Origin of the sequence: Olsenella porci (assembly GCF_009695875.1) — a bacterium.
GTDB classification, from domain to species: domain Bacteria; phylum Actinomycetota; class Coriobacteriia; order Coriobacteriales; family Atopobiaceae; genus Olsenella_H; species Olsenella_H porci.
Map to the genome: position 1 here is coordinate 575,269 of NZ_VUNC01000001.1, position 46,072 is coordinate 621,340.

Annotated in this window: 32 protein-coding genes (1 of these 32 cut by a window edge); 18 read left to right on the plus strand and 14 right to left on the minus strand. The window is 65.4% G+C overall.

The genetic code is table 11. The annotated features are described in order from the left end of the window. The 4 genes from FYJ68_RS02570 to FYJ68_RS02585 all read left to right on the plus strand — a co-directional run. On the plus strand, positions 1 to 647 hold the 3' portion of the coding sequence (locus FYJ68_RS02570; RefSeq protein WP_154433721.1) for a formate C-acetyltransferase/glycerol dehydratase family glycyl radical enzyme. The gene continues 1,654 nt to the left of window position 1, outside the view; 647 of the gene's 2,301 nt are visible here — the last part of the coding sequence; its start codon lies beyond the left edge, outside the window; it ends in the stop codon at positions 645 to 647. Then, positions 613 to 1,509 carry a 4Fe-4S cluster-binding domain-containing protein gene (locus tag FYJ68_RS02575; RefSeq protein WP_154433722.1) on the plus strand — a complete coding sequence of 299 codons (897 nt, stop codon included), beginning with the start codon at positions 613 to 615 and terminating at the stop codon, positions 1,507 to 1,509. Before FYJ68_RS02570 ends, FYJ68_RS02575 begins: the two co-directional genes overlap by 35 nt. Before the next feature lie 28 nt (positions 1,510 to 1,537). Continuing rightward, positions 1,538 to 2,224 carry a transaldolase family protein gene (locus tag FYJ68_RS02580; protein WP_229771952.1) on the plus strand — a complete coding sequence of 229 codons (687 nt, stop codon included), beginning with the start codon at positions 1,538 to 1,540 and terminating at the stop codon, positions 2,222 to 2,224. 145 nt (positions 2,225 to 2,369) lie between these two features. After that, the gene (locus tag FYJ68_RS02585; protein WP_154433723.1) at positions 2,370 to 3,629 is read left to right on the plus strand and encodes a glycoside hydrolase family 3 N-terminal domain-containing protein; all 1,260 of its coding nucleotides are present in this window, start codon (positions 2,370 to 2,372) and stop codon (positions 3,627 to 3,629) included. A gap of 21 nt (positions 3,630 to 3,650) precedes the next feature. Here FYJ68_RS02585 and FYJ68_RS02590 read toward each other — a convergent pair whose 3' ends face one another. The 5 genes from FYJ68_RS02590 to FYJ68_RS02610 form a co-directional block, all read right to left on the minus strand. After that, on the minus strand, positions 3,651 to 6,149 hold the full coding sequence (locus FYJ68_RS02590; RefSeq protein WP_229771953.1) for a homocysteine S-methyltransferase family protein: 2,499 nt from the start codon (positions 6,147 to 6,149) through the stop codon (positions 3,651 to 3,653). Further along, complete coding sequence (locus FYJ68_RS02595) at positions 6,142 to 6,855, minus strand: vitamin B12 dependent-methionine synthase activation domain-containing protein (protein WP_154433724.1); 714 nt, start codon at positions 6,853 to 6,855, stop codon at positions 6,142 to 6,144. Before FYJ68_RS02595 ends, FYJ68_RS02590 begins: the two co-directional genes overlap by 8 nt. Positions 6,856 to 6,859: 4 nt before the next feature. Next, on the minus strand, positions 6,860 to 7,723 hold the full coding sequence (locus tag FYJ68_RS02600; protein ID WP_326832172.1) for a methylenetetrahydrofolate reductase: 864 nt from the start codon (positions 7,721 to 7,723) through the stop codon (positions 6,860 to 6,862). Positions 7,724 to 7,857: 134 nt separating this feature from the next. Further along, complete coding sequence (gene pth2 / locus FYJ68_RS02605; RefSeq protein ID WP_154433726.1) at positions 7,858 to 8,298, minus strand: aminoacyl-tRNA hydrolase; 441 nt, start codon at positions 8,296 to 8,298, stop codon at positions 7,858 to 7,860. Between the two features lie 144 nt (positions 8,299 to 8,442). Beyond that, on the minus strand, positions 8,443 to 8,871 hold the full coding sequence (locus tag FYJ68_RS02610) for an FKBP-type peptidyl-prolyl cis-trans isomerase (protein ID WP_154433727.1): 429 nt from the start codon (positions 8,869 to 8,871) through the stop codon (positions 8,443 to 8,445). Positions 8,872 to 10,347: 1,476 nt separating this feature from the next. Between FYJ68_RS02610 and FYJ68_RS02615 the strand changes: the two genes are divergently transcribed. The 3 genes from FYJ68_RS02615 (at position 10,348) to murI (ending at position 15,221) form a co-directional block, all read left to right on the plus strand. Further along, positions 10,348 to 12,666 (plus strand): ABC transporter ATP-binding protein/permease, encoded by a 2,319-nt coding sequence (locus FYJ68_RS02615; protein WP_154433728.1) that lies wholly within the window; start codon positions 10,348 to 10,350, stop codon positions 12,664 to 12,666. Further along, positions 12,653 to 14,305 (plus strand): ABC transporter ATP-binding protein, encoded by a 1,653-nt coding sequence (locus tag FYJ68_RS02620; RefSeq protein ID WP_154433791.1) that lies wholly within the window; start codon positions 12,653 to 12,655, stop codon positions 14,303 to 14,305. Before FYJ68_RS02615 ends, FYJ68_RS02620 begins: the two co-directional genes overlap by 14 nt. 145 nt (positions 14,306 to 14,450) lie before the next feature. Next, positions 14,451 to 15,221, plus strand: a complete 771-nt coding sequence (murI, locus tag FYJ68_RS02625) for a glutamate racemase (RefSeq protein WP_326832173.1) — start codon at positions 14,451 to 14,453, stop codon at positions 15,219 to 15,221. 464 nt (positions 15,222 to 15,685) lie between these two features. Here the strand turns inward: murI and FYJ68_RS02630 are convergent, their stop codons facing one another. The 3 genes from FYJ68_RS02630 to FYJ68_RS02640 all read right to left on the minus strand — a co-directional run bounded on the left by FYJ68_RS02630 (position 15,686) and on the right by FYJ68_RS02640 (position 19,485). Beyond that, a complete protein-coding gene (locus FYJ68_RS02630) occupies positions 15,686 to 16,726 on the minus strand; it encodes a hypothetical protein (RefSeq protein ID WP_154433730.1) in 1,041 nt (346 codons plus the stop codon). A 995-nt stretch (positions 16,727 to 17,721) separates the two neighbouring features. After that, on the minus strand, positions 17,722 to 18,726 hold the full coding sequence (locus FYJ68_RS02635; protein WP_154433731.1) for a GGGtGRT protein: 1,005 nt from the start codon (positions 18,724 to 18,726) through the stop codon (positions 17,722 to 17,724). 24 nt (positions 18,727 to 18,750) lie between these two features. Further along, the gene (locus tag FYJ68_RS02640; RefSeq protein WP_154433732.1) at positions 18,751 to 19,485 is read right to left on the minus strand and encodes an iron-sulfur cluster assembly scaffold protein; all 735 of its coding nucleotides are present in this window, start codon (positions 19,483 to 19,485) and stop codon (positions 18,751 to 18,753) included. A 326-nt stretch (positions 19,486 to 19,811) separates the two neighbouring features. On the opposite strand from FYJ68_RS02640, the gene FYJ68_RS02645 reads away from it, so the two are divergent. The 3 genes from FYJ68_RS02645 (at position 19,812) to FYJ68_RS02655 (ending at position 24,896) form a co-directional block, all read left to right on the plus strand. Further along, positions 19,812 to 20,744 (plus strand): DMT family transporter, encoded by a 933-nt coding sequence (locus FYJ68_RS02645; protein WP_195837687.1) that lies wholly within the window; start codon positions 19,812 to 19,814, stop codon positions 20,742 to 20,744. A gap of 69 nt (positions 20,745 to 20,813) precedes the next feature. Continuing rightward, entirely contained in the window at positions 20,814 to 24,053 is a 3,240-nt protein-coding gene (locus tag FYJ68_RS02650) for a DEAD/DEAH box helicase (protein ID WP_154433734.1), read from the plus strand. A 126-nt stretch (positions 24,054 to 24,179) separates the two neighbouring features. Then, positions 24,180 to 24,896 carry a DUF554 domain-containing protein gene (locus FYJ68_RS02655; protein ID WP_326832174.1) on the plus strand — a complete coding sequence of 239 codons (717 nt, stop codon included), beginning with the start codon at positions 24,180 to 24,182 and terminating at the stop codon, positions 24,894 to 24,896. A 124-nt stretch (positions 24,897 to 25,020) separates the two neighbouring features. Here FYJ68_RS02655 and FYJ68_RS02660 read toward each other — a convergent pair whose 3' ends face one another. The 5 genes from FYJ68_RS02660 to FYJ68_RS02680 form a co-directional block, all read right to left on the minus strand. Then, positions 25,021 to 25,917 (minus strand): ABC transporter substrate-binding protein, encoded by an 897-nt coding sequence (locus FYJ68_RS02660; RefSeq protein WP_154433736.1) that lies wholly within the window; start codon positions 25,915 to 25,917, stop codon positions 25,021 to 25,023. 294 nt (positions 25,918 to 26,211) lie between these two features. Next, positions 26,212 to 27,090, minus strand: a complete 879-nt coding sequence (locus FYJ68_RS02665) for an ABC transporter substrate-binding protein (protein WP_154433737.1) — start codon at positions 27,088 to 27,090, stop codon at positions 26,212 to 26,214. 710 nt (positions 27,091 to 27,800) lie between these two features. Then, positions 27,801 to 28,577 (minus strand): MerR family transcriptional regulator, encoded by a 777-nt coding sequence (locus FYJ68_RS02670; RefSeq protein WP_154433738.1) that lies wholly within the window; start codon positions 28,575 to 28,577, stop codon positions 27,801 to 27,803. Between the two features lie 240 nt (positions 28,578 to 28,817). Then, positions 28,818 to 30,128, minus strand: a complete 1,311-nt coding sequence (locus FYJ68_RS02675; protein ID WP_154433739.1) for an AI-2E family transporter — start codon at positions 30,126 to 30,128, stop codon at positions 28,818 to 28,820. A 204-nt stretch (positions 30,129 to 30,332) separates the two neighbouring features. Then, entirely contained in the window at positions 30,333 to 32,234 is a 1,902-nt protein-coding gene (locus tag FYJ68_RS02680) for a subtype A tannase (RefSeq protein WP_229771954.1), read from the minus strand. 270 nt (positions 32,235 to 32,504) lie between these two features. On the opposite strand from FYJ68_RS02680, the gene FYJ68_RS02685 reads away from it, so the two are divergent. From FYJ68_RS02685 to FYJ68_RS02720, 8 genes are all read left to right on the plus strand, one after another. Further along, positions 32,505 to 33,290: an alpha/beta hydrolase-fold protein gene (locus tag FYJ68_RS02685; protein WP_154433740.1), complete on the plus strand. Its 786-nt coding sequence runs from the start codon at positions 32,505 to 32,507 to the stop codon at positions 33,288 to 33,290. 149 nt (positions 33,291 to 33,439) lie between these two features. Beyond that, positions 33,440 to 34,414 carry a 3-hydroxyacyl-CoA dehydrogenase gene (locus FYJ68_RS02690; RefSeq protein WP_154433741.1) on the plus strand — a complete coding sequence of 325 codons (975 nt, stop codon included), beginning with the start codon at positions 33,440 to 33,442 and terminating at the stop codon, positions 34,412 to 34,414. 421 nt (positions 34,415 to 34,835) lie between these two features. After that, the gene (locus FYJ68_RS02695; protein ID WP_154433742.1) at positions 34,836 to 35,564 is read left to right on the plus strand and encodes a TetR/AcrR family transcriptional regulator; all 729 of its coding nucleotides are present in this window, start codon (positions 34,836 to 34,838) and stop codon (positions 35,562 to 35,564) included. After that, positions 35,557 to 40,260 carry a 2-hydroxyacyl-CoA dehydratase gene (locus tag FYJ68_RS02700; RefSeq protein ID WP_154433743.1) on the plus strand — a complete coding sequence of 1,568 codons (4,704 nt, stop codon included), beginning with the start codon at positions 35,557 to 35,559 and terminating at the stop codon, positions 40,258 to 40,260. Before FYJ68_RS02695 ends, FYJ68_RS02700 begins: the two co-directional genes overlap by 8 nt. Positions 40,261 to 40,536: 276 nt before the next feature. Continuing rightward, a complete protein-coding gene (locus tag FYJ68_RS02705; protein WP_154433744.1) occupies positions 40,537 to 41,277 on the plus strand; it encodes a tyrosine-protein phosphatase in 741 nt (246 codons plus the stop codon). Positions 41,278 to 41,400: 123 nt separating this feature from the next. After that, positions 41,401 to 42,657 carry a peptidase T gene (gene pepT, locus FYJ68_RS02710; RefSeq protein WP_326832175.1) on the plus strand — a complete coding sequence of 419 codons (1,257 nt, stop codon included), beginning with the start codon at positions 41,401 to 41,403 and terminating at the stop codon, positions 42,655 to 42,657. Positions 42,658 to 43,085: 428 nt separating this feature from the next. Next, the gene (locus FYJ68_RS02715; protein WP_154433745.1) at positions 43,086 to 43,622 is read left to right on the plus strand and encodes a hypothetical protein; all 537 of its coding nucleotides are present in this window, start codon (positions 43,086 to 43,088) and stop codon (positions 43,620 to 43,622) included. A 60-nt stretch (positions 43,623 to 43,682) separates the two neighbouring features. Continuing rightward, positions 43,683 to 44,537: an HAD family hydrolase gene (locus FYJ68_RS02720; RefSeq protein WP_154433746.1), complete on the plus strand. Its 855-nt coding sequence runs from the start codon at positions 43,683 to 43,685 to the stop codon at positions 44,535 to 44,537. A gap of 376 nt (positions 44,538 to 44,913) precedes the next feature. Here FYJ68_RS02720 and FYJ68_RS02725 read toward each other — a convergent pair whose 3' ends face one another. Further along, positions 44,914 to 45,957: an ISL3 family transposase gene (locus FYJ68_RS02725; RefSeq protein ID WP_195837689.1), complete on the minus strand. Its 1,044-nt coding sequence runs from the start codon at positions 45,955 to 45,957 to the stop codon at positions 44,914 to 44,916. Positions 45,958 to 46,072 lie beyond the last annotated feature (115 nt).

Genomic DNA, 46,072 nt, shown 5'->3' on the forward strand with positions numbered 1-46,072 from the left:
AGCTCCTGGCGATGCTCGCCCGCGACTGGCGTGGGGACGGTGACGAGGCGTGGCGCCAGCGCTTCGTCAATCGGTATCCCAAGTACGGCAATGACGTGGACGAGGTGGACGAGATCTCCGCGCGCTTCCTCCGCTTCTATGGGGAGCAGGTCGAGAGGTACGAGAATCCGCGCGGCGGGCACTTCCAGCCGGGGTCCTATACCGTGAGCGCCCACATCCCCCTGGGGCGTGCGGTTGGGGCAACTCCCGACGGGCGTCGTGCCGGCGAGCAGCTTGCAGACGGCGGGCTGTCCCCCATGGTGGGACGCGACAAGAGCGGTCCCACCGCGAGTCTCTCGAGCGTGAGCAAGCTGGATAACGTCCTCGACTCAAATGGATCACTCCTCAACGTGAAGTTCTCGCCCTCCACGCTGGTAGGGGAGGGGGGCATCCAAAAGCTCTCCGCCTACCTGCGCGCCTTCTCTCGGCTGGGCATCCAGCACGTGCAGTTCAACGTGGTCGATCGCGCCACGCTGCTGGACGCCCAGTCCCACCCAGAGCGCCACCAGGACCTCATCGTCCGCGTCGCAGGGTATTCCGCCATGTTCGTCGAGCTTGCGAGGGGCGTGCAGGATGACATCATCAACCGCACCGAACACGTGCTGTAGTCCGAATGGGGCGCTCTACACAAACATCCAGCGGTTCTCGATCCATGATGGCGGGGGAATCCGCACCGTCGTATTCCTCAAGGGGTGCCCCTTTCGCTGTCCCTGGTGCTGCAATCCCGAGAACCTTTCGTTTGCGCCGCAGACCGTCTGGCACGCCCCAAAGTGCATCCACTGCTCCATGGCTCAGGATGTGTGTGGCGCAGACGCGTGTCCGAGGAGGCCCGAGGACTGTCCCACGGGGGCGAAGGAGCTGCTGGGAACCGTGGCGGATCCAGGGGAGCTGCTTGGCGTCGTGATGCGCGACCGGGTGTTCTACGAGGAGAGCAACGGGGGAGTGACGGTTTCGGGAGGTGAGTGCCTTGCCAGGCAAAACCTCTCGTTCACCCTCGAGTTCCTTGCCGCCTGCAGGAAGGAGGGGCTAGACACTGCGGTGGAGACGACGCTCGCGGTGCCAATCGACCGACCGGAGCTGCTTGCTGCGGTTACCAGCACCTTCCTGGTCGACTTCAAGATTGCGGATCGCGGGCAGAGCCTGCGGGTCACGGGCATCGACCCCAGCCTGCGAGACAAGAACCTGGAGAGGCTCCTCTCGATGGGGGCTCGCGTAGTCGCGAGGATGCCCGTGATACCGGGCTTCACGGCCGATGCCGCCAATGTTCGCGCGAACATCGATTATATGCGCGACCTGGGGATATCCCGGGTCGACGTGCTTCCGTTCCACCAGATGGGGGAGGCAAAGTACGATTCGATCGGCATGAGATACGAGCTTCGCGGAAGGCCCCAGCTTGGGGAGGGAGACGTTCGGGATGTGGTCTCCGCATGCGAAGGTGCGGGATTGCGCGTCGTGGTTCACGGTGAGTGACGGCGAGGCAGAAGGCATTGCAGGGAACATGGAGAAGGGAAGCAACATGGAGTTCATCCTCGATACGGCAGACGCGGAGCAGGTTCGAAAGCTCTCCGAGATCATGACCATCTCGGGCGTAACGACCAACCCCACGATCATCACGTGCAGCGGCAAGACCCCCGAGCAGGTGTTTTCCGAGATGAACGCCGTCCTGGAGCCGAGCCAGAAGTTCTTCATGCAGACGGTGGCGGGCGACTACGAGGGCATCCTGGAGGACGCTCGCACCATCTGCGCACTGCGCCCGCAGAACATGTATGCGAAGATTCCCGTCACTCATGAGGGGCTTCGTGCGATCAAGCAGGCAAAGCGCGAGGGACTCAACGTACTCGCCACTGCGATCTACTCGCCCGACCAGGCGTTCTTCGCCGCAATGAACGGAGCTGACTATCTCGCTCCCTACGTGAACCGCATGTGCAACTACGGAGATGGGGTCCAGTGGGTGCGCGAACTCCAGCAGATGCTCGACGCCAATGGACTGGACAGCAAGATCTGTGCGGCGTCCTTCAAGAACGGAAACCAGGTGCACGAGCTCATGCTGGCGGGAGTGGGTGCCGTCACCGTTGCTCCCGACGTGGTCCGTGCGATGCTCGACCACCCGGGAACCAAGATTGCGGTGGACGAGTTCACCCAGGCGTGGAAGTCTGCGTTTGGCAGGGACGCCTTCGCTAAGTAGCGCGTCCCCACATGCGTCAGGGCATAACGAACGGCTCCGGCAGCCTGGTCGTCCCAGGCCATCGGGGCCGTCTCGTTTTGCACCGGGGGAGAGGAACGTTGTACCGTGGGGCCGATCGGGCTTTGACGGGATGCGGGGTGGCACCATGGCAGGTGGGGACAGGGGTACGCCCAGGCGTGACACGCGTGGGGGTGACGTCGCGCGGGGGAGCGGGGTCTCCCGGCGCGCCGCGGTCCTCCTCGGCTGCGGGGTGGCGACGCTTGCGGGCGGAGCGGCAATCGCCTCCCGCTGCGCCAGGGTGACCGGGTCGTCGACGCGGTCGTCGTCCGACTCCTCCGCCTCCGGCCCGACACTCGACCAGAGGGTCTCCCAGGCGGTTGCCTCCCTCACGTTGGAGCAGAAGGTCGCGCAGATGTTCATGCCGACCCCGGAGGCGCTCACCGGCGTGGGCCAGGTCACGGCGGCGGGCGAGACGACAAGGAAAGCCTTCGCGAGCGTCCCCGTCGGCGGTCTGTGCTACTTTGCCCAGAACCTCATCGACCCTTCGCAGACGAAGCAGATGCTCGCCTCGGCGGATGCAATCTCGCGCGACGAGGTGGGCCTGCCCCTACTCATGGCGGTGGACGAGGAGGGCGGCACGGTCAGCCGCATCGGCGGCAACGATGGGTTCGACGTGGACAACGTGGGGGACATGCGTGACGTCGGAGACACCGGCGACCCCCAGCGTGCCCACGACGTGTGCGAGGGGATCGCGGGCTACCTGAGTCCTCTGGGCTTCAACCTGGACCTCGCCCCAGACGCGGACATCGTGAGCGGCACCAGCCAGACCATGGCGAGGAGGTCGTTCGGCACGAGTGCCGACGTGGTGACCCCCATGGTCGGCCAGGCTGTGAGGGGGTTCCTCGACGGCGGCATCATGTGCTGCGCCAAGCACTTCCCGGGTATCGGCGGGGTGGAGGGCGACTCCGAGACCGAGGCCATTCAGACCAAAAGGACTCTCGACCAGATGAGAGGGAAGGAGCTTCTCCCTTTTGAGGAGGCCATCAGGCAGGGCATCCCCATGGTGATGGTCGGGCACCTCTCGTGTCCCGCGGTGACGGGCGACTCCACCCCGGCGTCGCTGTCCAAGGCAATCGTGACGGAGCTCCTGAGGGACGAGCTGGGGTTTGACGGCATCATCATCACCGACTCGCTGCAGATGGGTGCCGTGAGCGGGCTGCACTCGGCGAGCGAGCTGGGCGTCACCGCGATCCAGGCGGGCGTCGACATGCTGCTCATGACCCCCAGCCTGGGCGAGAGCTACCAGGGCGTGCTGGACGCCGTTTCCACGGGCACGCTCGACGAGGCGCGCATCGACGAGTCCGTGGCCCGCATCGTGCGTGCCAAGCTCGGGTACGCGTCGTAGCGCATCGTGCGCGCTCCCCGCCTACCCCAGTATCTCCGCCGCGATCTTCGCGGACTCCGCGGCATCCTTGGCGTAGTAGTCCGCCCCCACCATCTGGGCGTACTCGGGGTTGAGGACGGCGCCTCCCACCATGACCTTGCACCAGGGGGCGCGCTCGTGCAGCAGCTCGATGGTCTCCTGCATCGCCGGCACCGTGGCGGTCATCAGGGCCGAGAGCCCCGCCAGTCGCACGTGGTGCTCGACCACCGCGTCCACAAAGACCTTGGGGTCCACGTCGCGCCCCAGGTCCAGCACGTCGTAGCCGTAGTTCTCCAGCAGCATCTTCACGATGTTCTTGCCAATGTCGTGGATGTCCCCCTTGACCGTGCAGATGGCGACCTGCCCCTTCGAGGCAACCTGTGCGCCCGAGGCGTCGTTGACCTCCTTCAGCACGTCAAAGCCGGCCTTGGCCGCCTCTGCCGACGCCATGAGCTGGGGCAGGAAGAACGTGCCCTTCTCAAACCTCACGCCCACCTCGTCCAGGGCGGGGATCAGCACGTCGTTAATCGCGAACATCACGTCGTGGTCGGCCAGGATGTCGCGCATCAGCTGGGGCATGGGCCCCTTTCGCCCGGCAAGCACCATGGCGCGCGCCCGTTCGGCGGGGGAGAGGCTCGCGTCGTCCTGCCCGCCGCCCGTCTCGCTGGCCACCTGCTGGCTCGCACCCGTTGTGGCAGGCGCCCCTGCGGCGTCGCTGCGGGTTGCATAGCCCGCCACGTAGCGCTGGGCGCTCTCGTCCTCGCCCGAGAGCACGCGCCACGAGTTGACCACGTCCATCATGCGCTGCTGCTTGGGGTTGATGATGCCCATGTCCAGGCCGGCCGAGAAGGCGGCCGAGAGGAACGTGGCATTGACGAGGGGACGGAACGGCAGGCCAAAGCTGATGTTGGAGACGCCCAGCACCGTCCGCACGCCAGGCAGCTCTTGCTTGACCAGGCGGATGCCCTCGAGGATGGCCCTCGGGGCGCGCTGGTCGGTGGAGGCTGCCATCGCGAGGCAGTCGATCACCACGTCCTGGCGGGGGATGCCCGCGGCGTCCGTGGCCTCCACGATGCGCCGTGCGATGGCAAGGCGGCCCTCGGGGGTCTGGGGGATGCCCTGCTCGTCGATGGTCAGGCCCACCAGCGCGCAGCCGTAGTGCGCTGCGATGGGCACCACGGCGTCGAGGGTCTCGCGCTTGCCGTTGGTGGAGTTGATGAGCGGCTTGCCCGGGTAGCTGCGGACGGCTGCCTCGATGGTCTCGGGCACCGCGGAGTCCACCTGCAGGGGGAGTGACGTGACGCCTTGGAGGTCGGCCATCAGGCGCTGGAGCGTGGCGCTCTCGTCTATCTCGGGGAGGCCGGCGTTCACGTCCAGGATCTGCGCGCCCGTCCGCTCCTGCTCGATGGCGAGGGACATCACGTAGTCGTAGTCCCCGGAGCGCAGGGCCTCCTTCATCCTCTTCTTGCCAGTGGGGTTGATCCTCTCGCCTATGACTCCCACGTCGCCCGGCCTGAGCACGCAGAGCTGCTGGGAGCTGCATACCACGAAGTCGTCCCGCACACTCCTGGGGGCGGGCTCCATGCCCTGGAGGAGGTCCCTCTCGCCCCGGATGTACTCGGGGGTGGTGCCGCAGCAGCCGCCCACCACCGAGACGCCCGCGCGCACCATGCCGCCCACGGCCTCGCAGTACTCGTCGGGGTGGACGTCGTACAGCGTGACGCCGTCCTCCACGCGCGGGAGGCCGGCGTTTGCCTGGGCCATGACCGGCACGCGTGACCAGGGGAGCATGCGTTCGACGATGGGGGCAACGTCCTTGGGCCCAAGCGAGCAGTTGACCCCCAGCACGTTGGCGCCGAGCGACGAGAGCGTGACGGCGGCGACCTCGGGGGTGGTCCCCAGGAAGGTGCGACCGTCCTCGTCGAAGGTCATGGTGCAGAAGATGGGGAGGTCGCTGTTCTCCTTGGCGGCGAGGAGCGCCGCCTTGGCCTCGGCGAGGTCCGCCATGGTCTCGATGATAAAGAGGTCCGCGCCCGCGGCGTCGGCGGCCACCACCTGCTGGGCAAAGAGCTCGTAGGCGTCGTCGAACGAGAGGGTCCCCATGGGCTGCAGGAGCGAGCCGGTGGGGCCGATGTCGGCGGCGACGTAGCGGGCCCCCGCGTCGCGCGCGCAGCGCACGGCGGCCTCGAACACCTGCGGGACCATGTCCTCGCCGCCCAGCTTGGGGGCGCTCGCGCCAAAGGTGTTGGTGGTTATCGCCTCGGCACCCGCCTCCACGTACGCGCGGTGGATTGCGGTGACGCCCTGGGGGTCGATCAGGCATAGGAGCTCGGGCGTCTCGCCCGCCGCCATGCCGCGAGCCTGGAGCTGCGTGCCCATGGCGCCGTCAAAGCGGAGGAAGTCCCGGCCCTGCAGCACGCGGCGCAGGTGTTCGTCCCTCACGCGCAGCATCCTCTTGTCGTAGGTGCCAAAGCGGGGCTTGCGCCTGGCGGTGCTATCCATGGCAGGTCCTCCCGGTGGGTCGGATGGTGCAGAAGTCAAAGCAGGGGCAGCCCTTGCAGCTGCGCCTGGTGGATGCCTGGGGTCTGGTGCACATTCCCACCACGGCGGTCACGCTCTTGGTGGGGGTCATGAGCAGTGTGGGCGAGAGCGTGATGCCCAGCCTTCTTGTTGCGTCCAGCGCGGAGAGGATCGTGGGCTGGATGGAGAGCGGCAGGTCGCCATAGCCGGGGGAAAAGCGGAAGTTGGTGTACAGCCCCCGTCTGGTGGCCTCCGCCACGATGAGGGACTCCGCGGCGTCCGCGGCGCGCTCCACCAGGGTGGTCGACGCGCTGTCCAGGAGGATCTGTCCAACGTGGTCGGTGAGTCCCAGGCGGTGGAGCTCGCGCTCGTCTCCCATGCCCAGCGTGACGGCGAGGACGCCCACGGCCACCGCGTCGGCCATGTGCTCCTCCATGGAGTGGCCTGCGAGCTCGATGGACGTTCCCCTCAGCCGCAGGACGGGCGTGCCGTCGTCGCGCACCTCGCGCGTCTCCACGTCGAAGAAGTCGATGGACGCACGCGGGCGCGACACCTCGATTGCACGGGCGATGGCCTGGTCTATGCGCTGGTCCAGGGAGGGGTCGTACTCCTGGCCGGCGTAGCCCATGTAGCGGAGTACCTCGCTGCGGTCGACGGAGTCGATCGAGAGGTCCACGATCTGGGGCATGCGGCTATCCCCTCAGGTAGCCGCAGGAGGCCAGAGCGTCGTGGGTGGCGCGCCCCACCTCGGGCTTGTTCATGCTGTAGATGTGGATGCCGTCCACGCCGTTGGCGGCGAGGTCGCAAATCTGCTCGCAGGCGTACTCCAGGCCCGCCTGGCGCTGTGCCGCGGGGTCCTCGCCGGCGCGCGCGAGGCGCCTGATCACGGAGACGGGAATGGAGGCGCCGCAGTTGAAGGCCATGCGCTGGATCTGCTTCACGCTGGTGAAGGGCATGATGCCGCAGACGATGGGGACCTTCACTCGGGCGCGGGAGCACTCGTCGCGGAAGCGGTAGAAGTCCTCGTTGGTGAAGAACAGCTGCGTCACCAGAAAGTCCACGCCGCTGTTCTGCTTGCGCTTGAGGTTCTCGATGTCCTGGCGCAGGCTGTCGCTCTCGAGGTGTCCCTCGGGATAGCAGGCGCCGCCCAGGCAGAAGCCCTTGTCCCTGAGGTAGGCAATCAGGTCGGAGGCGTGCTCGAAGTCGATTGGCTCGCGGCCCGGGACGCGGTCGCCGCGCAGCGCCAGCACGTTGTGCACGCCGGCAGAGCGGAACTCCTCCACGTAGCGGTCCACGTCCGCCTTGGTCGCTCCCATGCAGGTCAGGTGGGCGAGCGCGGTGGTCTTGCCGGATTCCTCGATTCTGCGGGCGATCGAGACGGTGTTCTGGGAGTTGCCCGAGCCGCCGGCGGAGAAGGTGACGCTGATCCAGTCGGGGTGGTTCTCGCACAGCTGCGAGGCGACGTCAGCCGCCTGGTCCACGGACATCTCCCCCTTGGGTGGGAAGATCTCGAACGAGAACGACTGCTTGCTGCTTAGGATGTCGCGGATAAGCACGGTGGGCTCCCCTCGTGGTCGCATAATCTTCACCATCATAGGTTCGGCTGGCAGGGAGGAAGCCAAGGCGAGGTGAGCGCTTACATTGTGGAAACCGCAGCGCGTGACGGGTCCGCGTCGGGCGCGCCTAGGCCCTAGTAGAGCGGCAGCCTGCCCGTGATGGGGTCCACGTCCTCGGCGTGCAGGGGCTCGAACGCCAGACAGGTGTAGGTGGGCTCGCCGTGGAACTCGGTGAGGCCGGCGTCGCGGATGAGCGCGACCGCAAACCCGCGCTCGCGCCCCTGCCGGGCGATGTCCAGCAGCTCCTCCTCCGAGTCAACGTACACGCAGACCTTTGCCACGCCCGCCTCAAACCAGTCGCTCAGCGCCGTGGGCTCGCGACCGTCGTCCTCCAGGTAGACCCAGTCCTCGCCGGGGGACACGCGCACCTCTCCCAGGCGCCCCTCGCGCGCGAGTGCCATCAGCGTTGCCTCAACGCAGGCGTGGCCCGACTGCGCGGCAATCTTGCCCTTGCGCATCTTGAGGTCGCGCCTCATCACGATCATCTGCTTGGACTTGTAGGACGAGCCTGGCATGGATCAACCTTTCCCCAGCGCGGGCGCGAGGGTTTCGTCCCCGCGCCCGCTCGGCCTTGCGTTCTGGTGGGGGAGGGACGCACTGCCATGGCCGCACGGCCTGCGACTGGGTTGGCTGTCCCTCTCCCCTGCGTCATCTGGACGCTAGTCCTCGACCTCCAGCAGCTCGATGCGGAAGTTGAGGGTCTTGCCCGCCATCTCGTGGTTGAGGTCGAAGGTGATGGTCTTGTCGTCCTTGTCCACCACGGTTGCCGGGAAGGGCTGGCCGGTGGGGGAGGTCAGCATCACGCGGTCGCCCACGTTGAGCTCCTCGGCGCCCGGCAGCTGCTCAAAGTTCAGGGTCTGCACCAGGTCGTCGCGGCGCGGGCCGTAGGCCTCCTCGGGCGGAAGGCGCACGTCGGTGACCTGGCCAACCTCCATGTCGCGCACCGCCTGGTCAAAGCCGGCGATCATCTGGCCCGCCATACAGGTGAACTCCAGGGGCTCGTTGCGGTCGTAGGACGAGTCAAACACGCTCCCGTCGTCCAGGGTTCCGCGGTAGTGGACCTTGACCTTCTTGCCCTCGTTGCTCATGGGCTCTTCTCCTCTTGTCGGCATTGGTGGCGCACTCTGGGATGGCGCCACTCTGGCGTGTTCACTGTACCCAAGCGTCCCCACGGCAACGGGAGGTCGTCCCAGTTTGCAGAAAAACCTTGGCGGCGCTGGTCAGGGGTCTGGGGCGGGGCGCGGTCGCACGGGGGTGATGGCGTTGTCGTTCCATGGCCGGTGCGCTCGCGCCGACATTCCGTTTTGGACACCGTTGGCCGCTTCGAGCACCTCCGGCGACCCCTGCCCGGGCGGGCATTTCCTTGGCAAATGGGAGAGGGTGCTTGGGAAACGTGGCGCGCGAGCCTCCCGGCTGGCATGGAGGGGGGGTCGGGCTCTTCCGTGTGCGTTCGTGGGGACGTGCGGGCTCCACAAGCTCGATGCCCGCGTGGGTCAAGCAATGGGGTGCTTAGCCAGGCTAGCCCTCATGCGAGTTCGACCGAGGGCTGCTTAACAAACCTAGCCCTCATGTAGATTTGGGGGGAGAGGTGCTTAGCAAACCTAGCTCCCATGCGAGTTTTGTTGGGCTCAACCTGCATGAGGCCTAGCGCGGCTAAGCATTTGGCATCCAAATCAACATGAGGGCTAGAGGCGCTAAGCATTGCGTCTCGCGATTCAAATGAGGGCTGGCGACGCTAAGCATCATCCCCGGAACCGGTGCATTGCACGGCAAGTGCGCCGGGGTCCATGCGGTTGCTCGCAAGGGCTGCTTGGGAAAACCGGTGCCCGTACGGCTATTGGGAGGGGGGCTGCTTAAGAAACCTGGTACCTGCACGGATTTCTGCCTCCCCGACCCTTCTAAGCAGCCTGGCATCCCCTCCTACGAGGGACCCCGGATGACGGCTTCAACCTGATGTTGGCGCGCGTTGGCTTTGGCTGCCGGACCACACGGCTCGAGTTCTGGCAAGGTGCAGTTCCTCACCACTCGGACTCCAGAGGACGCCCTCCGGGGGAGTCTTCCCTGCGGCGAAGGTTCACCCTCCCTTCCCTTCTCTGACCATTGGGAACCTTGCTCTTCGCATTGACCTGGGGCTCTTCGCTCATCCCCCGGACGATCTGTCCCAGAGGGGCTTGGGCACCGGGGTCACCTTCCCTCGGACAGTCCTCCCCGCAACGGAGGCTCGCGCGCTTCCTTTCTTAGACCATTGATAACCCTTGCTCCCTGTGTTGAGGGGGGCTCTGGCTCGCCTACCGGGCGATCGCTCCAAGGGAGGCCCTCGGAAGAGGGCGACCCGCGAACGAGCGTGGAGGGAGACTGCCGTGCGCCTATGGGAGGACGCCCCGGCCGAGACGCCCCGCCCCTCTCCCCCTTGTCCATTACACCCCCATGCCTGCCAAGATGTCGCAGGTGTGGTGCGTGGGCCTCTGCGTGCGGTTTCCCTAGAATAGTCAAGTAAGCTAGAGGGAATGTATGCCAAACCTTACTTTTTGACGACCGCATTGCGTGAGAGAAGCGAGTTGCCGATGCTTGATAGAAGACTCATTGGGCTTGTCCCCGGCGCCATGAGGCGGGTGCTCGAGACGGTCCTGTTCCAGCTACTGGGGCTTGCGTGCGACATAGCGCTCGCCTGGTGCGCGAGCACGTTCGTGGCGGGGTTTGTGGCGTCCCGCCCGCCCGCGGTGGCACCCATCGCCTGCCTGCTTGCCCTGGCCATCGCCGGCAAGGCGGCTTCGTCCAGGCTCGCGGGGCAGAGCGCGTTCCTCGCCTCCCGAGACGTGCGGAGGCTTCTGCGCGAGCAGGTCTTTTCCAAGCTCCTCCGCCTGGGGCCCGACTACACGCGAGAGGTGCCGACCGCCGAGGTGGTCCAGCTTGCCGTTGAGGGCACGGAGCAGCTCGAGACCTACTTTGGCCGCTACCTGCCCCAGCTTGCCTACAGCGTGGTGGCGCCCCTGGTCCTGTTCCTCGTCCTTCTCCCCGTGAGCTGGGCCTCGGGGCTGGTCCTGCTCGTGTTTGTCCCGCTCATCCCCCTGGTCATCGTTGCGGTGCAGAAGGTCGCAAAGCGCACCATGGGTGCCTACTGGGACGAGTATGCCAACCTGGGTGACACGTTCCTCGAGAGCCTGCAGGGGCTCCCCACGCTCAAGGTCTTCTCGGCGGACGCCCGTCGCCACGAGCAGATGAACCAGGAGTCCGAGCGCTTTCGCGTGGCGACCATGAGGGTGCTGCGCATGCAGCTCAACTCGATCGTGGTCATGGACGTCGTGGCGCTGGGCGGTGCGGCCGCGGGCATGTGCGTGGCGCTCTCGCAGCTTGCTGCCGGCGCGCTCTCGCTGTTCGGCTGCCTGATGGTCGTGCTCCTCTCGGCAAGCTTCTTCATCCCCATGCGCACCTTGGGGTCCTACTTCCACGTTGCCATGAACGGCATGGCGGCGTCCCGCAAGATCTTCAGGCTCCTCGACTTCCCGGAGCCCCACGACTCGGGCACCGCGGTCGCCGTCCCCGGCGACCACCTCGCGATGAGCCACGTGAGCTTCTCCTACGGTGAGGGACTGGGAGATGCGCTGGGCGACGTGAGCCTGGACGTCCCCGCCGTTGGCCTTACGGGCATCGTGGGCAAGAGCGGCTCGGGCAAGAGCACGGTCGCGGCTCTTCTGAGCGGCCGCCAGCGCGACTACCGCGGGAGCCTCATGCTGGGCGGCAAGCAGCTGCGCGACTTCTCGCGCGAGGCGCTTGCCCGCTACGTCACGGTCGTCCCCACCAACGCCTACCTGTTTAGGGGCACCGTGCGAGACAACCTGCAGCTTGGCGACCCAACGGGGAGCGACGAGCGCATGTGGGAGGTCCTGGCGAGCGTGCGGCTGGCAGACTACCTCCGCTCGCAGGACGGCCTTGACACCAGGGTCGAGGAGGAGGGCCAGAACCTCTCCGGCGGCCAGCGCCAGCGGCTTGCGCTCGCACGCGCGCTGATGCACAACTCTCCCGTGTACGTGCTGGACGAGGCCACGAGCAACGTGGACGCCGAGAGCGAGGATGCCATCATGGACGCCGTCCGCGGCATCGCGCGGTACAAGGCGGTCGTGGTCATCTCGCACCGCCTGGCAAACGTGACCTCGGCGCATCGCATCTACGTGATGGAGTCGGGCCATGCTGTGGGGGCGGGCACCCACGACGAGCTGCTCGCGACGTGCCCCCAGTATCGCGAGCTGTGGGACGAGCAGAGCAGGCTCGAGCACTTTGACCCCGTCGAGTTTGCCGAGGAGGAGGCGCGGCGCAGGGAGCAGAAGGCCGCCGCCCAAGACGCCGACGCCGTGAGCGCGGGCGGGGACGACGCAGTTGCTGCCGCCGAGGAGGCGGTTGAGACGGACGCCCCGCAGGGCCCCGCCGACGATTCCGTGGACAGCGAAGCCGAGGTGCCCGAGTCGGTGCTCGAGGATGACGAGGCCGCGGAGCGGCTGGCGCTCGCGAGCCTGCTCGACCTCGGTGACGCGGACGAGGACGAGGCCGACGACGGCGAGGCGGACCAGACCATGGTCCTGGGTTCCGACGACGACCAGCCGGCGCCAGGGCCGGGGGTCACGGCCCAGATCGAGGCTATTCTCGCCATGCCACTGGAGGAGATGGTGCGCCAGGGCGGGGGCGAGAGGGATGCGGGCGACTCGCTGGAGGCGTCCCCGTCGGGCGGTGGCGCCGCGGAGCCGTCTTCGGCAGACGATGGCTCAGAGGCGGACAGGCCTCGCGTAGACCCCAGCAGGATTCCCCTCGTGGATGGGGGAGCGGACGAGGCCGCACACAATGGCACGGACGACGAGAAGAGGGACGGTGACGAGGATGAGAGGCGATAGCCGCAGGGTCGTGTGGAGGCTCCTGGGCCTCACCAGGCCGATGGCGGGAGTGATGCTGCTCGCCATCGCATGTGGCGTGCTGGGCTTCTGCTGCGCCACCTTCCTGCCCGTGGTTGCGACGAGGTTCGCGCTCGACGCGCTGGCGGGCTCGCTCCCGCCGATGGGGGCGGTGGCCGGGGCGCTCGTGGGTCTCGCCGTCGCCCGCGGGGCGCTGCACTACGCCGAGCAGACCTGCAACCACTACATCGCGTTCAAGCTGCTCGCGCACGTGCGCGACCTCGTCTTTGGGAAGCTTCGCGAGCTCGCCCCCGCAAAGCTCGCCGGGCACGACCGCGGCAGCCTGGTCTCGACCATCACCTCGGACGTGGAGCTCCTCGAGGTCTTCTTCGCCCATACGATCTCGCCCGTCTCCATTGCCGTGGTGATGGCCGTGGTCATGACCGCCTTCCTCGCGGGAATCTCGCCCAAGGTCGCGCTTGTCGCGCTCGTGGGCTACCTGTGCGTCGGCGTCGGCATGCCGCTGCTGGGCGCGCACCTCTCGGCCGACGCGGGGAGGGTCACGCGCGCGCAGGCGGGCCGTCTCTCCGGCATTGTGCTGGACAGCCTCCGCGGGCTCTCTCAGGTGCTGCAGTTTGGTGCCGGAGACGCCCGGATGGGCCTCATCGACGACGAGTCCCGTCGGCTCTCGGACGCGCAGGGTCGCCTGAGCTCCGCCTCGTCCACGGTGGCTGCGGCGTCGGGCGCGCTGATCATGCTCTTCTCCCTTGCGGTCATGTTCCTGGGCGGCAGTCTTGTCGTCTCGGGCGAGATGACGGTGGATGGCATGGCGATTGCGACGGTTGCGGTCATGGGGTCGTTTGGGCCGTTCGTCGCGCTCGCCAACCTGGGGACCACGCTGCAGGGGACGATCGCGTCGGGCGCGCGCATCCTGGCGATCCTGGACGAGGAACCCGCCGTGGCCGAGGTCACCGACGGCGAGGACATCGAGTTCTCCGGCACCTCCGCTCATGGCGTGGGCTTCTCGTATGGCGGCGAGGAGGTGCTGGACAACGTCTCGCTCGAGGTGCCGCAGGGCAAGGTCGTGGGCATCGAGGGCAGGAGCGGCTCGGGCAAGTCGACCCTGTGCCGCCTCTTCATGCGCTTCTGGGACGTCGACCGCGGCAGCATCGCCCTCTCGGGCACGCGCGTGGACGTCATCAACACGCGGAGTCTGCGCGCGAGCGAGGGGCTGGTGGAGCAGGACACGTTCCTGTTCCACGGCAGCATCCGCGACAACCTTCTGGTCGCCCGCCCCGATGCCACGCAGGAGAAGATCGAGGCGGCGTGCCGCGCGGCCTCGGTGCGCGACTTCATCGTGGGGCTGCCCAAGGGATACGACACGATGGTCGGCGAGCTCGGCGACACCCTCAGCGGGGGAGAGAGGCAACGCCTTGGCCTTGCCCGCGCCTTCCTGCACGACGCCCCCTTCCTCATCCTGGACGAGCCCACGAGCAACCTCGACTCGCTCAACGAGGGCGTGGTCCTGCGCAGCATCGCGCGCCTGCACGGGAGCCGGACGGTCCTGCTCGTCTCGCACAGGCCCAGCACCATGGCCGTCGCGGACCAGACGTACTCCATGGACTCCGGGAGGGTGAGCTAGCCACAGGCGAGAGGTGCCTCCCAGACCGCCCATGCGACCTCCGTTGCGTGGAGGGGAGATGCCCATCTCGCCCAAGGGGTATGCTTACGGGTGTTGTGTCGGGTGTCTGCGCGGGCGGAGGCTCGCGCCGCGAGAAGGGGCGGATGTGTCTAACGGCGACTTCGTTGGGGTCTTCGACTCCGGTCTGGGCGGCATCAGCGTGCTCAAGAGGCTGGTGGCCGAGCTTCCGCACGAGCGCTTCGTGTTCTTTGGCGACTCGGCAAACGCGCCGTACGGAGACAAGCCGGTGGAGCAGATTCGCTCCCTCTCCACGAACATCATGGACCGCTTCATCGCCGAGGGGGCCAAGGCGATCGTGATCGCCTGCAACACCGCGACCTCCGCCTCGGCCAGCTACCTGCGCGAGAAGTACCCGAGCATTCCCATCGTGGGGTGCGAGCCGGCGCTCAAGCCCGCCGCGCTCGCTCCACGGCATCGTCGCATCCTGGTGATGGCGACGGCTGCGACGCTGCGGCTGCAGAAGTTCCGCGACCTCCGCGAGGAGTGGGGGCGGGAGTCCGAGGTCATCTGCGTGCCCTGCGTGGGGCTCGTGCAGCTGATCGAGACGGGCGACCTTGACTCCCCGGAGCTCCACGCGCTGCTCCAAAGGCTTGTGGGACAGTATCGCGGGCAGGTCGACTCCGTGGTCCTCGGCTGCACGCACTACCCCTTCATCAAGAGGCAGATCGCCGACGTCCTGGGGGAGGTCCCGTTCTTCGACGGTGGCACCGGTGCCGCCCATCAGCTTGGCCACCTGCTGAGGGAGGGCGGGCTTCTCGCTCCGGACGATGCCGAGGGTGGCGTCGAGTTCCGCTCCAGCAAGAGCACCCCGCAGGAGATCGAGCTGTACCGGCACTTCTATACGTTGCCGGTGTAGTCTTCCGTGCGGGCTGCTCTATGTCGGCAAAATGCCCGCTGGCCCAACTTCAAATCTTTGTTCCGTGATAGCTGGTGCGTAATCCCGCTCGGGCTGTTCTATGTTAAAGAACGCGTTCTGTGTGTACACACGGAAGCTGGGTTCTGACCATCGCGACGGCTTTCGCATTGCAATAGCCCATTCCCTCGTCAAAAATGTCATCCCGCGTGTACACACGAAACGGACTTTCTGTCATCCATTGGACAATGATTGGTTTCTATGTCAATGAATGCGTCCCGTGTGTATACACGGGACGGGATTATTGAAAGATCAAGGGAAATGCCATGCGTTTTCCCAGGATGATGGTGCTTCATAACTTTTCACCGTCAAAGAACGTGTCCTGTGTGTACACACGAGACGGCTTCCAGAGAAGGGCAGTGAACGCGAGGGGGTCACATGGCTCGCTGATTGAAGGAGTTTTTTTATCATGCCTCTAGGCAGAATTCTTGCGGAATTGCATACCGTGGTTGCCTGAATTTACGCAGATCGGGATCCCAGGGAAAGAGTGCGTTAATTAGGTTGTAGCGAGCTTGGGGACATCCTGCGGGTGGCCGATGAAGCCGTAGGCCATGTAGTTCGGCAATTCTTCTTACCACCGACCTTAGCTGCGCCTGGTCTAGCACCTGTTCGATGGTAAGCGCCTGAATCGTGATCCCCTCCTCACTCAACGCAAGCTCTCGACGCAGGTCGCGGCTGACATTGGTGTGATATTCGATGCCGTTGTACTCGAGACCAAATCGAATCTGCGGCCAGTAGAAATCAATAACGTAATGATCAGTTCCAGAAATCTGCCTCGCTGTACGTCCCAGATTGATTCTGTGATTAAGCGTTGGTCTTGGGAGATGATAGCCCCCGTCGCGCCGTCCCATTGTCAGCAGGAGCGCTGTCGCAGACTCCATTGGTGATCGGGGGCCTTCGAAGGCGTAGCTCAATGCCTTGCCGCATCGTCTGATTCCCATGGTGCGCGAAGGAACATCGGAGAGAAATCGTTCGAGTGACATCAGATTCAGGATTCCTCTCGTTTCAATAAAGCCCTTGGAGCAATCTGCCGGAAAATAGTTTCCCGCAAGAGCACAGGTTAGAAGAGCGAGTTCAACTGGCGAGAGTGAAGTGGACATCTGCATGAGGCAGAACTCGGGACAGCAGACCAGTACGTTGTCACATATGCGTCGATAGGAGCCAAGGGGCATCTGTGCCTTCCACGTGTGAGTGCGGGCGTTGCGTACGATGTGCCTCTGGTGGTTCGATTGCACGAGGACGTCAATCTCCCCAGGAATGTCCACTACCTCCAGAAACTCTTGCAGGGTTGCTCTGGCAGCTTGGACATTCGAAGAACGCAGGCCTCCTTCAAAGCATGGCGGAGGCACCGTCTCAAAGGATGTTGCTCTTTGCCCTCGTTGCGAAAGCAATGCCCAGACCCATAGTGCGGTGATGTGCGAAATGTACACGTCGTTACTGTCGATCACGCAAGCCCCCTTCCTGGTGTCACGTCATGACACCATCATCACAAACGAGAGTTGCATGTACCTTTCATTGCCCTTCAATATGTGCATTAATGACAGATAACACCAGCTAGATGGCATAAAACAAGATACTGTGACTGCCGCAATCAATGAAAAGAACATAAAAATATGTGCGCATAAAAGAGGAGCCTGTCGAATTCATCATGGATGGAAGTGGCGCATCTCCCCGTTGGAAAGCTGTTGAGATCTCCCCCTTGCCAGAAAGTGCGTCCCGTGTGTACACGCAGTGTGGGATTTTTGACGGGACTAACCCTTCTTACCCCCCAGATGTCAGATAGTCCATCCCGGGTGTACACACGGTACGAGGTTTCTGGCGAGGCCATCCTCCTCTGCGGAGTTTCCCCTGTTGGCAGGGCATCGGCAATTCTACGCAGTCAGAAAGTCCATTCTGTGTGTACACGTGTGGTGTACTTTCTGGCAGGGGCATTTACCTTCCGTTGGCCCACCTGTAGAACGCGGGTTCAGGTGCCTGGTCTGCCAATAGTCCCGGGCATATAGTTTGGTCCACGGTTGCGGGGAAGCGGGTCCCCTCGACGCGAGCCTCTGGCAGAACGGGCGGTTTTGTCCACGGTTGCCGGGAGGCGGGTATGCCCTGCCGCCTGACAGCCAGGCATGGGCCTCCGAGCCAGTGGGCAACCGTCCATGCCCTTCTTTGACTTAATCAAGCAACGAGTGGAGATGCGTACGGTGAAAGGGGCGAACACAGCCGGACATCTGGGGAAAGGGGTTGCCGGGACAAAGAAACGCCGCTCCGGTTGGCACCCTCATCGTGGCAGAAAAGGTGGCAACCTGGCGAGAGGGTGAGGCCAGCGTGAAAGGCCGCGCAGCAGCCGACCCCTCGCCCGTCTCGTCCAGGTCGCCTCGCACAGAAAAAAGGGACCGCCACCTCGCAGGTGACGGTCCCAATGCAGAACGCAAACCAGACAAGCGGCGAAAGCCTACTTGTTCATGGCCTCCTCGACGGCGACGGCGCAGGCGACGGTCGCACCGACCATGGGGTTGTTGCCCATGCCGATGAGACCCATCATGTCGACGTGCGCGGGCACCGAGCTGGAGCCGGCAAACTGGGCGTCGGAGTGCATGCGGCCCATGGTGTCGGTCATGCCGTAAGAGGCGGGGCCGGCAGCCATGTTGTCCGGGTGCAGGGTACGGCCAGTGCCGCCACCAGAGGCTACGGAGAAGTACTTCTTGCCGGCTGCCAGGCGCTCCTTCTTGTAGGTGCCAGCGACGGGGTGCTGGAAGCGCGTGGGGTTAGTGGAGTTGCCGGTGATGGAGATGTCGACGTTCTCGTGCCACATGATGGCAACGCCCTCGCGGACGTCGTCGGCGCCGTAGCAGTTGACCTTGGCGCGCGGGCCGTCGGAGTAGGGGATGGTCTCCACGATCTTGAGCTCGCTCGTGTAGTAGTCAAACTGCGTCTTCACGTAGGTGAAGCCGTTGATGCGGGCGATGATCTGGGCGGCGTCCTTGCCAAGGCCGTTCAGGATGACGCGGAGCGGCTTCTTGCGGGCCTTGTTGGCATTGTTTGCGATGCCGATGGCACCCTCGGCGGCAGCGAAGGACTCGTGGCCGGCGAGGAAGGCGAAGCACTCGGTGTCCTCGCCCAGCAGCATGGCGCCCAGGTTGCCGTGGCCAAGGCCGACCTTGCGCTCGTCGGCGACGGAGCCGGGCACGCAGAAGGCCTGGAGGCCCTCGCCGATGGCGGAGGCAGCCTCAGGGGCGGTCTTGACGCCCTTCTTGATGGCGATGGCGCAGCCCGCGGTGTAGGCCCAGGCGGCGTTCTCGAAGGCGATGGACTGGACGCCAAACACGATGTCGCGCGCGTTCACGCCCTTGTCCAGGCAAATCTTCTCGGCATCCTCGAGCCCGTTGATGCCGTAGCTGTCGAGCACCTTGTTGACCTTGTCGATGCGGCGCTCGTAACCCTCAAACGTAACTGCCATGGTGTTATTCAGCCTCCTCTTCTTCTACTCGTGGACGGGGAACTTGGACTCGGGGTCGTGGGTCTCCTCGTCGGTGCGGGGGTCGATGAACTTCACGGCCTGGTCCCACTGGCCGAAGTGGCCCATGGCCTTGTCCACGGCCTCCTTGGGGTCGGTGCCGGCCTTGACGGCGTCGGTGAACTTGCCCAGGTTGAGGAACTCAAAGCCCACGATCTCGTCGTTCTTGTTGAGGGCCATGCGGGTGACGTAGCCCTGGGTGAGCTCGAGGTAGCGAGCGCCCTTGGCCTTGGTGCCGTACATGGTGCCCACCATGGAGCGAAGGCCCTTGCCCAGGTCGTCGAGACCGGTGCCCACGGGCAGGCCGCCCTCGGAGAACGCGGTCTGGGTGCGGCCGTAGACGATCTGCAGGAAGAGCTCGCGCATGGCAACGTTGATGGCGTCGCACACGAGGTCGGTGTTGAGGCACTCGAGGATGGTCTTGCCGGGAAGGATCTCGGCGGCCATGGCGGCGGAGTGGGTCATGCCCGAGCAGCCGATGGTCTCGATCAGGCACTCCTCGACGACGCCCTCCTTGACGTTGAGGCTCAGCTTGCAGGCACCCTGCTGGGGAGCGCACCAGCCCACACCATGGGTATAGCCGGAGATGTCAGAAATCTCCTTGGCCTGGACCCACTTGCCCTCCTCGGGGATGGGCGCAGGACCGTGGTATGCGCCCTTGGTCACGGGGCACATCTTCTCCACTTCTGCGGAATACTGCATGATTCTCCTCTCCACCACAACGGCGTCCGGGCCCTGTCCCAGACGCACATTCGGCGCCACGCCGTCCCCCTGGATGGCAGGGCACCGCCGGCAACATGCCAGACACATTCATTTTAGGCCAGCGGATGCAAGGCCGTATCCGTGAACGGCGACAACATTCAAAATAGGGGGTGGCCCTTTATTCACTGGTCAACTTCATGAGGGCTCCGTTATTCACATCCAAGATAACCCTGACGCCGGGGGAAGCGTGCCGCGACCAAGGGGAGAGGGGCGTCTCCCCCGTCCGCGTAGCCTGCCGCCATGGCGCGCCTGTTACAATGCGACACATGGAAGTCAGGCATCCACGCATACCAACCTGGGGCTACCAGGTCCTCCTCGCCACGGTGGCGGCCATCTGGGGCGGGTCGTTCATCGTCCTCAAGGGGGCCTTGGGGCAGATGACCCCCGGCTGGCTCCTCACCCTGCGCTTTGCGCTCTCGACCCTGGTGATGGTCGCTCTTTTCTGGCGACGCCTCGCGGCGAACCTCGATTGGTCCCACGTGCTCGCCGGGCTCCTCATCGGTATTCCCGAGGGTCTCGCCTTCCTTGTGCAGAACGTGGGACTGGACGGCACCACTCCGGGCCGCAATGCGTTCCTCACCACCACCTACTGCGTGATGGTCCCGTTCCTCAACTGGGCCGTCACCCGTCATCGCCCCCACGCAAACAACGTCGTGGGCGCACTCCTGTGCTTGGCGGGAGTCGGCTTCCTCTCGCTCGACGGGAGCATGGGGCTCTACCTCGGTCGCGGTGACCTCTTGACCCTGGTCTCCGCCGTCCTGTTCGCGCTCAACATTGTTGCCGTGGGCAGGGTAGGGAGCGCGCACGACGCGGTGACCATGACCATCGTGATGTTTGCCGTGAGCTCGCTCATCTGCCTCGGCTACTCCCTGGCCGTTGAGCCAACGCCCAACTTCGCCACGCTCACCCCCGACTTCTGGGCCCAGATGGCCTACGTGGTCCTCCTCTCGTCCGTCGCGGCGCTCCTCATCCAGAACGTGGCCCAGCAGCACGTGCAGCCGGCAAAGGCCGCGCTGCTCCTCTCGCTCGAGAGCGTCTTCGCGGTGCTCTTCAGCGTCACGCTGTATGGCGAGGCGCTGACCCCGCAGCTGGCCGTGGGCTTTGCGCTCATCTTCGTCGCCGTGCTGGTGAGCGAAATCTGGGTGGGTAGGCGCGCCGCGAGCGAAATAGAGTCGCACGAAGTGCCCGCGAGGGACTAACCTAGGAGTTTGCGCCCTTCCCGCCAACGGGACGGCGGGTGAGAGGGGCATGACTCGCGGGAGGCGCCATTGATCTCTGAGATCGCCCTCAACAAGGTCTGCAGGCCGGCAATTCTCGGCCGTGGTCGCATCATCGCCCAGCGTGGCGCGAGCATTCGCGACCGGGAGTGCTCGTACGACGGGGGCGTCACCAGGCTCAGGGGCAAGGTGGCGTCGTCGTCGGGGTACGCGGACCACTACGACGCGAGCATCGAGTTCGACGAGGCTGCGGACACCGTCCTGGACTTTGACTGCACCTGCCCGGCGGCGGCGCGCTATCCCGGCCCGTGCAAGCACAGCATCGCCCTTGCGCTCGACTTCAACCGCGACCCCTCCAAGTACCGAGGCTATGACCGGCTCCAGCATGCGAGCACGTCCACCGTGCTGGGGGAGTACCTTGACCGCGTCGCCCTTGCCGCCCGCCCCCGCGTGGGCACCGCCACCCCCGAGCCTCCGGGGGGCATCCGCCTGGAGCCCACACTCGTCCACGACCGTGACATGTTCCTGAGGCTGCGCGTGTGCGGCTCGCGCGGGGCGTACGTTGTGCGCAGCCTGAGCGACCTCGTGGCCGACGTCTCAAACAGGGCGTTCCGCGAGTATGGCCGCAAGCTGGCGTTCGTCCATGACCCGGACGCCTTCGACCCGCGCTCGCGCGAGCTTCTCGACTTTCTCGCGCGCTGCGTGCAGAACCGGCGCTCCTACGCGTCGGAGCGCATGTACGGCCGTGTGTACGCCTCGAGCGGCCAGTCCTCCGCCATGCCGGGTCGCGAGCTGCGCCTCTCGGGCCCCGAGGTGGACGACCTGCTGCAGGTCATGCTGGACGGCGAGCTCGTGTTTGAGTCCTCCTCCCAGTCGAGCGAGCGTCGCACCGTCACCGTGCGCGACGGCGACCCCAACGTCGCCCTGAACGTGGTGGAGGCGGGCGACGACGGCTTTGAGCTGGTGCGCCGTGGGAAAGCCGAGTTCTTCTCCGGTGGGTCGCACCTGTATGCCGTGCAGTCGGGCACGCTGTTTCGCTGCACGCCTGCCCTTGCCGCGCAGGCGACGTTCCTCACCGGCGTTTATGACAGCACCACGCCGCACCTGACCCTCTCGCAAAAGGATGCGCCACGCTTTGCCGCGACGCTGCTCCCGCAGCTCGAGCATGCCATGAGCGTGAGCGTTCCGGAGGAGGTCGCGCGCCTCCGTCCCGTTCCCTGCAAGCTGGAGTTCTACCTCGACTTCCGTGACGTGGGCGTGACCTGCGACGTCCAGGCGGTGTATGGCGAGAGGCGCTACCACGTCCTCGCCCGCGAACTGGGGCAGCAGCTGGACGTGGGGAGGGACATCGCGGCCGAGACGGACGCGCGCCGCCTCGCGCAGCGCTACCTCACGGTTGGGGAGGGTGCCATGGCCACCATCCCCGCAAAGGCCGACGTGGCGATCGCTCGGCTGATGTTCGAGGGCGTGCCGGAGTTCTCCCGCATCGGCTCCGTCTACACCACGCCCGAGTTCGACCACCTCCTCAACCGCTCCAAGCCCGAGGTCAGACTCAAGCTGTCGGTGCGCTCCAACCTCATAGACCTGTCCGTCTCGGCCACCGACCTGCCGCTCGACGAGCTGTACGCGCTCCTCTCGAGCTACCGCAAGCGCCGTCGCTTCCACCGGCTGCGCGACGGGTCGTTTCTGGACCTCTCCAAGCTTGACCTGGGGGAGACGGAGCGCCTGGCCGAGGAGCTGGGCCTCTCGTCACGTGATCTCGCACGAGGTCACGTGAGCGTTCCGTCGTACAAGGCCTTCCTGCTCGACTCGATCATGGGGGACGAGGAGAAGGACGCCTCGTTCCGCGACTACGTGGAGTCGTTCCGCTCCGTGGACCCCTCGCGCTACCAGCTTCCAGCCAGTCTGCGAGGGAGCCTGCGCCCGTACCAGGTCGTGGGCTTCCAGTGGCTGAGCGCCCTGTGCGACATGGGCTTTGGCGGCATCCTTGCCGACGAGATGGGCCTGGGCAAGTCGGTGCAGCTCATCTCGCTGCTGCTTGCACGCAGGGGGAGCGGCCCCACCCTCGTGGTTTGCCCCGCTTCGCTGGTGTACAACTGGCAGGCGGAGCTGGAGAAGTTTGCCCCCCAGCTGGACGTCGCGGTGGTGGCGGGGACCGTCCCGGAGCGATCCCGCGTGCGCGGGGAGTCGCACGAGGTCTACGTGACCTCCTACGACCTCCTGCGCCGCGACGTGGAGAGCTGGGCGCGCATGCCGCTCTGGTGTGAGGTGCTGGACGAGGCCCAGTACATCAAGAACCACGAGACCCTTGCCGCCCGAGCCGTGAAGGCGCTCGACGCCCAGCACCGCTTTGCCCTCACGGGCACGCCCATCGAGAACCGCCTGTCCGAGCTCTGGAGCATCTTCGACTTCCTGATGCCCGGGCTCCTGGGCTCCTACGACCGCTTCCGCGAGCGCTACGAGACACCCATCTCGGAGGGTGACGACGAGGTGGCCGAGCGCTTGCGCGAGGCCGTTGGCCCCTTCGTGCTGCGAAGGCTCAAGGCCGACGTCCTCCGCGACCTGCCCGACAAGCTCGAGCAGGTGGTGTACGCGCGCATGGAGGGCGAGCAGCGCAGCCTGTACCTGGCGCACGAGCAGGCCCTGCGCCTCTCGCTCAGCAAGGGCGACGACGACTCGTTTGGCACACAGAAGCTGCAGGTGCTCGCCGAGCTCACGCGCCTGCGCCAGATCTGCTGCGACCCCCGCCTGCTTTACGAGGACTACGATGGCCCCTCGTGCAAGCTCCAGACCATCATGGACCTGGTGGACTCGGTGGTGGACGCCCAGCAGAAGATGCTCGTGTTCTCGCAGTTCACCAGCTACCTGGACATCATCGCGGATGAGCTGGACAAGAGGGACGTGCCCTACTACACCATCACGGGTGCCACGCCCAAACGGCGTCGCCTTGAGCTGGTGGACGCCTTCAACGCCGACGACACCCCGGTGTTCCTGATCTCGCTCAAGGCGGGCGGCACGGGGCTCAACCTGGTGGGCGCGTCCGTGGTCGTGCACGCCGACCCGTGGTGGAACGCTGCCGCGCAGGACCAGGCCACCGATCGCGCGCACCGCATTGGCCAGACCAGGGACGTGACCGTGTACAAGGTGATCGCACGCGACACCATCGAGGACCGCATCCTTGCGCTGCAGGACGCCAAGAGCGACCTTGCCGACCAGGTCGTGGGCACGGGTGGCGGCATGAGCCTGGGGTCGCTCCGCAAGGAGGACCTCATCGAGCTGCTGGGCGACTAGCGCCAGGCGTTCCGGGCGACGGGGGAGAGGGGAGTTCCTCTCGCCCGTTGCCCATCCCGCTGGCATGTCGTCTCCCTGGGGGATATGCTGTTCCACCGTGTGTAAGGTCGTCTGTTGGGGGTTGTCGTGATACTGCTGGGTGCGTTGGTGAATGGACTGGAGGCTGCCGCCGGCGGCATCATCGGCCTGCTGTTCAAGGGTCGCGTCTCGGACGACCTGGGCGACTTCCTCCTGAAGGGCCAGGGCCTTGCCGTGGTGCTGGTGGGCGTCCAGGGCATGGTCAACGGTGGCAGCGTGATCGTGGTCACCCTTGCGATGGCGCTGGGGTGCCTGATTGGCTATCGGCTGGACATCGACGGCCACGTCCACCGACTTGGACAGCGGGTGCAGCGCAGGCTCAACGAGCGCTTTGCCGGGTCGGAGCGCCTGGGGAGCTTTAGCGAGGGCTTCGTCGCGGCAACGCTCTTCACGTGCACGGGCGCGATGGCGATCATGGGCTCCATCCAGAGCGGAATCCAGCTGGACCATTCCACACTCGTGGCCAAGGGCCTCATCGACCTGGTGGTCTGCGTGCCCCTCGCGGCGACCATGGGCATTGGCGTGCCGTTCTGCGGGCTGTCGCTTCTCGCCTACGAGGGTGTGCTCTCCGCGCTGGCGGCGCTCTTGGGGAGCGTGGTCACCAAGGCGGTCATCACGCAGGTGGTATGCACGGGGTCGCTCCTGCTGTTTGCGGTGGGCACCAACCTTCTCAAGGTGACCAACATCAAGGTGGCAAACATGCTCCCGGCGGCGTTCGTGCCCTTCGTGCTGGTTCCGCTCATGCAGGTGGCGGGTCTGGTGTAGCGGTCGATCCTGGCGGAGGGGGCTGCGGGTCGGATGCATCGCCCCTCTCGCCTGGTTGGGAGAAGAGGGCCCCGCGGGAGGTTGCGTGCACTCTCGCGGGGCCCTGGCGTTGGACGTCCGAACCCTAGATCGTGGTGCCGAACCACTTCTTCTCCAGCTCGTCCAGGCTGCCGTCCGACTTCATCTCCTCGATGGCGGCATTGAGGTCCTTGGTGAGCTTGGTGTTCTTCTTGCTCACGACGATGCCGTACTGTTCGCCCGTGGCGATGGAGATGGCGACGGTCAGGTCGGTGTACGACTTGGTGCACATGTAGCTGGCAACGGGCAGGTCGATCACGCAGGCGTTGTAGAGGCCGCTCTGCACGCCGGTCATGGCCTGAATTGCGTCGTCGAGCGGGACGCAGGTGGCGTTGGGCAGGTTCTCCTTCACCCAGTCCTCGCCGGTGGTGCCGGACTGCACGGCAATTTTCTTGCCGCTCTTGTCCAGCGCCTCCTGGGTCTTGTCGGTGGCGATCTTCTGGGTCACCAGGCCCTGGTTGGAGTCGAGGTACGACTCGGTGAAGTCGATCTCCTCCTTGCGCTCGTCGGTGATCGTGAAGGCGGAGACGCCCACGTCGGCCTTGCCGCCTTGCTTGATCATGGGGATGATCGTGTCAAACTTGGTGGGCGAGAGCCATGTCATCTCTAGGCCGAGCTTCTTCGCCAGGGCGTCCATCATGTCGATTTCGAAGCCCTCGGGCGTGGTGGAGCCGTCTGGGATGGACTCGAGCGGGGGATACGCCATGTCCGAGACGCCTGTGAGCTTGCCCTCGGTCACGAGGATGTACTCGCTGGCGCCCGACGCGCTGGAGTCTGCTGCGGCGGCGGAATCCGAGGACGAGGCCGACGAGGACGAGGCCGAACTAGAGCCGCCTTCCGAGCTGCAGCCGGCAAGGCCCATCGCAAACGCCATTCCGAGTGCAGAGCCGGCCCCCTTCACAAATTCCTTCCTGGTGATGTTCCTCTCGTTCGAAGCTGTCATGGCTCCCACCATCCCTCGTCGTCCCTATTTGCTTGGCTGTCAGTTGCGCGCCCGGGGGTTGCTCCGTGCGTTGAGTGCATTGTGCCGCTTGCTTTTAGGGTGGGCGCCGGTGTCGCGTCCAACGTAACTTAAAAGTTATAAGAAAGACTCAAAACGTAAAAGAAAGCGAATAAACAGCCAAGTATTTGCATATTCTATAAATAACGATAGGGCCCACGACAATGTCGCGGGCCCTATCGGCTCCGTCGGCGTTGGAGACTGGGAGTACCGACGGAAGGGAGGTCGATCTTGTGGCTATGAGGAGGAGATGACGGAGCCGAACCAGGTCTTCTCGATGGTGTCCTGCGTGCCGTCCGCCTTGATGTCCTTCAGCGCCTTGTTGACAGCCTTGAGCAGGGCGGTGTTGTTCTTGTTGATGACCGCGCCGTACTGCTCGCCCGTGGGGATCTCGCCGCCGTCGGGAATCTCGAGGTCGGAATAGGCGATCTTGATCTCGTACTCGGTCACGGGCAGGTCGGCGACGCAGGCGTTGTAGAGGCCGCTCTGCACGCCGGTCATGGCCTGGATGATGTCGTCCAGGGGCACGATGGTGGCGTTGGGCAGGTTCTCCTTGGCCCAGTCCTCGCCAGTGGTTCCGGACTGCACGGCAATCTGCATACCATCGGCGTTGAGGGCGTCCTGCGTGGTCGCCGAGGCACCCTTCTTCACCACGATGGACTGGTTGGAGTCCAGGTAGGGGTCGCTCATCGCGACCTCCTCCTTGCGGTCGTCGGTGATGGTGATGGCGCCCAGCGAGATGTCGGCCTTGCCACCCTGCTTGATGGTGGGGACGATGGTGTCGAACTGGACGGAGGGGAGGATGTTCTCTGCCAGGTTGAGCCTCTTGCAGATCTCCTTGTACATGTCCACGTCAAAGCCAACAAAGTCCTTGCTGTCGGGATCAATGGAGACGAACGGCGGGAAGTTGAAGTTGCTGATCATCGTAAGCTTGCCGTCGTTGACCAGGTTGTAGTCGGTCGAGGAGCTGGAGGAGTCAGACGCGGAGGAGTCAGAGCTCGAGCTTGAGCCCGTGCTGCTGGAGCTACCGGAGGTGGAACCGCAACCCACAAGACCGGCCGTGAGGCCAAGGCCACAGACGGCGAGGAAGTCGCGACGAGAAAGGTTTGCCTTCATGCTAGTGTCTCCGTCCCTTGTTGCTTGCACCTGACGCCCGGTGTCTCCGTGCGCTGAGTTAGTTCTATTGTCGTTGCGGCCACACTGGGGACCACATTCGACATCCGTAACAAAATGGATTTGGAAATGAACTAAATTCGCAAACCAGCGATACGAGTTGAAATAAATGTAGATTCATGCATACGATGGGGACGAGCGTGCATTCGTCCGACATTCCCACCGTGGAATGCGGGCTTTGGCGGAGGTTGCTTCCTCACCCTCCTAATCGCGTGGTGCCTCCCCGTCTCGTAAAGAAACGCGCGTTTTGGGTGCCCTAAACGCGTCAAGCTTGATTGAACTTGAAGTTTCGTAAGGATTGACGTGGATAGGGTGGGTCTAACCGCGCCAAATCTTATTGAACTGCATGGGGGTCTGATCAGGGGATGTGCCACCAGCTGTGGGTGCCCGACACGGGCGAGTGCTGCTGAGAAAATTTGAGTTGTGGCAGTCCCAAGTGAGGTGGGCGGGACCCGAGCGCCGAAGGTGCTGAGGAATCTTGAGTTGTGGCAATCCGAAAGCCGTTATCACCGAGGAAATCGGTGGATCAGTGGCAAAGGCGCCCTCTTCCGTGCCTCGCTATTGCCACAACTCGGTTTTCCTCAGCAGACTTCGTCGGGGACCCCGCCGGACGGGTTAGGGGACTGCCACAGCTCGGTTTTCCTCAGCAGCCCCTAGGCAAGACGTTCGATCGCGCTCGCAAGGAACCTGCCCGCGTCGGGTGCCCAGGCGTCGTAGTAGGCGAGGAACCTCTCGTCCGTAAGGTACATCTGTGCCAGCGAGCGATGCGCCTGGGGGGAGTAGGCTCCCTCGGGCCAGAAGAGGCTGAGCCACGCCGCGTGCGCCTGCACTGCCGCTCGGGCGTGCGCATCGTCTGCGTCACCGTCTGCGAGGCCCGCGACTACTTCGTCCCGCACCTTTGCCTCAAGCTCGTTGGCTCGCTTCAGGTCCTCGCCGCTCAACCCCATGAACCGCTCGTTCGACGCATCGACCGCCTCGTCGCCCCATCGCTCGCGAGCCTCTGCCCCGTAGCGCTCCTCGTTCTGGTCGACGAGCCCCCGCTTAAACGCCTCGAACTTCTCCTCCGCGCGCATCGGCGCACCTCCGTCCATCTCTGCGAGCGATCGCTCCACGCTCCTGATGACCCCGTCCAGGTGGTTCCGCCGCACCCTGAGTCCCGCGAGGTGTGACGCGAGGGCCTCCCGCCTGTCGAAGTCGGGGCTGTCCAGAATCCGGCGGATTTCGGGTAATCCCATCTCAAGCTCGCGATAGAGAAGGACCTGCTGCATGCGGTCCACCTCCTCGTGGCCGTACACGCGATAACCGTTCGCGAGGCGGCGGGGATGGATCAGCCCGCACCGCTCGTAGTGGTGGAGCGCACTCACGCTGGTCCCTGTAAGCTCGGCAAATTGCCCGACCGTGTAGGACTCCTCGCTCCGCCCTGCTCCCATGCTAGCCTCCTCCTCTCCGTTGGCCCTGACTTTCTGACAGAGATGGTAAGGCCTCAAGCGACTTGAGGGTCAAGCGGGGATTCGCGGCAGGTTCGAGTGCGTGGCGGAGTAGTCGGACGGCGGCCATTTTCTCGAAGAGCCTCCGAGTCTCATGGAGCCCTGCGCGTGTGGGAACCGCCAACCGCCGTCTCTCCCATGTGTCATGGCCAGGGGAGAGAAGCGCCACCCCCGGCTCGCGAATCAGTCATTCGCGGGTATCGTTGCCCCGTCGGCCTTGCCATTATCTGCGGGCTGGCTTGCGTCCTGGGAGTCGCCCACAGGCCCCTCGTCCCCGCGGTGCGAGAGCCTCGACGCCCGCCACGCCACGAACCTCTCGAAGTAAATCTTGACCAGAGCGGCGCACGGCACGGCCACGAACATGCCAAGCACGCCGCCCACCTTGCCGCCAACGATGAGCGCGACGATCACGACGATGGGGTGGACCTCCACGGAGTCTGACAGGATCTTGGGGTTCACGATCTGGCCGTCCACAAACTGGATCACCGCCAGCACGATGACCGAAACCACGAACGTGGTGAGGTCGGCACCAATCAGGCACGAGAGGGCCGTGGCGGCGTATGCCACGATGGGCCCCACGTAGGGGATGAGGTTGCCAATGCCCGTGGCGATGCCGATGAGGACCGCGTACGGAACGTCCACCACCGACAGCGAGATGGTGACCGCGATGCCCATGAGCAGGGCATCGATGAACTGACCGCGCATGTATCCCGTGAACGCGCGGCGGACGTCGTCGGCAAACGTCTGCAGGTGTCCGTAGGCGTTCTCGCCCAGCATGGAGTCGAGCGCCCGGCGCCAGTAGTCTGCCAGGTTCCGGGCATCGATCAGAAAGTAGACGCAGATCACCGTCGCGAGCACCGTGTTCGAGAGGAAGTCCTTTACCGCGTCAAAGCTCGAGGTCACGGTCTGCCCCAGGTTTCCGCCAGACGTGGCAAAGATGTGCTGGAGGCTACCGAGCGCGGCGTCCACGTCCGCCTGGCTGGCACCCAGGGACAGCGCTGCCTTCTCGATTCCCTGGAACGCCAGGGACATGCTGCTCTTGATGTAGCCCACCAGCTCGGCGAGGTTGCCAAACGAGATCGACCGGATGCTGTTGGTCACAAACGCGAGGATTGCCGAGACGATCACGGTGACCAGTCCTGCGACGACCAGCACCACGATGACGACCGACAGCGCATGCCGGGCGCCGTCCGACCGCGGGAGGATGCCAACGCGGGCGAGCGAGGAGTCGACTCGCGTGACCGCCGGCCACAGGAGGCACGCCGCCAGCCCGCCGATGACGAGCGGGTTCATGATCGCGAGGACCCATGCGCCCGCGGTTCCCAGCGCCTTCCCAATCTGTGGTAGGTAGATGCCCACATTGACGACGAGCACCAGGACGATGGCCGTCGCGATGACATAGCGGCTAATAGTCGAGTACCTTTCGTTGTTGAGGCCAAAGTGGCTCACGCGCACCTCCGTGTTGGTCTGGGCGTTTGTCGCCCCCGGTCGCATCGCCGTCAAAGCCTTGCGGCGATGCCGCCCCAGCCAGGGCAGGACATTTCCTCTCAGCAGTATTGCGATACCATCCGCGAGACTTGTAAGGAATGTACCAGAGAAAGGAAAGGGGAGAGACAAGCACCGCCTGGCTCAGATGCCCATCCCGCCGGCGTCACGAGGTCTTCGCCTGCCCGCGCCTCTCGCCTGGAGGCACCCGACCTACGAGCAGCAGTCCCTGACCCACGAGATGAAGTTTTCGGTGCTCGACCCCGTTCTTTCCGCGGTCGTATGCGCCTGCTCCCACACGGTGGCGAAGTCAACGTCCTTGACCGCCGGGTTTGCCCTCAGTGCCAGGGCGAGGTTGAGCTCGGTGGTGAGCGACGTGTCGCCCTGCTGTATCCCCGTGCGGATGCGCCAGTGCGGCGCCGGCGTCGAGCTCCCGTATCCGTCGAGCCCCTCTGCCACAAAGTACATGGGGTTGTACATGTCCTGACGCACGGAGCTCTTGGTTCCTAGGCCGTCGGTGTTGTCCATGTCACCCGCGTAGGCGCTCACGTAGTCCGATTGATAGTCATCGCATGACGCGTACTTGTCCCTCTCGCTTTCGAGCAGGCCGGACATGATGGGGTCAAAGTGCAGGGCGTCCGCATGCGAGTTGCCAAACAGGAAGTTCTCGGCGCGGTTTCTGTCCAGCGCATCGAAGGCTCCCACGTCCTTGGAGGTGCGCTTGAGGTGCCGCACGAACTCGCCCACGCTCGTGATGGTTGCCGTGTTGGACGAGGGGTCGTAGGCAATCCATTCGGTGTCGGAGTTGAGCGAGGCGATGTAGTCCTCCGCCGTGTCGTAGGTGACTGGTTCGTTCCCGTCCGACGGGCTGTCGTCCTCGGTCGCTGCGGAGGCAACGTGCATCACGGCACAGTCCACGCCATCCGTGCCCGCGGTCCTCTCTCCCGTCCCTCCACCTCCCGCGAACCCGCCGTCCGCCATCGACCTGGAGTCGGGCGTATAGGGGAATCGCGTGTCTTGGAGGAAGTTGTTGAGCGACGTCTCGATCGCGGACTTCACCTGGTCGTAGTAGCTGCCCGAGGTGTAGATTCCCTCCCCGCCCTCCTGCAGCGTGAGCGTGTTGCCGTCGACGTCGGTGATGCCGAGGTCGTTGATGTAGCCGGCAAACTTGCGGGCAAGGTCATGGGAGAAGAGCGCGGTCCACGTTCCGCCCGCCCTCGTCCCGCTGGCGCAGAACTGTCCCATCATCCACTCGTAGGCCTCGTTCGCGATATCGAGCGCGGTGATGGGGCACCAGCACATGGAGCCGGTGATTGCGTCGCTGATGCTAGTCCCGGAGTCGTCGGTGAGCACGGCGCCGATCGCCTGCAGGTAGGGGGTATAGAGCGCGGAGTCCCCCGTGGCTCCCATGAGCGAGCTCTGCGCCCCGCCGCCCGAGTGCCCAAAGGTGAAGACGCGCTTGGCTCCCCCGGGGATGGAGCCGGCGTTGTAGCGCAGGCACCGCACGGCTGCCTTGAGGTCGGTGACGCCCCATGGTGCGCCGCCTGCGAACGCGGTTCCGTCCGGGTTCGTCCCGTTGTTGCGACCGCGACAGCCGGCGTAGACGTAGACCAGCCCCGCCTCAAGGTACTCGGCGAGGCCGTCCGGCTCGTAGGAGGCGGGTGCCCTCTGCGCGGAGTAGCCCGCGGTGTTCACGGGGATCACCACGGGTGCGGCGGATGCCGCGTAGGCACCCACCGTCGCGGACTCGTCCACGTGGCAGGTGTAGGTTCCGTTGCCGTTGCTCGTGCCGACGAAGTACGCGCCGGGTACGTAGATTGCCATCGACTCGTATTCGGACGCGGCAGGGTTTGCGCAGTAGCGGACGCCGATCTGGTAGTAGATGTCGTTGTCCCGGTCATAGCGCCATGCGGCCTCGTCGATGGTGACGGCGGCTCCATCGCCGTGGGCCGATCCCCCCGTGGGGGAGGTCGTCCCGTCCGAGCCACCAGCCATCGGGAGTGCGGGGACGGACGAGCAGCCCGCCAGGCTCGCGGCACCCATCAGGCCGGCGAGCAGGAACGACCTTCTCGTAAGGCTCTTTTCGCCACCAAGGTGGCCGTCACCGCGAGTCATGGTGGACCCCATTTCCCCGTACCGCGTCGCGCCAAGGTTTGTCCGGCAGAGGCACGTTCTTGTGGATGGTGGGTTAGCCCGCGGTTGCTTGGATTCTATCTGGTGCGGCGCGCGCCGACTCCCTTGGGGATGTCGAAGCACCGCAGGCGCATATCCCATAAGATTCCTTAAACGGCATGCGTGACGAATGTGCCGCCGCATGCGGGGTGGGGTGCGGCGCGCTGTCGGGACATGATGGGATGATGGGTGAGGCGGGCGAGAGGGGATGCCATGACGGGGAGAGAGGATCGGGGCAACAGGGACGCGACCGCATCCGTTGGCCTCTTGCGGAATGGCGCGGCGGACGAGGGACGTCCCGAGGAGGGCGGACGGCCTGTCTGGGAGGATGGCGCCGACACTGAGCTGTTCCCCGGCGCCGGCGGCCCGACCGGACCCGTCATCTACGTGATAGACGCGCCCGAGTTCCCGTTCGACCTCGCGCGCGTCGCGGCAGGGCGGACATCCAGCATCGTGCGCGTGCCGGTGGGGGACTGGGGAGACAACCTCACGCCCTGGCCGGCGGAGTCGGCCTTCCGTGGGCGCCCGGATTACGGCGGCCGCGCCGCCGCGACCCTGGAGTGGCTGACTGCCAACGCGATGCCCTCGCTGGAGCGGGGGTGGCACCTCTCGCCTTCTCGCCGGGCGGTTTGCGGGTACTCGCTGGGAGGGCTGTTCTCGCTGTATGCGTTCGCTCATGCCGGGTGCTTTGACGCGTGCGGGTGCATCTCCGGCTCGGTGTGGTACCCGGGGTGGGTCGACCACCTGCGCGCGGTCTGCACGGCGCCGGGGACGGGCCTATCGGGGCGCTTTGCCTTCCTTTCCGTTGGCAGCCGAGAGAAGCATGCCCCGCAGCCTATGCTGCGCTCGGTCGAGGACGACATGGGCGCGTGCGCCAGGATTCTGCGGGAATGCGGCTGCGAGGTCGCGTTCGAGGTTGGGCCGGGAAGCCACATGCAGCACGAGGCCGAGCGGTACGACCTGGCGCTCTCCCGCCTGGACGGGTTTCTGTCGCGGTAGCTCCCGCCCACCGCGCATTGTTACGGCTCCATCTGCCGATTTTCTCCCCTGCGCACGCGCCTGCGGGCATACCGTGCACGGTGGTCAGAGCGCGTGAGGTCGCCCCTCGCGCACCGGCAACGCCAACCATTCGAAAGGATGCGGTCGGGATGGACATCAGCGACGTCAAGAGGGTCACCATTGCGGGGTGCGGGACGGAGGGAAGCCAGATCTCGTCGATGGTCGCGTACAAGGGCTTCGAGACCACCGTCTGGCTTAGGAGCGAGGCCTCCGTCGAACGTGCCAAGCCGCGCCTTCAGGCGGTGCGCCGTCAGATCCTCGCGGCGCTCGACGCCTGGAAGGCGGATCGCAGCCAGTACTGCCGTGGCCTCTCCGACGACCGCGACCTCACAGACGAGGAGATTGACCAGCTCAAGGAGCAGGCGGGGGAGAGACTCTTGCACATCCGCCTCGTGACCGACATGGACCAGGCGTTTGGCGACGCGGACGTGGTCATCGAGTGCATCAACGAGGACCCCGACCAGAAGCGTGACTTCTACGAGCGGCTATCGAGCCACCTGCCCGAGAGGACGCTGCTCCTCACCGACTCGTCCACGTTCCTGCCGAGCACGTTCGCGGATTCCACCGGTCGCCCCGACCGCTACATGACCCTCCACTTTGCCAACCAGATCTGGCGCAACAACCTCACGGAGCTCATGCGCCACGACCGCACCAGCGACGAGTCGTTCCGGCTGGCCGAGCAATTCTCCCACGCAATTGGCATGGTCCCGCTCAAGCTCAACAAGGAGCAACCGGGTTACATCCTCAACACGCTGCTGATCCCCTGGTTCAAGGCAGCACTGTACCTGGTGGCGACAGGTGTGACCGACCCGGCGACGGTCGACCTGTGCTGGGAGCTTGACACCGGGGCCACCCCCGACCAGACCCCCTTCCGCAAGATTGACAAGGTCGGCCTGCCCCTCGCGCTCAAGATCATCTCAATGCAGCCGGGCGCTGACGACCCAACGTCTCCCGCGGGGCAGATGGTCTCGCTGCTCAAGGGCTATGTGGACGAGGGAAAGACGGGCATCGCGGTCGGCGAGGGGTTCTACCGGTATGATGCCGACGGAAACGTGGTCAAGTAGGTTTCTTCACTGAGCCTGGCGGCGGATGCGTTACCTTTCATCGGGGCCGGTTCCGCGCGTTCGCGGGGTCGGCCCCGTTTATCCACCTCGAGAGGCCTCTAAGAGCCTAAGAAGAGGAGAGATGCAGCAACGGGGCGAGAGGAGCGCTCCTCCATGGGACGGGCCACTCGGGGGAGGGCGTCGCTCCGTTCCCGAGTATCGGCGCCGTCCGCGCGGACGTTGACAAACGGGCTCCGTCCGAAATTCCGTCTCGCGTGTACACGCCGTACGTGATTTCCGACATGGTGCATGCCCCACTGTGAAGCGATTGTGTCTCCCCACGAATGGTCGTTTCGAGGGCAGAATTCCTTCTCACGTTGTGCAATACTTCACGCGCTGTGCAAAACTGCACACGATGTGAAGAAACGGAGACCCACAGATCATGCGACCAGCACTTCGAGACACGGCGTCGGAGGCGGTCCAGGCGAGGGGGACGCAAGTGTCGACCGGCCAGCTCGACCGGCGTAGCAAGCGCACACGGCGAGCGCTGCGCGACGCCCTCGCCGCCGAGATCGAGGCGGCGGGCGACCTCTCCCAGGTGACCGTCACCGCGGTGAGCGACCGCGCCGGCGTTACGCGCCGCACCTTCTACTCCCACTTCAAGGATATCCCCGACCTCGTCAACGCCATCGAGGACGAGACCATCGCGGACCTCCGCCCCCTGGTGGAGCACCTTGCTTGCGCCTCCCTCGACCAGCTCGAGGATGCCATCTCGCACTTCCGCCCCTGCCCGGGATCGGTTGAAATTCTCACCTACTTCGCCGAGCGCCCGTACCTTCGCCCGCTGCTGGGGGAGGGGGGCGACCCCGCGTTCTCGCAGAGGGTCAAGCGCATGGCTCGCGAGACCGTGCAGGACCGCGCCCTCGACGGCCTGGACGTCCGGGCCATTCCCTTCTTCGACTACTACCTCACCTTCGCCATCTCGGCGGAGGTCGGCGTCCTCGAACGTTGGCTTGCCACCGGCATGGAGGAGTCCGTGCCCGCCATGGCGCGCCTGATGACGGCGCTCATGTTCGTGCGCCCGGGCGACCTATACGGCAAGAGCCTGGAGTTTGACGTCAACGCCATTTGCCTTGACATGCTTGACATGAAGGAGACGGACCATGACTAACTACCCCGAGTCCAACAGGGAGCAGGCTCGCGCCAACCGCGGCATCGAGCTCGCCCAGCGTGGGGCCGAGCTGTACCCCAAGAACCCCGTAGACCTGCGCCACGCTCACCTGCGCCTTGGCATCGACGTGGGCTCCACCACCGTCAAGCTTGCCGTGATCGACGAGAACGACACGCTGGTGTACGCCAACTACGAGCGTCACCACACCGACGTCCGGGCCACCGCGCGCGCCCTGTTCGAGCGCGCCGAGTCCGTTATCGGCGACCCCAGCATGCGCGTCTCGATCACCGGCTCCGGCGGCATGCTGCTGGCGAACTGGCTCGACCTCGAGTTCGTGCAGGAGGTCATCGCCTCAAAGCGCGCAGTCGAGACGCTCATCCCCCAGACCGACGTCGCAATCGAGCTGGGTGGCGAGGATGCCAAGATCATCTACTTTGACAACGGCATCGAGCAGCGCATGAACGGCACCTGCGCCGGCGGCACGGGCGCCTTCATCGACCAGATGGCCTCCCTCATGGAGACGGACGCTGGCGGCCTCAACGAGCTTGCCAAGGGCGCCCAGCACATCTACCCCATCGCCAGCCGCTGTGGCGTCTTCGCCAAGTCTGACGTCCAGCCCCTGCTCAACGAGGGCGCCGCGCGCGAGGACGTGGCAGCCTCCATCTTCCAGGCGGTCGCCAACCAGACCGTCTCGGGCCTCGCCTGCGGTCACCCCATCCGCGGCTACGTCGCCTTCCTGGGCGGCCCGCTGCAGTACCTCTCCGAGCTGCGCAAGCGCTTCTACGTCACGCTCGACCTGGACGAGCAGCACCGCGTGATCCCCCAGAACGCCCACCTCTTCGTCGCGACCGGTGCAGCGCTTGCCGGCGAGTCTGACAAGCAGGTTACCTTTGCGCAGGTCATCACGGCGCTCGACAACCTCAGGGGCACGCAGGGCTCCGAGGTCGCGCGTCTCGACCCGCTCTTTGCCACCGAGGAGGACTACCGCGAGTTCAAGGAGCGCCACGACAGGCAGGTGGTCCCCAAGGGCGACCTCACCAAGTACCATGGGCGCGTGTTCATCGGCCTCGACGCCGGCTCCACCACCATGAAGGCAGCTGTGGTGGGGGAGGACGGCCAGCTCCTCTATACCTGGTACGACAACAACAACGGCGACGTGCTGGGCACCGCGCGCAAGATCATGGACGACATCTACGACCACCTGCCCAGTGACTGCACCATCGGCCACGTGACCACCACCGGCTATGGCGAGGGCATCCTCATCGAGGCGCTCCAGGCCGACTCCGGCGAGATCGAGACCGTTGCGCACCTCCGCGGCGCCAAGTCCTTTGTGCCCGACGTCGAGTTCATCCTCGACATCGGTGGCCAGGACATGAAGTGCCTGCAGGTCAAGGGTGGCGTCATCGAGCACATCATGCTCAACGAGGCCTGCTCCTCGGGCTGTGGCTCGTTCATCCAGAACTTCGCCGACTCCATGGGCATGAGCGTCCAGGAGTTCGCCAAGGCGGCCGTTCACGGCGAGCACCCCATCGACCTGGGCAGCCGCTGCACCGTGTTCATGAACTCCCGCGTGAAGCAGGCCCAAAAGGAGGGTGCCACCATCGGCGACGTCGCCGCGGGCCTCTCCTACTCGGTGATCAAGAACGCGCTGTTCAAGGTCATCAAGCTGCGCGACTACGACCAGATCGGCAAGTACGTGGTGGTGCAGGGTGGCACCTTCATGAGCGACGCCACGCTGCGCGCCTTCGAGCTTCTCACCGGGCGAGAGGTGATTCGTCCCGACATCGCCGGGACCATGGGCGCCTTTGGTGCCGCCCTCCTTGCCCGCGACCGCGCTGGCGCCAACGGCATCTCCACGATCCTCTCGCGCGACGAGATCGACAACCTCAAGGTCAAGCACACCAACGTCCACTGCGGGCGCTGCTCCAACAACTGCCTGCTGACCGTCAACAGCTTCAGCAACGGGCGCCGCTTCATCACGGGCAACCGCTGCGAGAAGGGCGCTGGCGGCTCCAAGAAGGCCAAGAACGACGCCCCCAACCTGTTCGAGCTCAAGAACAAGCTCCTGTTTGACCGTCCATGCCTGGATCCCGACGAGGCGCCGCGCGGCACCGTGGGTATTCCCCGTGCCCTCAACATGTACGAGGACTATCCCTTCTGGCACGCCTTCTTCACCAAGCTGGGCTTCTCCGTGGTGCTGAGTGACCAGACCACCAAGAAGACCTACGAGGCGGGCATTGAGTCCATGCCCTCCGAGTCGGTGTGCTACCCGGCCAAGCTGAGCCACGGCCACATCATGAACCTCCTCGCCAAGGACCCCGACTTCATCTGGATGCCCTGCATTCGCTGGGAGCGCCAGGAGGACGACACCGCCACCAACCACTACAACTGCCCGATCGTGATGAGCTACCCGCAGTCGCTCGAGCTCAACGTGGACGAGCTGAGCAACCCCAAGGTGGAGTACCTGGACCCCTTCATCCCCTACGACAACAAGCGGGAGCTCAAGCGTCGCCTGTTCGAGGTCATCGCACAGCAGCGCGCCGAGGACGCTGGCCACGGCAAGGGTCGCTTCCGCGGCGAGCCCATCACGCGCCGCGAGATCGACGATGCGGTCAACTACGCCTGGGATGCCGACCTGGAGTTCAAGGACAAGATGCACCGCATGGGCGACGACGCCCTCAAGTGGATCGAGGACCACGACGGCCACGGCATCGTGCTCGCCGGACGCCCCTACCACAACGACCCCGAGATCAACCATGCCATCCCCGAGCTGGTGCACTCCTTTGGCTTTGCGGTTCTCACCGAGGACTCCGTCGCCCACAAGATGAGGCCCGAGCGTCCCATCCGCGTGGTGGACCAGTGGATGTACCACAGCCGCCTGTACCGTGCGGCGCGCTTTGTGGCGAGCAGGAACGATCTCGACCTTATCCAGCTCAACAGCTTTGGCTGCGGCCTGGACGCACTCACAACCGACCAGGTGCAGGAGATCCTGGAGGCGTCGGGCAAGATCTACACCGTTCTCAAGATCGACGAGGTCAGCAATCTGGGCGCCGCGCGCATCCGAGTGCGCTCTCTCATGGCGGCCCTCAAGGAGCAGCACGCCGAGCTCGAGCGCGAGACGGCCGCGGGCATTGCCACCGAGGTGGGCCCCGTGGGCGTGCACATGGCGGACGGCTCGCTTGAGCATGCACGCCAGACCGACCTCTCGCGCCGCACCCCCGTGTACCGCGAGGCCAAGAGTGCCGCGTTCGAGAAGGTCCGCTACACCAAGGAGATGCAGGAGGAGGGCTACACCATCCTGGCACCGCAGATGTCGCCCATCCACTTCGAGATGGTCGAGGCGATTCTGCGCTCCGAGGGCTACAACGTGGTGCTGCTGCCCTCCGTCGACCACTCCGCCGTGGACATCGGCCTCCGCTACGTCAACAACGACATCTGCTACCCGTCCATCCTCGTGGTGGGCCAGCTCATGGAGGCCGTCCTCTCGGGCAAGTACGACCTCAGCCGCACCGCCGTGCTCATCAGCCAGACCGGCGGCGGCTGCCGCGCCACCAACTACATCGGCCTCATCCGCAAGGCGCTCAAGGACTCCGGCCACCCGGACATCCCGGTGATCTCGCTCTCCGTCGCGGGCGGACTGGACGAGAAGAACCCGGGCTGGAACATCCTCAAGCCCAAGCTCATCCTCAAGGCCGGATATGCGCTGCTCTACGGCGACCTCCTCATGAAGGTGCTGTACCGCACGCGTCCCTACGAGGCCGAGAAGGGCTCCGCCAACCGCCTGTACGACTCGTTCATGAGCCGCGCCAAGACGCTCCTGACCCACAGCGCCGACCGCAAGGCCTTCTACGAGCTGTGCCGCGACACCGTGCGCCGCTTTGACACGCTGCCGCTCGTGAACGACCGCAGCAAGCCGCGCGTGGGCGTGGTGGGCGAGATCCTGGTAAAGTTCCACCCCACGGCCAACAACGAGCTCGTGAAGGTCATTGAGCAGGAGGGCTGCGAGGCCGACGTCCCGGGCCTCATGGACTTCTTCCTGTTTGGCATGTCCAACCAGATCAACATGAACCACGAGCTGGGGACCAAGGCGGCGACCAGGCTCACCCATGGCATCGGGATCGACGCGATCGAGGGGCTGCGCAAGCCCATCGACGAGATGCTCAGTGAATCTGAGCGCTTCACGCCCTACGAGGACATCTTCGAGCTCGCGGACAAGGCGTCCAAGGTCCTCTCGCTGTGCAACACCATGGGCGAGGGCTGGCTCCTCACCGCCGAGATGGTGGACCTCATCGACAGCGGCACGCCCAACATCGTGTGCGCCCAGCCGTTTGCGTGCCTGCCCAACCACGTGGTGGGCAAGTCGGTCATCAAACGGCTCCGCCAGATGCATCCCGAGAGCAACATCGTGGCCATCGACTACGACCCCGGCGCGTCCGAGGTCAACCAGCTCAACCGAATCAAGCTCATGATCTCGGTCGCAAAGGAGAACTACAAGAACGGTGGCTCCTTCAAGCTCCAGAACCCGCAGGATCCCACCACCCACGTGGTGGCACCCTACGTGGACGAGAGCCGCTACCACCGCACTTACGGAGATTCCATCGTGAACGAGCGTGGGGGAGAGTCGCACGGCATCCGCCTCTCGCCCGAGCAGCTGGCCGAGATAGAGCGCGCCAAGCGTAAGGCCGGGGTCAAGTAGGCAGGGCCAATCGGTTTTGACTAGGGGGCGTCGTCGGGACACGGTTCCCGGCGCCGCCCCTTCTCTTGGGACGCAGACGGAGTCGCTGGCGCCATCGAATGCGCGGGCAACGCCGTTGCGCGGCACCTCTCACCTGCCGCTCGCGCCCCGTGCCCGTCCGTCCGTCCCATTCCCGCCACGCTCGCGGATGCGATCCCCCGGTGGACGGTGGCATTCCACAAACGCCTGATACCATGTGCGCGTGGGTTTGCGAGGGGATGCCAGGGGAGAGGGGACATGGGTTCCAGTGCCGAGGACATAGTACAGAGGCGCACCGGCATCCTCAGGCTCGCGACCGGCTACAACCTGCGCGAGCTCTGTGGCTACAAGACGCCGTGGGGACCAACGCTCCCTCACCGGTTCCTGCGCTCCGGTGACACCAACGAGCTGAGCGAGGACGACGCGGGGCTCTTGCGCGCATACGGTGTGACCATGGACGTGGACCTTCGCAGCGAGTTCGAGGTCAAGCGGGCGCCCGACGTCTTTGCGAACGACCCGCGCGTGCGCTACCACAACGCCTCCCTCTATAGCGTCAACATGCACGACTCCGACCTTGCGGAGGGCGACGGGATGGACGACTACCTGGTGGGGGGCTACCTCGCCATGCTCTCCAACCGCGAGGCCGTGCGCCAGGTCTTCTCGTTCATGGCGACGGCGGAGCCCTCGGACTGCGTCCTGTTCCACTGTGCGGCGGGCATGGACCGCACGGGCGTCACGTCCATGCTGCTTCTGGGGCTGTGCAGGGTCTCGGAGCATGACATACTGCGCGACTACCTGCTGTCGTTTGCCTCGGTGGACCTGGTGGAGGACGCCCTTCGCGGAAGCGGGGAGCACCCCGACCTCCTTACGCTCGCCAGCGCCATGCGCACGGTTCGCAGGAGGCTGATCAAGGGATACGGGTCGGTCGAGAGCTACCTTGCAAGCTGCGGGCTCACGTCTCGCATGCTCGTCTCGGTCAGGCGCCACCTGGTGTCGTAGCCGAGGAGGATCGGCCCGTGACGCGGTTGCGTCAAAGGCTGCGCTACAGTTGTCACGTTGAACAGGAACCCCGCGCGGGTGCGCCGGGCGGCGTGCCGCGCGACGAGCCATAAGGAGACAAACGTGGCACAAGAGCAGCTTCCCGACGTCGTCGAGCGCTTCATGCGCTTTGTCCAGATCGACTCCCAGTCCGACCCCCAGAACGAGGCGCAGACCCCCTCGACCCCCAGCCAGCACAAGATGGCTGCCTACCTGGGAGACGAGCTCCGCTCCCTTGGCGTGCGGGACGTCCAGGTGACCGAGCATGCCTACGTGCTGGGGACCGTCCCTGCGTCCGCGGGTGCCGAGGGCCTTCCCGCGCTTGGCCTTTGCTCCCACATTGACACCTCGTTTGACGCCCCGGCCTCGGGCGTGAGGCCGCACGTGGTGCACTACGAGGGTGGCAACCTAGTCGCCGGGGTGGAGGACGGCCGCGAGGTCTCCACCTCGCCCGAGCAGGTCCCCGACCTAAACCAGTTCGTGGGTCAGGACATCGTGTGCAGCGACGGCAGCACGCTCCTCTCCGCCGACGACAAGGCCGGCGTGGCAGAGATCTGCTCGCTTCTCGCCCGGCTTCAGGGCGACCCCACGCTCCCGCACCCCACCCTCAAGATCGCCTTCGTCCCCGACGAGGAGATCGGTCATGGCGCTTCTCTGCTCGACCTCGACGAGTTTGGCGCCGCCTGGTGCTACACCGTGGACGGAGAGGCCCTGGGCGAGTTCAACTACGAGACCTTCACCGCGAGCGAGGCGACCGTCACCATCAAGGGCGTCATGGTCCACCCGGGCAGCGCCAAGGACGTGATGGTCAACGCCATCACCGTGGCGAGCGAGTTTGAGCAGATGGTCCCCGCGGCGGAGCGTCCCGAGCACACCGAGGGCCGTGAGGGCTTCTATCATCCCATCGACATCAGGGGCACCGCCGGCTCGGTCCGCCTGACCTACATCGTGCGCGACTTCGACTCAAAGCTCTTCGCCGCCCGCGAGGAGACGCTGCGCAAGATCGCCGCGTTCCTCAACGACCGCTACGGCGAGGGTACCGTCCAGGTGAGCATCCGCGAGGAGTACCGCAACATGGCCGAGAGGTTCCAAGGCCTGGACTTCCTGGTTGACAACGCGCTGGAGGCGCATCGCGAGGTCGGCATCGAGCCCAAGGTCGTCGCCGTGCGTGGTGGCACCGACGGCAGCCAGCTCACCTTCCGTGGGCTCCCGTGCCCCAACATCGCCACGGGCGGCTACAACGCCCACTCGGTGCGCGAGTTCATCCCCGTTCCCAGCATGGAGAAGACGGTGGACCTCCTCCAGCACCTGGTGGCGAAGTTCGCCCGCCCGCAGGCGTAGGAGGCGCTCCCCGAACGTGCGCGGTCGCGGATGGGGGAGAGGCACCGTCCCGTGCCCCCCCCACCCGCGTCCGTGGGGTGCGGCCCCGCTCGGCGTGCATGCCCGCCGTCCTGGTGCGCGACTGGTTGGCCCCTGCCGCCCCCGTCGCACGGTGGCTCGCTTGGGGTTGTGTGGGGGATGTGGCCTTGGCGTCATGCCTCCGTAACGTAGATGCCGGCTCAGCCGCCCGCGGCAAATCTGATGCCGCACACATGTTGTTTGCACAACACGCAACATTTCTCCGCTAGCATCCTTGAGCAGGATGGGAGAGTGCAGATGGCTCGCGTGAGGCTGACAGGGGAAGAGGCTCGTGACGTCGCGATTGCGGCGCCGCGCTGCTGCCGTCCCCTCCCCCGGGCGCCCAGGGCCCGTTGGGTGGTGGTGCGGCCATGAGCATCTCGTTCCTCGTCGCAATCACCGGAGGCATTCCCATCTTCTCCGCAATCTTCCAGATCGTCTCGGACACCGACATCGCCGAGCGCCACCACAGCCACCACGATACCTACCGCGCGTCCAAGACGTTCACGCGCATGCTGGTGTACGCGATGGGCTGCATGGGCGGTGCGGGCATCCTCGTGTGCCTGCTCCAGCGCCTGGGGCTCCTGGACGTGGACATCCCCGTGGCGATCACGTTCTTCTGCTCGTTCGTGGTGACCACCTGGGCGGTGTGGGCAATGTTCGGCCGCTACCGCGTGGAGACGCACTCCGACTACCTCCGCGTGGTCCCGCTCCTGGGCAGGGCGCGCGTGATTCCCTACGACCGCATCTGCGACATCAGGACCTTGGGCGAGCCGCTCTGGGAGGGCAACCCCAGCGTGTGCGTCTACGAGCGCGGGCGCCGTACGCCCGCCCTGCTCTGGAACCTGCTCGACGTGGAGCAGATCCTCATGCGCATCAACCGCCCCGACCTCCTCGAGCGGGGCTAGCCCCTGTCCTGCCGCCCGATGCTATGCTGCTCTGGGTGACGCTTGGAGGGGATGCGGCAGATGATCAGGCTTGCGCTCAGTGACATGGACAACACGCTCCTGCCCTTTGGCCAGGACCGGGTGGACGAGAGGACCCTCGGGGCGATTTCGACGCTACGCTCCTCGGGCGTGAGGTTTGGCCCCGCCACGGGGAGGGACGAGCAGGAGCTGCACCGGTTCTTCGCGGGTGACGACTCCTGCTTCGAGACGGGCATCGTCTCCAATGGCAAGAAGGTCAAGGTGGACGGCGAGCTGGTGTGGGCGCGCTACCTCGACCGCGACGCCCTGCAGCGTCTCGCGGACGCCTTCGCGCCCGTGCCGGGCGTCTTTGTGGCGGTCTATCCCGCCAAGACCGACCTCTCCAACCCCGCGTACGTGCTGGGTGCCACGCCGGCGCAGATGGCGCCGTACGAACGCCGGTTCAAGTTCAATGGGACTATCGTCTCGCAGGTGCCGGACATCGACGTGATCGCCGCGACCGTCGCCTGCGAGGAGGACGAGGCAATGGACTGGGTGCGGCGCGAGGCGGCGCGCGTCGCGCCCGAGCTCGTGGTGGTGCCGCCGGTTCCCAACTGGTTCGACGTGCTGCCTCGCGGGGTCAACAAGGGCACGAGCCTGCGGCACCTGCTCGAGGCCCTGAGCATTGGCCCAGAGGAGGTCGTCTTCTTCGGTGATGCGGAGAACGACCTCCAGATCATGGGCGAGATACCCAACTCTGTCGCCGTGGCCAACGCCACGCGAGAGGCTTCCGAGGCAGCCTGCTGGCACATCGGCCCCTGCTGGGACGACGCCGTCGCAGACGCGCTGCTCGACATCGCCGAGGTCTCCAGCACCGACGCACCGCCCCGCTTCATGCGCGACGGCGACGAGGCGTAGGGGCGTCGGGATGTCGTTGTTGTCCTCTGGGCGACCGTGCGGGGATCCTGACTCGGTCGCGCGCGCAGAGTGCTGAGGAATCTTGAGTTGTGGCAATTGAGACTGACGGATCACCCCTCCTGCATCGGGTTTTCCGTACGTTTGCTCCCTGCGCAAGGTTGACTTGCTGAGAAAAATCGAGTTGTGGCAATCGTTCGGGCCTCTTCTGCTCGGTCCCATTGCCACAACTCGAGTTTCCTCAGCAGGTTGCCGCGCTCGGATGGTCGTGAGCGTGAGGCACCACCTCTCGCAGCGCTGGGTAGATAGCCCAGCGGGTTCAGATTGCCACAACTCTATTTTTCTGAGGCTTCGGTAGTTTGTGTGACAAGGGGCTAGCCTAGGCAGCAACGCTCTTCGCTCCCTTCACGCCCTTCTTCCTCGCCTTCACCGGGCGACCCGGGAGCTGGGGCTGGCAGTCGCCGCACCTGAGCATGAGCAGGGCCACGAGGTTGTCGGTGTTGCGGAAGCCGTAGCCCATCCTCACCGTCACCTTGATCTTGTTGTTGATGGCCTCTACGCGCCCGTTGCTGATGCCGAGCTCGACTGCGGCGATGATGTCGTCGCGCCGGCGGCGCACCTTCTTCTCCACGGCGACGACCTTGGCGATCTTGCAGTAGGCGGCCCTGTGCATCCAGTCGTCGAGCAGCTCGGCGGCCTCGGAGCCGTCGGCTGCCCGGAAGACGGCCCGCAGGTCCTCCTTGAGCTCCCAGGCCCTGACCAGCCGCGAGCCGGCCCTCTTCTTGAGCGCCTCGAGCCTCGCCCTCTGGCCGTCGGTGAGGTCCTCGGGGTTCTTCACGAGCGCGTAGCGGCTGCCCTTGATGGAGGCCGCCTCCTCCTCGAGCGCCCTGACCTCCTCGGGCGGCAGCTCGCCTTTGGCAGGCCTGCCGCGCTTGCCCTCGGGCCTGGGCCTGGCGGCCCTGGCGGCGGCCCTGGCGGCGTTCCACTCCTCGCAGCGCACGGCGTCGAGCGCGTCGTTCATCCACTGGACCACGTGGAAGGGGTCCATGACCCACCTCGCGTTGGGGCAGCGGCGCTTGACCAGCTGCCTTATCCACCTCGCGCCGTCGGCGGTCACCACCTCTATGGCGCGCCTCTGCTCGCGCGTGAGCTCGTCGAGGAACAGGTTGAGCACGTCCTTGCCGGTGCCCTCGTGCGCCCAGATGAGGCAGCCGCGGTCGTGGTCGACGACCACCGTGACGTACTTGTGGCCCTTCTTGTACGACGTCTCGTCGATGCCGATGCGGCGCACGCCGTCGAACCTCGAGGCGCCGCGCGCGGCCTCCAGCTCGGCGTAGACGCGCCTGCACACGCCGCCCACGCTGTGCCACTCGACGCGGGCGAGCTCGGAGACCGCCGAGGCGGTGCAGCGTGTTGAAGTCAAGATAGATTTCACCAGACTAGACAGCGAACCGCCCCCATCCGCACCAACGTACATTCGCCAGTCCCGTCACCGCGGGGCGCCGGAATCGGCGACCACTGCCGGCGAGGCCCTGTCC

Coding starts and splice junctions, on each gene's coding strand:
- FYJ68_RS02715 (WP_154433745.1), top strand. CDS start 43,086: ATGAGCATCTCGTTCCTCGTCGCAATCACCGGAGGCATTCCCATCTTC.
- FYJ68_RS02675 (WP_154433739.1), bottom strand. CDS start 30,128: ATGCGACCGGGGGCGACAAACGCCCAGACCAACACGGAGGTGCGCGTG.
- pth2 (WP_154433726.1), bottom strand. CDS start 8,298: ATGCCAGGCTCGTCCTACAAGTCCAAGCAGATGATCGTGATGAGGCGC.
- FYJ68_RS02620 (WP_154433791.1), top strand. CDS start 12,653: ATGAGAGGCGATAGCCGCAGGGTCGTGTGGAGGCTCCTGGGCCTCACC.
- FYJ68_RS02680 (WP_229771954.1), bottom strand. CDS start 32,234: ATGACTCGCGGTGACGGCCACCTTGGTGGCGAAAAGAGCCTTACGAGA.
- FYJ68_RS02590 (WP_229771953.1), bottom strand. CDS start 6,149: ATGGATAGCACCGCCAGGCGCAAGCCCCGCTTTGGCACCTACGACAAG.
- FYJ68_RS02685 (WP_154433740.1), top strand. CDS start 32,505: ATGACGGGGAGAGAGGATCGGGGCAACAGGGACGCGACCGCATCCGTT.
- FYJ68_RS02700 (WP_154433743.1), top strand. CDS start 35,557: ATGACTAACTACCCCGAGTCCAACAGGGAGCAGGCTCGCGCCAACCGC.
- FYJ68_RS02585 (WP_154433723.1), top strand. CDS start 2,370: ATGGCAGGTGGGGACAGGGGTACGCCCAGGCGTGACACGCGTGGGGGT.
- FYJ68_RS02615 (WP_154433728.1), top strand. CDS start 10,348: ATGCTTGATAGAAGACTCATTGGGCTTGTCCCCGGCGCCATGAGGCGG.
- FYJ68_RS02635 (WP_154433731.1), bottom strand. CDS start 18,726: ATGGCAGTTACGTTTGAGGGTTACGAGCGCCGCATCGACAAGGTCAAC.
- FYJ68_RS02720 (WP_154433746.1), top strand. CDS start 43,683: ATGATCAGGCTTGCGCTCAGTGACATGGACAACACGCTCCTGCCCTTT.
- FYJ68_RS02665 (WP_154433737.1), bottom strand. CDS start 27,090: ATGAAGGCAAACCTTTCTCGTCGCGACTTCCTCGCCGTCTGTGGCCTT.
- FYJ68_RS02670 (WP_154433738.1), bottom strand. CDS start 28,577: ATGGGAGCAGGGCGGAGCGAGGAGTCCTACACGGTCGGGCAATTTGCC.
- FYJ68_RS02640 (WP_154433732.1), bottom strand. CDS start 19,485: ATGCAGTATTCCGCAGAAGTGGAGAAGATGTGCCCCGTGACCAAGGGC.
- FYJ68_RS02695 (WP_154433742.1), top strand. CDS start 34,836: ATGCGACCAGCACTTCGAGACACGGCGTCGGAGGCGGTCCAGGCGAGG.
- FYJ68_RS02645 (WP_195837687.1), top strand. CDS start 19,812: ATGGAAGTCAGGCATCCACGCATACCAACCTGGGGCTACCAGGTCCTC.
- FYJ68_RS02610 (WP_154433727.1), bottom strand. CDS start 8,871: ATGAGCAACGAGGGCAAGAAGGTCAAGGTCCACTACCGCGGAACCCTG.
- FYJ68_RS02595 (WP_154433724.1), bottom strand. CDS start 6,855: ATGCCCCAGATCGTGGACCTCTCGATCGACTCCGTCGACCGCAGCGAG.
- FYJ68_RS02690 (WP_154433741.1), top strand. CDS start 33,440: ATGGACATCAGCGACGTCAAGAGGGTCACCATTGCGGGGTGCGGGACG.
- FYJ68_RS02705 (WP_154433744.1), top strand. CDS start 40,537: ATGGGTTCCAGTGCCGAGGACATAGTACAGAGGCGCACCGGCATCCTC.
- FYJ68_RS02660 (WP_154433736.1), bottom strand. CDS start 25,917: ATGACAGCTTCGAACGAGAGGAACATCACCAGGAAGGAATTTGTGAAG.
- FYJ68_RS02575 (WP_154433722.1), top strand. CDS start 613: ATGACATCATCAACCGCACCGAACACGTGCTGTAGTCCGAATGGGGCG.
- FYJ68_RS02580 (WP_229771952.1), top strand. CDS start 1,538: ATGGAGAAGGGAAGCAACATGGAGTTCATCCTCGATACGGCAGACGCG.